Source organism: Westiellopsis prolifica IICB1, from assembly GCF_004323185.1.
GTDB classification, from domain to species: domain Bacteria; phylum Cyanobacteriota; class Cyanobacteriia; order Cyanobacteriales; family Nostocaceae; genus Pelatocladus; species Pelatocladus prolificus_A.
Map to the genome: position 1 here is coordinate 895,529 of NZ_NAPS01000001.1, position 57,671 is coordinate 953,199.

Below are 57,671 nucleotides of genomic sequence, written 5' to 3' on the forward strand. Positions count from 1 at the left end.
GCCCCATGCCCAATGCCCAATGCCCATAACCAAAGTCTGAAAACGCCTACTCTGATACACCGCCAACAACAGGTTTAACTTCCGAAAATGGATTAGTACCACCAGTCCAGTTAAAGTCGCTAATGCGGAAGGTAATGCCACCTAATTGTAGTTCTGGATTGTAACGCAGGGTAATGCCATAAGTACGACGACTGTATTGTAAGAAATAGTCAGTACTGGTGTTTTCTCCTGTATCTAAATTAACGGATGTTTGAATGCCAATAGTTAATGGACCATAAATCTGCTGTGTAATCCCCGCACTCAACGTTCTGGTATCAACAGCACGGTCAAATAGAAAGGGAGACTCACCACTATCAAGACCTTGGGAGTAACTAATATTAAAATTAGTATAGTCAAAAAATGGTCTGGAAAAATGACCAATTTGTCCTTCTAAACCAATTGTGCCAATTAATGTGCTTTGGTCATCTCCGTTCGTGTAATAACTAGTAGTACCAGTTAAGCCCCCAAATGCTCGTAGGTAGGGAACTACTGGGTTAGGGGTGTATCGTAAACCCTGGGTAGCAGTGGGTGGTAAGGGTTTACCTTGCCATAATAATAATCCTCCATTGAGGGCGGCGCTAGCTTGGAGACGACCAAGGGAGACACGGTTATTATCTCGGATCGGTTCTAGTAAATCTTCGCGATCAGTGTTGGCAGTGATATACTGAGCGCCTGCTTGGTAGCTGAGATTTAATCCGGTTTTACCGAGAGGAATAACAGGAGAAATAATGACACCGCCAAAGGTACTTTGAACAGTTTGATAACCAAGGCTACCGTTGTAGAGGCGATCGCGATAACTATATTCTAATGTCAAATTATGCGGGTAGCGAATATCACCTATTTGTTGCCGCAATCGCAAACTTGCCTTGAGGTTATCTTCAACTTCGTCCAAGTCAAAACTAGTTAATGTCCCAGAACCCTCAACTGTTGTCCTTGGAGTCAAAGTACCATCAAGTGATGTTTTTAAACCAAATAGCGAGGGAAAGTTACTAAAACCGTCCTCTACACTCTTTTGAACGAAAAACTGAGGCGTCAGACTAAAGCGAATCTTTTCAGAATTTATCGGTTCCAATCTGCGCTCTATAAATACACCACCACGCTGATCCCCATCAAAACCAAAAGCAACTAACCCAGGTGTAGCATCTCGTTCTCTGCGGTCAATCACCTGCTCATTTTTCGGAATGGGTACACTTACTCGGCGGTCAAATACTACACGTTGATTTCGAGTACTAACACGGTCTTGTAAAGGCGACTCTCGTGTCAATGTCACTTTGTCAGCACGTAATTGCAATTCTGGTGGTGAAAAGGGATCATTGGTGAGCGTAACATCTGATGCTTGCCAGCCACGGGGATAAAAATCAATGCGTGCAGCTTCAAAGCGGACTCTTCGTACTTGTCCACCCTGGTCGGGTTTGGGTATATTACTTGCGTTCGTTCTACCACCAAAGCCAAAGTTAATTCCCCCTGGACTATTTACCCCAGTCAACGGTTGATTGCTTCTGATGCGATCGCTTGGTGGACGTGCTGGAACTCCGCCTGCTGTGACGTCGGTAGGCAAAAAAGCAAAATCTTGATCGGCTGTGGGTAGAAAAATCTCCCCACGACCAGCGATCATTTCTCCATTATCCTGAACAAAATTATAGGTAAATCGCTGTCCACGCAAGACTTGCTCACCTCTGGTTAAGGCAACATTTCCTTCACCCACAGCAATTAAATTGTCTAAACTAACTTGGATGCGATCAGCATCAACCACCGCTCCATCAAAGCGGACAACAACATTACCAACTGCTGTGACTACCCGTCTTTGTTCGTCATACTCCTGGTTATCTGCAATTACTTCTATAACTCTCCTTGTTTCCGGTGTGGTTGGTGCTGGTGCTGGTGCTGGTTGTGGAGTTTGGCTGGTGAGGTTGCGAGTTTTAAATTCTATGGTGGCTGTTTGGTTATTAGTAGTTGGTTGTTGGTTAGCAAGATTAAATTTGATTTTGATCGGTTGTGTTGCTGACTGGGAAGTCTGGGATTTTTGGGCAGTGTTATGATTTTGTTTTGACTGGATTAGTTGTTGAGCCAATAATTGTGATTTTTTTTGAGATTGGTTCTTACTCTTTTGGATTTTCTGGACAATTTGCTGTTTGGCTTGTTCTTGTTGACTAATGTTGGTGGTATCTTGAGAAACCTGTGGCTGTTGTTGTGAGTAGCCAATAGATAAGGGTTCTCCTAGTAGTTCTGCACTTGTTTGATCGACATTGGGAGGTGAAAATTCTGCTGGAAAAGTTTCCGGTGTAGAGATTGTGGGTGGAATGCGGGCTACAGATGACTCATCCGGTGCAGACTGATGTCGCAGGTTAACTGGTTTTCGCTGGAAATTTTCTGCATTCGCCTGTTGTTTTGTCGAATGCAATTGGCGATCGCTTGCAGCTATGGCTGGCAGATTTTCTGCTAGTAATGGTTCAACAATAGCAGGTGGTTCGGGTGGCAGAACGGTATGAAACATGTTTCAGCACAATCTAGCAAACAAATAGCCAAAATTAATAGCCGGAAGGACTAACCTAGCTTTTACCTTCCGACTTTCACTTTCTGTTTAACTTTTAGCAGGCCGCCTTAAGAGCGTCTAGTGTTTTTTACCTGACGGCAGTTATGGAAATTTAGTCTTTATCTTACTCGAAGTCCCGACGACCAGGGTTACGAGCAGGGTCATTTGACAAAAATCCAAACACAAACAGAGTGATAAAGAAAGCAACAACTATATATACAACGATTTTTAAAGTCAGCATTGAGATATCTCCTTTGGGTATGAAAAGCTTTCCGTATCTGCCATACAGATTTAGATAGCTCCTTTATCTTACCCAAATCTCATCCCTTTTTTGGAAAACACTAGCATAAATTGAGGAGACGAACTCCGCAACAAAACTGAGTGTCAGGCGATATCGCGATGATTGGCTGACTTCATAGATGCGCCTTGCTAACCAGACGTTGATCCACAGCAGATGTTTCCAACCTGAGAATTCAGTAAGTCAGCGCAAATAAAGGTAATTAGTTGAGGTCGTCATTGGTCATTTGTCATTGGTAAGGGTTTGGTGGAAGTAAGATTCTATTTTGCTTTCTCCAAAAGAGCGATCGCTTTCTCATTTCGGTAGAATCAGCAAGCAAACAGGCGTATTGCTTACTCATTTGGGTAGAAGAGGTAAAAAACTCTATTAGGGGATGAGATTTTCACATTGCATGAAAATTTAGATTTAATTACCCAAAATCAAATAAAACTGAAATAATTGCAAAAATCCTAATTTTTACGTTTCTATTCTCTGTATTTTGCAATTTAATGCATTGTTTTAATCGAAAAAATATTGATACCCTTAAACATCTATTTTGAATCAATGTTTTTAATTAATTATTTTTAGGCAAAACACTATTTATATCAAATCACATGCAACAATCATTGACACGTTTTTATAGCTCATGGCAAGATATTTAAACAATGCCAAATACTCATTTTATAAAAAACAATTATTTAAAAATTACTTATGCACAGTATCAACATTTTTTTGATTTGGTGTATTCAGAAAATTCAGTAGTATTTATTTCGTAAATAACAAGTAGGAAGAGAGATGAAAAAAAAACTTAACAATAGTTATGTTTCACCAAAATCAAATTTTGCTGTAGAAGACTTTCCAGTACTTGAATCTGCAAAATATCTCCTAAAGCTTGCATCCACAGAAGCAGAACTAGAATCGATTTTACGATTACGTTTTGAAGTATTTAATATTGAAAAAGGACTAGGATTAGCTACTTCTAATATTAGTCAAAAAGATCGAGATAAGTTTGATGCAGTTTTTCATCACTTCATGCTTATCTCTAAAGAAACTGGTAAAACAATCGGAACCTACCGATTACAAACCTACACAATGGCTTCTCAAAATTTCGGATTTTATGCTGCTAAAGAATATAATATTCATGAAATTACTGAGTCTATAATCCAAGCATCTGTGGAGGTTGGGCGTGTATGCATAGCAAGAGAAGATCGCAATATTCAAGCACTTTTATTACTTTATAAAGGGCTACTCAATTATCTAAATTTGAGTGGAAATCAATATTGTTTTGGATGTACATTGTTACCAACACTATGTCCTATACAAGCTGCTTGTACTTATAATTATTTTCAGCAAAATAACTTAATGCATCCAAGTATTTTAGTTTATCCCAAGGCAGAATATCTTCTAGAACTTCCTCAGCATTATCCAGATTCATCTCATGTTGAAATTCCAAATATTTTGCAGGTATATTTTCAACTAGGAGCTAAAATATGTAGTCTTCCAGCAATTTATAGGCAGTTTAAAGTCATTGATTTTTTAACTATATTAGACAGTGCAAATTTTGCTAAATTGTAGAAGCGCAAGGACATGATGTATTCTCTGTGGTCAAAAGAGGTGTAAAGGAGTAAGGGTATAGGAGTGTAGAGGGAACTGCACCTATTGTATACACTGATAAATGTTGACCTACGACAACAAAATTACCCGTGGCTAAACCAGAAGAGAACACCGTCCCCTTATCTCGAACCCCTCTATATATTCTCGCCCAAGAATTAAAAGCACGGCTCACCAGCTTTGGTGGTTGGGAAATGCCAGTACAATTTAGTGGCATCACTACAGAACATCATGCTGTCAGAAACGCAGCAGGAATGTTCGACATTTCCCACATGGGTAAATTTACTTTGCAAGGGAAAAATCTGATTTCTCAACTGCAAACTTTAGTACCTTCAGACCTCAGTCGGCTACAATCAGGTCAAGCCCAATACACAGTATTGTTAAATCCCGAAGCTGGTATCATCGACGACATTATTTTTTACTACCAGGGAGAAAACTCTGCTGGCGAACAACAGGGAGTGATCATAGTCAATGCAGCCACAACCAACAAAGACAAAACATGGTTACTTCAGCATCTTGACACCACAGAAATCAAATTCCAAGACATTTCACCAGAAAAAGTATTAATCGCCGTCCAAGGGCCAAAAGCAGTAGCATATCTTCAACCCTTGGTACAAGCAGACTTAACTCCAGTCAAAGCCTTCGGTCATTTGGAAACAACAGTACTAGGTAAACCAGCTTTCCTTGCTCGTACAGGCTACACCGGAGAAGATGGATTTGAAATCATGCTCGACCCAGAAACAGGGATCGAATTATGGCAGAATTTACTTCAGGCTGGTGTCATTCCCTGTGGACTTGGTGCTAGGGACACCCTGCGACTAGAAGCAGCAATGGCACTTTACGGGCAAGATATTGATGATACCACCACGCCCTTAGAAGCAGGTTTAGGTTGGTTGGTACATCTTGATACCAAAGGAGATTTCATAGGACGTCCCATTTTAGAACGGCAAAAAGCTGCGGGAGTGCAGCGCCGATTGGTAGGTTTGCAAATGCAAGGACGCAATATTGCCCGTCATGGCTACCAAGTACTATCAGCAGGAACAGTTATAGGAGAGGTGACAACTGGTACACTATCACCTACGCTTAGTTATCCCATTGCCTTAGCTTATGTTCCCACCCAGCTAGCAACTGTTGGTCAGCAGCTAGATATAGAAATTCGCGGTAAAACATACCCAGCCGTAGTGGTTAAGAAACCTTTTTACCGTTCTCCAACTCGGCTAACAAACTAGCCATTGGTTATTGGTAGAGACGCGATAAATCGCCTCTGTACAATGGTCATTGGTAAGGGTTTGATTCGTGTTTACGTTTTGTAACTTGTGTTTTGTTTATTAATACTGACTGAGTTAATTGCTAATTGCTAATAATGTCTTTACTATTAGCCATTAGCTATTATTCTGTTCATTTTTTTGTACGTGGAAAGGGAAGTGATATGTCTTTGGAATATCCACAAGATTTAAGATACTTGGATACTCATGAATATGTACGCTTAGAAGGCGAAATAGCCACAATTGGTATCACCAGTTTTGCTGTAGACCAATTGGGTGATGTTGTATTTTTGGAATTGCCAGAAATTGGTGATGCTGTTACCAAGGGAGAAAAAATTGGCACAATTGAATCCGTAAAAGCCGTTGAAGACTTAAATTCACCAGTAACCGGCACTGTTATAGAACGTAACGAGGAAATGATTGAGTCTCCCGAACAAATAGCAGAAGACCCCTACGGTGAGGGATGGTTTATTAAAGTACGAGTTAATGACCCTGGTGAAATTGACGATGCACTCACAGCACAAGAATATAGTGCTGAGGTGGAGGGGTAAATTTTTGTTGACGGGGGGATCGGGGATTGGGCATGGGGCTTTAAGAGTCGTCTTTCGTAAACAACTATTTGTATTTCGCTGACGAGTGTTTGAGAGTCGCTGACGAGTGTTTGATACCATTTCACAAAAAATCTGATACAAATACAAACCCTGTAGAGACGCGATATATCGCGTCTGGTACAAAATTTATGTGTATCGTGATTAACGTGAAATGGTATGAGAGTCGCTGACGAGTGTTTGAGACTCGACGACGAGTGTTTGAGACTCGACGACGAGTGTTTGAGACTCGACGACGAGTATTTGAGAGTCGCTGGCGAGTGTTTGAGAGTCGCTGGCGAGTGTTTGAGACTCGACGACGAGTGTTTGAGACTCGACGACGAGTGTTTGAGAGTCGCTGACGAGGGTTTGAGACTCGACGACGAGTGTTTGAGACTCGACGACGAGTGTTTGAGACTCGATGACGAGTGTTTGAGAGTCGCTGATGAGTGTTTGAGAGTCGGCATTGTTTGTCTATTCCCCGTTCCCCACACCCCCCACACTCCCAGTACTTACGCAAGATGTGACCGAAAACCTTATTCTTGCGTAGCGGTAATTCATGAATTACCGCAAATGCGCGTTATGTTTTGCGTAAGTCCTGACTCCCTTCTCCCAATACGGTTAAAAGAAATTTGATGAAATTTAGGTGAATTGATACTTTAGATCCAACACGTTAAATATACTTATTGCAAAATATTAAATAGTAACGTCTGGAGAAGCTATTTGTGGTAGTATCTGCTCCTCGTCCCCAGTCAGGTAATCAACCAATTCTGGGCGAAAGCACTGAAAAATCAAGTGATTTTAAGCAAAGACATATTGGCCCTAATGCCGATGATATGCAGCAAATGCTGGATGTGCTGGGGGTGTCTTCCGTAGATGCCTTGATTAACCAAACAGTACCGCAGTCTATTCGGCTATCTCGTGCTTTAAATTTGCCAGAAGCATTGAGTGAGTATGCAGCACTGGCAAAGTTAAAAGATATTGCTTTAAAAAACCAAATTTTCCGCTCATTTATTGGTATGGGATATTACGACACTATCACCCCGACGGTGATCCAGCGTAATATCTTGGAAAACCCTGGCTGGTACACTGCCTATACTCCTTATCAGCCAGAAATTGCCCAAGGACGACTAGAAGCACTTTTGAATTTCCAAACCATGATCATTGATCTCACGGGTTTGGAAATTGCTAACGCTTCATTATTAGATGAAGCAACAGCCGTAGCTGAAGCCATGACTATGAGCTACGGTATTTGCAAAAATAAAGCAAACGCCTTTTTTGTCTCTCAAGATTGTCATCCCCAAACTATTGATGTGTTGCAAACACGGGCGAGACCCTTGGGAATCAAGATTATAATTGGTGACCATCAATCTTTTGATTTCTCAGAGTCGATTTTTGGGGCAGTTCTGCAATATCCTGCTAGTGATGGCACTGTTTACGACTACCGCGCTTTTGTAGAGAAAGCCCATGCTGTGGGGGCATTGGTAACGGTAGCAGCAGATCCGTTAAGTCTTACACTATTGACACCTCCGGGTGAATTTGGTGCTGATATCGCAATTGGGAGTACTCAGCGCTTCGGTATTCCTTTGGGTTACGGTGGCCCTCATGCAGCATACTTTGCTACCAAAGAAGAGTATAAGCGGCAAGTACCAGGGCGAATTGTCGGTGTTTCCAAAGACGTGCAAGGTAAGCCAGCATTACGTTTGACTTTGCAAACTCGCGAACAACACATCCGTAGGGAAAAAGCTACTAGTAATATTTGTACAGCACAGGTATTGTTAGCAGTGATGGCCAGTATGTATGCTGTCTATCATGGCCCCGCAGGACTGAAAAAAATTGCTGAAAATATCCACACTTTAACTGTCACCTTGGCTGCTGGATTAAAACACCTGGACTACAAAATCAGTTCTGAAAGTTTCTTTGATACTATCCGTGTAGAACTGGGAACACGCAGTTTAAAAGAAATTCTCGCTGGTTGCGAAGCTAAGAAAATTAATCTACGGATTTTTGATGAGACTGCTGTAGGTATTTCGCTGGACGAAACCACTACGGTTGAAGATGTTCACAACTTACTAGAAATTTTTGCTTTTGGGAATGAGTTTACTCTCCCCACCTCAACCCCTAATCTCCCCCTTAAGCGCAAAAGCGCCTACCTCACTCACCCCATCTTCAACTCTTACCACTCAGAAACCGAGTTGTTGCGTTATTTGCACAAGCTGGAAAAAAAAGACTTGTCGTTAACTACATCAATGATTCCTTTGGGGTCATGTACGATGAAATTAAATGCGACATCAGAAATGATTCCAGTCAGCTGGGCAGAATTTGCCAAGATTCACCCCTTTGCACCCCAGTCACAAACTCAAGGTTATCAAATTCTTTTCCAGCAGTTGGAAGAATGGTTAGCTGAGATTACTGGGTTTGCGGGAATTTCTTTGCAACCAAATGCTGGTTCCCAAGGTGAATATGCAGGGTTGTTGGTGATTCGCCAGTATCACGAAAGTCGTGGGGAAGCACATCGAAATGTTTGTTTAATTCCGACATCTGCTCACGGAACTAACCCCGCAAGTGCGGTAATGTGTGGGATGAAAGTGGTAGCTGTAGCTTGCGATCGCCAAGGTAATATTGATGTAGATGATCTCAAGGCAAAAGCTGAAAAACACAGCCATGAACTCGCTGCTTTGATGGTGACTTATCCTTCTACCCACGGCGTATTTGAAGAAGCAATTCAAGAAATTTGTGCTGTTGTTCACACCCACGGTGGACAAGTGTACATGGATGGGGCAAATATGAATGCTCAGGTGGGACTTTGTCGCCCTGGAGATATTGGGGCTGATGTTTGTCACTTAAACTTGCACAAAACTTTCTGTATCCCCCACGGTGGTGGTGGCCCTGGTATGGGACCCATTGGCGTTGCAGGTCATTTAGTAGAATTCTTGCCTGGAAATGTTGTTATTTCAATGCAAGAATACAATCCAAAATCTCAAATCCAAAATCCAAAATCGATAGGTGCTGTTTCGGCTGCACCTTGGGGTAGTGCTAGCATCTTAGTAATTTCTTGGATGTACATCGCCATGATGGGTGCAGCTGGTTTGACTGATGCTACCAAAGTTGCGATTCTCAATGCCAACTACATCGCCAAACGCCTGGAAACACACTATCCTATTTTGTATCAAGGCAAAAATGGGTATGTTGCCCATGAGTGTATTTTAGATTTGCGATCGCTCAAAAAATCTGCCAGCATCGAAATTGATGATATCGCTAAACGGTTGATGGACTACGGCTTCCACGCGCCTACTGTTTCTTGGCCTGTGGCAGGTACAATCATGGTGGAACCCACCGAAAGCGAATCAAAACAAGAGTTGGATCGGTTCTGCGAGGCGATGATTAGTATTCGTCACGAAGTTGCTGAAATTGAAGCAGGTAAGGCGGATTTGCAAGATAATGTTCTGAAAAATGCACCGCACACCGCCGAAAGTCTAATTCTCGGAGAATGGAATCATCCTTACTCCCGTGAACAAGCTGCTTACCCTGCACCTTGGACACGCGAACACAAATTCTGGCCTGCTGTTGGGCGTATTGATGCGGCTTTTGGGGACAGAAATTTTGTTTGTTCTTGTCTACCAATGGATGCTTATTCGTAGTCAAATCTGATTCTCAAATTCCTCTCTGCTTGCGGAGAGGGATATATTTATGTAGAACACAGATGCACACCAATAAACACAGATCATACAGATGATTTATTGGTGTGCATTTATGTTTATTTATGGTGTCGTGACAATCCATTTCCATTTCAACAGCTTTTGTTGATAGTGCTTGTATATCATCAGGTAGTTATACAGTAAAAATCTGTATAATAGTTGGATACTGAAGACATACAAAAAATTTTTTTATCATTAAAATGCTTGTAAAACTTTCTCTAGCTGAATTGCTGAGTATGAGATACGGACAATTTCCGCATAGCAATTTATGCTAATTTATATCTCAGTGTAGACCGTTTTTGAAAGTCATTTGTCAGTATAGAAAGTTTCTGCAAGGAATTATGAGGTAAGTAGCAATAAATGTGTTTTTTGGGAAAATCTGTCTGGTGTATTTAGGTTTTAGCTATTGGAGTGATAAATATGGCATTCGTAGATGACATCGTGAAGGTTGCGGAGCAAGTCCGAAAAAGGGCTGAAGCAGTCTCTGGCGAAGAAGGGACAAAAATGGGATTGATTGTGCCTTTTTTTAGCACTCTCGGCTACGATGTTTTCGACCCCACAGAGGTTATCCCTGAATACATAGCTGACTTTGCAATTAAGAAGTCAGGACAGATGGAGAAGGTAGACTATGCAATATCAATCAGCAACGCGATCGTCATGCTTGTAGAGGCGAAAGCCCGCGACAAAAAGCCGGAAGCTCATGATGGTCAGTTAAAAAGGTACTTCAACGGGTTGCTTTCAGCTAAGGTTGCTATTGTTACAAATGGCATTGAGTATCTCTTCTTCACAGATTTACGCCATGAGAACATGATGGATGATGAACCGTTCTTTATCTTCAACATCCTCAATTACGACCAAAAGCAAGTTGAAAACCTAAAATTCTTCCACAGAGATAACTTTGATGCTCTGGTGATTAAACGACACGCTGAAGAGATGGTTTATCTCACTGGAATGACTCAACTAATGGACAGTCTTTTGCGTTCTCCGTCTGATGAATTCATTCGTTTTTTGATTTCTCAGCTTGGTAGCATTAGTTCTAGATATGCGATAGAGAGCAGGATTAATAACAAGGTTATTGAAAAATTTCGACCGATTGTGAAAAAATCTATTCAAGGTAGCTTAGTTGAGTTAATGACCCAATCTATCAACAAGGAGATGGGTCAGTCCAATGAAATCTCTTCCCCTACACAGTTAATGGAAGAGGTAGAAGAAATTCAGGATGAACTAGAACAAGGTTCGGAAGACATAAAAGTAGAGACAACTGCTGAAGAACTAGAAGCATTTGAGAAAATTAAGGCTATTGCAGCGCGGTCAAAAATTTACAATTTAGAGGTCAAATACAAGGATGTCGTGTCATATTTTGGATTGAATGTTGGTAAGGTAACATGGTGGTTTCTAAGGATGTATCTATCCCCCAAGAAGAAGAGTTTTGTGGCTCGATTACCTGTTGACGAAGTCAAGAAATTATCATTAGGTTTTGAAGTTCAAGAGATGTCGGCTTCATTTGGAGATGCAACGGCAAGAGTGATTATTTCATCAATTAATGACTTGGATATTCTCAGTGATTTAATCCTCAAATGCTATGAGACTGAAGCCTCGAAACGAATATCTGGAAAGGATAGTATAAGTTCAAAGCCGTGACCATGCACAGCAACCCAACTTCACCATTACCGAAAGTTTACCAAAACTGGACTACTATTAACGGTCGCAACTATACGCGAGCGATCGCGAATACCATTTCACGTTAATCGCGATACACATAAATAATGTACCAGACGTGCCATGGCACGTCTCTACAAAAAAATATGTTTCACTTTTAAAGGAAATTGGTATAACTTCTGTCTAAGAACGCAAACAGAGAAAACGGGCAATTCATGAATCGTCTATGAATATTAGAGTTTCGGCGATTTTTGGCGTAAGTCCTGTGCTATTTGCTAACTAATTCTGCTAATTCTGATTCTAAAGATAGGGGTTGATACCCTAATGCAAAAGCTTGAGAACTATCTAAAGAAACATCGCTGGGTCTGGGTGCAGACATTTTTACATCTTGTTGTAGACAGGCTTTTAATCCAGTACTGGGTAATTGAAATATTTCTACTAATAAACGTCCAAAATCATAGCGAGAAATTCTTTCTTTTCCACCCAAATGAATGATTCCTTGTACTTTTTCTAATGCTAATAATAGCCCTTTTGCTGCGGTATTAGCACTAACGGGTGTGCGAATTTCATCTGTAAATAATTTTAATTCTTTGCCTTCTTTAAGAGTTTGTATAAATGGCTGTATAAAGCTGGTAGCAGTGGGTGTTGCTGCACCAAACATTAATGGCATTCTACAGACAGCAGTGAGGGGATAACGTTCTAACATTCCCAATTCTGCCATCACTTTTTGTTCACCGTATTTATTTACAGGACATACGGGGTCTGTTTCTCGATAAGGAGAATTTAAACCATCAAAAACAAGGTCAGTGGATGTAAATACGCAAGGAATATAATTATCTCCACACAAACTAGCTATGTTGTGGGAGACTATTACATTAGTTGCGTAAGTTTCTTCAGGATGATTTTGACAATAATTAGGTTGTGATTGTGCGGCGGTATGAATTACTGCGGCGGGCTGAATTTCTCGAAATATTTGTTGCAATTCCTGAAAGTTTGTTAAATCGACTTTCAGCATTTTGGTATGAGGAATTTCTACAGAATTAGTCAAGAAAGTTCCATAGACTTCCCAGTTGAGATTTGCTAATTGGCAAACATGCCAACCTAAAAATCCACTCGCCCCAGTAATTAATAGTTTTTGCATGTATCACAATTTCACACCATCGAGGCAGAGGATACCATAAATTTCACATTTTTACATCCTCATAAATATCTGCGATCGCGATTTCTAAATCTACAGATGCTAATTTGAGATGATCTTCTGCTTCCAATTCTTCTACAAACCACTTGTTTTGCCTGTTTTTATGGTAAACTTCAACTTTGATTTCTGATTCGCAAACTAATACATACTCCTGCAAACTGTTTAATCGACGGTAATTCATCAGCTTTTCGTTACGATAAATACGTTCCGTGGCTGAGGAAAAAACTTCAACTATCAAACAAGGTTGATACTTGTAAAACTTTTCTCGATCTTGAGGATTGCAAGTGACAGAGATATTTGGGTAATAAAATATATCTAAATCATCAATCCTAATTTTCATCTCTGATGAATAAATCCGATAATCTGTACCAAACAAATGTGTACGTAATCGGGGCAATATATTGCTAGTAATCACTTTACATTGATCACTGTCTTCTCGCATTGGATAGACTTGACCCGCTAGATATTCGTGACGGATTCGACTTTCTAGTTCAAATTGCAAGTATTCGTCAACGCTGACATTCAAAAATTTGGTATGGGTATACATCCTCTATCACACTGTGTAGATGGCTAAGTAAGCTTTCCAGAATTTTTTGAAATCAGCACCCTGGTTCGGTTGGAATATCTAAGTCAGTTGAATAGTTATGATTTTGTAGACGCGATTCGCAACTGTACTGACAAAGTCATACAGATGCTTTCATACGTGAGCAAACTAAATTGATATTAAACCAATACTATCCAGTTATCTATTGTAAGTTCTTATGGTTAAAAGAATGTAACAATCAGATTATCAGATACTGGTAATAGCCTTAAAAGCAAGTTTGATGCTAAATTATTTACTAGCATTTTGTATATATTCAAACTTACTATTGACAATTGACTTTTTAATTTTTACAAAAATTTATCCCATGTTAGACTGTCCTCTTCCACCTACATAAGTTTATTTTCTAAACAGAAGAGAACACATTTAAACAATTGCTAACTTTTCTTTAACTAACTTAGTATTACTTCATTAACTTTCTCTAAAAGTGACCAAATTTCTTGGAGCATTGGCTCTAATCCAGCACCAGTAACAGCAGAAATTAAGAATACTGGGGCCTGGGAAAGATGATTAAGTTGTGTTGCGAGTGCTTCTATATCTACACTTTCTTTGTCAACAGCATCGATTTTGTTGAGAGCTAGAATTTGGGGACGGTCTGATAGACCTCTGCCGTAATCGTGCAATTCTTGTTCGATAATTTTATAGTCTGCGATCGCATCCTCACTAGTAGCATCAATTAAGTGCAATAGTACTCGCGTACGTTCAATGTGACGCAAGAAATCATGTCCTAACCCCGCTCCTTGGGAAGCACCTGCAATTAATCCTGGAATGTCCGCAAAAACTGTACCATCACCATTGGGTTTACGTACCACACCCAAATTTGGCACAAGAGTGGTGAAGGGATAATCAGCAATTTTCGGACGTGCTGCTGATAAAGCAGAGATTAAGGTAGATTTTCCCGCATTTGGTAAACCAATAATTCCCACTTCTGCTAAAAGTTTTAACTCTAAACGTAGCTGCTTGACCTCTCCTGGTAATCCTGGTAAAGCATACTCAGGAGCGCGGTTGCGGTTACTCAAAAAATACTGATTACCCAGTCCACCTTTACCACCTTTCGCAATTATCAATTCTTGCTCAAGTTCCACCAAGTCCCCGATCAGTTCCTCTGTTTCGGCATCATAAACCACCGTACCACAGGGAACTTCAATAATTAAATCCTTGCCATTTGCTCCGGTGCGATTATTTGGACCACCGCGAGAACCGTGTTCTGCTTGAAAAAGATGGTTGTATCTGAAGTCAAGTAAGGTTTGTAAGTTTTCTACAGCACGTAAAATCACCGAACCGCCCTTTCCGCCATTACCACCAGAAGGTCCACCAGCTGGTACATACTTTTCCCGTCGGAAAGCGACAATTCCATCACCTCCCTTACCTGCTGCGACTTCAATTTTTGCCTGATCGATGAATTGCATAATTAGTTATTTGTTATTTGTCCTTTGTCATTCGATTTTAGATTTTAGATTTTGGATTTTGGATTTTGGATTAACTCCACATATTTTTCTGCTTGCTCTGTACCATCAAAGAAGTATAGGTCATTAGTCAAAAGTCTTGTACTAATGACCACCATTGTACAGACGCGATTTATCGCGTCTGTACAATGACCAATGTATCTAAATATATTCCGAAATATCCTCACCACAATCATCTGCTAAATAGGAGAGGGCGCGGAAACGTAAGCTAACGAGCTGTTCATACAGTGGATTGAGTTTACATAAAGGCGGTATGTGTACTACTTTGCGTCCAAATAGCTTGACGTCACGTTCAAATGGACACTGGGAAGGAATCATTTTGCATAAAAAACGGGCGACTCTGGGATCTTGGATGTCTAGTCCGTCGAGCCAGTCGCGGACTGGATATAATGCATCAAGTTGTCGCTTTGTGGGTGCGATAACTAAAGGAATCTGTATCTGTTGTTCTACTGGCTCTGTGGGGTGGAATTCCAAAGTATGACGCAGAGCTTCTAGTAAGTCTTCTGGTTCTCCCAGAGCTTTGCACAACTGGTGCAGAAGGTAGTCTTCGCTTTTAGAATATGTACCATCAGCGATCGCCACCATCACAGCTGTACGCAAGAAATTTTCTGCTGCTGGCGTACCGTGACCCAGAACAACAGCTAATTCCTCTGGTTCAATAACGTCCAAAGACTCCAATTTTGTCTCAGGAGCCAGTTCATCTTTGGTAATGCTGGCAATTAATTCTTGTTCTTGGTTATCAAAATCACCATCTGCCCAAGCAATAGTCAGTAATCCACGCAGCCATGCTGCAACTTGTTCACTACTGTAGGGAGATTGAACGGCACTTGTCATAAACTCACGCCTCTAGCTTTTCCCAAGTCCATACTAGTACAAGAAGGCAGAAGACAGTAGAGGCGGAGTTGCTTTTCAATTTAGGCAAAACACAGAATCTAGAAAGCTTACATAATAAGCTTTTCATTCTTTTTCAAAAGTACTTTTATTTACGCTTTGAAATTTTTCTATAGTTCACTGCTCTGTGTGTTCTGTCATGATTTTGTTGTGCTAAAATTATTGAGAATTTTTGTAATTAGGCTGATGCATAACAGCTACTTAACTAAGACTCATGACTAAAACAAAAGTCAATCTTGGTGTCACACAAGAAACATTGTTAATTACCCTATGGGCAAGAGCTACGGAAATCAAGCAGTCTGAACCGATTATTGTAGACCCCAAATCAGCTGAGATCCTCCAAGGAATTGATTACGATTTTGATAAATTTATTAATGCTAAAAATTCCCAAACAGGAACTTGTTTACGAGGTATGATCCTCGACAACTGGATACGTAATTATCTAGAAAAATACCCCCAAGGTACGGTTGTTGAAATTGGCGCTGGATTGAATACGCGCTTTGAACGAGTGGATAACGGACAAGTACGCTGGTTTGATTTAGATTTACCGGATGTCATGGAATTGCGGAAACAGTTTTTTCCAGAAACAGAACGTCGTCGTTTCATCACTGCTTCTTGTTTAGATACAGACTGGTTTGAGAATGTAAAAGCTGTGAGTATGCAACCCTGTATATTTGTAGCAGAAGGTGTACTGATGTATCTCAATGAAAAGCAAGTTAAGCAGCTTTTTAGCAATCTTTTGCAAGGGTTTCCAGGTTCATGGTTTGCTTTTGATTCGATGTCTCCTTTAATAGTAAAAAATCAAAAGTACCACGATTCTCTGAAATACACATCAGCCAAGTTTGATTGGGGAATTTCTGATATTAATCAAATCAAAAATTGGGATAAACACTATCAAATATTAGATATTTGTAGGTTTATTGATTTGCCAAATAGATATTTAAAGCGTTTTTCTCTGATCAATCGGTTCTTGTTTTCGTACATACCACCCTTGGCAAATAGCTATCGTTTAGCTTTAGTGAAATTCGGTTAAATTCTCAGAACATCAAAATTAAATCAAAGGTGCAAATAATGTTTTATTTTGGCATTGAGCATGAAGTTGCTTTCTTGAATCACGAAGGAAAATTTGCAGATTTTACTTGTACAGAATTTGCTAAGTTTAATCAAATTATTGAACAACTTCCCATATATCCTCACGACTCGCAGCAATTGTGTATAGGAGATGCTGGGATTAGAAAAAAAAGGTGGTACATCGAAGGTTTTGAAAGATTTGCAGAAGATACTGAAAAACTGATAGATTGTATTCCCAAAGGTATTGAAATTAGAACCACAATCAATTCTGATATTAAAAGTACTATTCATGAATTGTCAGAAAGTTTTGAATTGCTACGTCAAGTGGCTGCACAATTTGAATTATCGCCTATTTTAGTTAGTTTTAATCCTTACAAAACTGTTTTTCAGCCTGAACCCCCACTTAATAAATATGAACTTAGCATCTTACAGACTAACCCTGATGAACAAACTGCTCATATTTTTATGGTCAGCTATGGACCAGATTTAAATTTATCATTTCCTGGTTTATCTTATGAAAGTTTAATTGATGTTGCTAAAAAGCTAACTTACTACAGTCCTTATATTGTTCCTTTTAGTTTTAGTTCTCCTTTTTATAATGGCGATTTATGGTCAGGTTTATCGGTAAGAACGTTTATCAGAACAGGTAAAAGATCAGCAGCAATTGTATTTGTAGAAAAACCAGAACAGTTGATTAAATCTACACCTTCACTGACAAAAATCGCACGTATTCCCGCAGAAGTTGGTCGCATAGAATTCAAATCATTTGATAGTTGTGATGACTTTTCTATTTATGCTGCATTGCTTGCATTATTAAAAGGTCTAGTTTTGGATAAATCATTACCAGGAAGAGCAATAATTCCAGACGCCGAAAAACACCAAATCTCTGCAAAAGAAGGATTTAATAATCAAGAGATTTTTGCACTTGCATCACAAGTTTTACAAGCTGCGGAAGTTGCGCTTCAAGAAGATCCAGACGTCAATTTACTCACACCCCTCAAAGATATGCTCAATAATAAACAAACAAGAGCATCTGTGATGATCACTGAGTTCAAAAAACTTGGTTCAATAGAACAGGTGTTGAAAAATAGTTACTTAGGACTAGTGGTTCAGGGGTAATAAATCCCCTACTTTTTAAAAAAGTAGGGGATCTGAACACCCGCGACTCATCAAAACTTTTGCAATAGACCACTAGTTAGTGTTTCAGGGGTGTTAGTTGAAATTGAGTTCTGGTTACGAATACTTATTGATCTATAGAAAAGATTCAAACGTTTGTTAAAAATACTTTGACCTTTCTTATAAAGACTTATTGATCTAAGTAGAACGAGGTGAAAAAACCAAACTGTGTAAAGATAAGTAAATACGTACAATGTGTCTACCAAGGTAACAGGGATATGGGCAGGCGTTTAAGGGTATTTCTGACTTTTGAGCAAGATAAAACTTTGTTCAATCTAAGAACGGCAGATGTACCCCAGAAAGTAAAAGATCGAGCAGAAGTAGTCAGGTTGAACGCACATGGTTGGTACGTGGAGAAGATAGCCGCTCACTTTAACTGGACAGCCCAAACAGTGAGAGAAGTTTTGCATAAATGGAAAAAGCTAGGGGTGGAGGGGCTGTGGTCTAAACCAGGGCGAGGAGGAAAACCAAGGTGGACGGAAGCTGACATGGTGTTCTTGGAAGAATGTTTGGAGAAAGAACCACGCACATATAACAGCGTTCAGTTAGCCCAGAAATTAGAAAAAGAACGCTCAGTAAAGTTACGTCCGGACTGGCTAAGACAGGTACTAAAAAAAAAGGGATTATCTGGAAGCGAAGCAGAAAAAGCCACAAGGGAAAACAAGATCCGCTAGTACAGCAACTCAAACAGGCAGACCTAGAAATGCTGGAATTGTCTGCGGCGACTGGGGAAATAGATTTAAAGTATTTGGATGAATCAGGATTTTGCGCTTGGAGCGAGCCGAGTTACAGTTACTACTTTCGAGGTAAGCAAAAACGCTTGGAGCAGAGTAAACGCCGGGGACGAAGGTTGAGCATTATTGGTTTTCTTCAGCCTCTAATTAGCTTTGTGTACGGACTGGTGATTGGCGGTGTTTCACGCAAAACTTATATCCAGATGATGGAGCAGGAAGCCGCACAAGCCCAAAAAACAGGACGCATCAGAGTCATCGTCCAGGACAACGGGCCGATACATCGGTGTAAAGAAGTTCAGCAATTATGGTCAAAGTGGGAAGACATGGGTTTGTACATCTTTTTTCTACCCAAATATTGCTCAGAGATGAACCCGATTGAATTGGAATGGCAACACCTGAAAAAAGATGAACTAGCTTCTAAAAGTTTTGACGACGAGTTAGACCTTGCCTATGCCGTCATTGATGGAGTTCAAACAAGAGGAGAAAAAGGAAATTACAGTACGCACCGTGTAAAATTTAACCCTAATTCTTCTGCTTAATTATTTGTTACATACTTGTAAAATTTCACCTCGTTCTACTTATAGAAAAGATTCAAACGTTTGTTAAAAATGCTTTGACCTTTCTTATAAAGACTTATTGATCTATAGAAAAGATTCAAACGTTTGTTAAAAATGCTTTGACCTTTCTTATAAAGACTTATTGATCTATAGAAAAGATTCAAACGTTTGTTAAAAATGCTTTGACCTTTYTTATWAAGACTTATTGATCTATAGAAAAGATTCAAACGTTTGTTAAAAATGCTTTGACCTTTTTTATTAAGGTGAAAACTTTTTCATAAAGGTGATAATTTTCATCAATGACATGATGAGCGAGCCAATAAAGTGCGATCGCGTCGTGGAATAGCCTAGAAATAGTTGATTGATCGTTGATCCGGGGTGTCAACCCTGATTTTCCTAAGTAATAATTTCCTTACTTTTCATCCGGAAAACAAATCAAGCAAGCTGAAGTATATCCACATCCTTGTATTTTGATAAACACACAGGGATATAGCTATTTATACTCATAGTTAAATTACTGTTGACAATTAAATAATTTACTAACTTAGCGATGAGTATAAGTTATATACAGACGTGGAGCGTTTCTGGATGAGGAGCAGCGATCGCAATGAGTCAAATCAGAATTTTGTTTTTGACATCTGAACCTAATGATACGCCGAGACTGCGTGTACAAGAAGAATTAAGAGAAATTCAACAAAGATTGCTATTAAGTCCGCAACGAGAGAGATTTTCTTTACATTATGCTTTTTCTGCACGTCCAACAGAGATAAGTCAAGCAATACTGAACTTTCAGCCTCAGATTGTACATTTTTCTGGTCACGGTGCGAGTACTGGTGAACTTTGTTTTGAGAATGATTTGGGTAAAAAACAGCTTGTTGAACCTCAGGTTTTAGCTGAATTGTTTAAGAATTTTGCAGATATTGTTGAATGTGTGCTTCTCAATGCTTGTTATTCAGACATGCAAGCAAAAGCAATTTCTGAACATATCCCTTTTGTAATTGGAACACAAAGAGCGATAGGTGATCGAGTTGCGATCGCTTTTGCGGTTGGTTTTTACACCGCATTGGGTGGAAACTGTTCCTATGAAGACGCTCACGAACTGGGTTGTACAGAGATTAAACTTGCTGGTTTTTCAGAAGATTTAATTCCTGTTTTGCGTAAAAGAATAGATCAATCTTCGACTGTGTTTTACTTAGAACGTCCCACTATTGAAAAACAGTGTTATGAATATATTACTCAGCCTGGTTCTCTCATAAGAATTAAAGCGCCTCAATTTATGGGTAAAACAAGGCTGATGCATCGTATAGTTGATTATGCTAAAGGGAGAAGATATCAAACAGTAACTTTAGACTTTGAGCTTTTTAGCAATGCGACAGATCCTAATAATATCGAAAATTTCTTGCGTTCTTTCTGTGTTGCGGTGGGTGGAGAACTAGGATTATCTAATCAGCTAGATCAATATTGGAGTCAAGGTACTGATATTAACAATACTACAAACTATTTTCAACAATACTTATTAACAAGTATAAATAATCCTTTGGTTTTAGCGCTTAATCATGTAGATAGGGTTTTTGAAAAAGATGCGATCGCTAATAATTTTTGTGCAATGCTACGAGATTGGCATAATAAAGCAAGGCGTGATGATGCAACAGGTAGAATTTGGAAAAAATTGCGTTTGATTATTGTCCATTCTACTGAATTTTACGCTTCGCTAAATATCAATAATTCACCTCTAACTAATGTTGGACTAGTATTAGATTTACCAGAATTGAATCAAGAACAAGTACAGCGTTTTGTACAAATAAGTGGATTAGACTTTACAGAAACACAAATCCAAGAATTATTTTCATTGCTAAATGGTCATCCCATGTTAGTACGAGTAGCCTGTGATTACATCAAACTTTATGATATTACCTTGCCACAATTTTTAGCAATTGCGCCAACTTTACAAGGAGCATACAGGAGTCATTTAATTGAAAGATTAAATCTGCTCAAGAGTACTCCAGATTTGAAAGCAGCATTTCATCAAGTTGTTAATACAGAATATCCAATTAAATTAGAACCAAATATTGCTAGATACTTACAATGCTTAGGTCTAGTGAAGCTAGAGGGAAATTTCAGTAAATCTTTTTGCGAATTATATAGAATATTTTTCCGTGAGCATCTTTAAGTCATAAATTATAATTAACTAATCAACAATATGACATATTATCAGGTTGGCGGAACTTTAGAACCGAATAACCCTAGTTATATAGAAAGAACAGCAGATATAGAACTATATGAACAACTTATATCAGGTAACTTTTGTTATGTATTCAACTCGCGACAAATGGGTAAATCTAGCTTACAATTGCGAGTTAAACAAAGATTAGAAAGTGAAGATTATAGATGTGTTTTAATTGATCTGAGTGGAATAGGTAATACAGGGGTGACTCCGCAGCAATGGTATTATTCTTTGATGCAAAGATTAGCAGATGAATTGCATTTACAGCCAGAAATCATCTCACAATTTTGGCAGGAATATAAAGACTTATCACCATTAATGAAACTCAGCTATTTATTTGAAAAGTTATTATTTAAAACTATTACCAAAAATATTGTTATTTTTATTGATGAAATTGATAGTGTCCTCAGTTTAGAATTCCCCGCAGATGATTTTTTTATTTTCATACGTTACTGCTATAATCAACGAACTAATAAACCCGAATATCAACGTCTAACTTTTGTATTAATTGGCGTCGCTACTCCTGCTAGGTTAATTCAAGATACACAACTTACACCATTTAATATTGGTCATGCTATTCAATTAACCCCTTTTTCCTTAGAAGATGCAAAACATTTCAAGGAAGGATTAAGAAGTAAAATCAATAATCCTATAGTTAGTGAAAATATCATTCAAGAAGTATGGAAATGGACAGGAGGACAACCTTTTCTCACTCAAAAACTCTGTCAGATGATTGTAGATAGCAGAGAAGAAGTACCAGTTGATTCAAAAGATTTAAGTGTATGGATAAATAAACTTGTTTATGAAAAGATCATCACCAATTGGGAAGAAAAAGATAATCCTCAACATTTTAGTAAAATTCGTGACAGGATTCGTAATCATGAAGAATCGATTGTCAAAATATTAAAGCTTTATTTGGAAATCTTAAATAACAATAATGTCAATACAGATGATAGTATAGAACAGACTGAATTAAGATTATCAGGATTAGTTTTAGCACAAGATGGCAAATTAAAAGTTTATAATCTACTTTATCAAAAAATATTTAATTCAGAATGGGTTGCAGAGATGCTAGCTGATAAGCGACCCTATGAAGAAGAATTATTAGGTTGGAAATCTTCTAAACAGGATAAAATATGGCTATTGCATGGAGAAAAATTAAAAGAAGCGATGCAATGGAGTGTTGATAAAATATTGACAATAGAAGATTATCAGTTTTTAAATGCTAGTCAAAAATTAGACATATTCCAGAAAGAATTAGACATAAAAAAATCTCAACGCTTTCAGAAAGTTTTTGCAGGGATAGCAACAATTGCAACAATTGTAACCATTACAATAGGTTTTCAATTAAAGGAAAAGATTCAATGTATTAATACTCCTTATATTTGTGAAGCAACATTATTTAGTCAAGGCGAGCGTTCTTTTTTTCTTGGGAATGGTAATTATTTTCTCAAACAGGGAGTTGAAGCCTTTAAAAATAAAGATTATCCAAAAGCAATTCAATTATTAGAAAAAGCTAAAAAGCTTGATAAGAATGACCCGGAAGTAGAAATTTACTACAATAATGCACTAGCACACCAAAGTGGTAATTATTTAACTTTAGCGGTTGCTATACCTATAAATGATATCAATGCCAGAAAAGAAATTGCTAGAGAAACACTGAGAGGTGTTGCACACGCACAAACTACTTTTAATAATAAAAATGGCTTCAATGGCAAATTACTTAATATAATTATTGCGGATGATTATGGTGATCCTGAATATGCTAAAAAAGTTGCCCAAGAGTTGATTAAAGATAAGAAAGTTTTAGGAGTAATAGGACATACTGCTAGCTCTGTTAGTAAAGCTGCACTCACCCAGTACACTCCAGTAGATTTAGCAATGATATCTCCTAGTAGCACTAGCACCAAATTGAGCAATCAAAAAGTTTTTTATAGAACAGTTACTTCAGATGCTAGAACTTCTGAAAGTCTAGCTAAATATGCGATAGATAATCAGCTTAAAAAAGTTGTGATTTTTTATAAAAAAGGAGATACTTCTAGTGAAAGCTTAAAAGAAGAATTTGAAAAATTCTTTAAAAATCAACAAGCAGGTAGAAGTGTAATACTTAGTATCGATTTAGCAAATCCTCATCTAATTGCATCTTATGAAGCTTTTCGTACTTACCAAAATCAAGCAGATGGTGTTGTGTTTTTTCCTAATTTGGAGCTAGTTTCTACTGTAATTGAAATTGCTCGTGAACTCAAAAAAAATAGAGAAAATTTAGCTCACAATTTCAAGATATTAGGAGGAGATGGATTATATGGTGCAGATATTATCAAACTAGGTAAAGAGACTATTGAAGGATTAATTATAGGAATTCCCTGGTTCTCTGGAGATCGTAATTCCACAGATTTTGCTGATAAAGCTTGTCTAAGATGGGGAGGGGGTGTCAACTGGCGAACTTTTGCTAGTTATGACGCAACTCAAGCTTTTATTAAAGCGATATCGGAATCCAAAAATCCTACTCGAAAAACTGTACTAGAAAAACTCAAAGATATTCAACTTTCACCAGATGAAACTTCAGGATCTCCACTCCAATTTCAAGCTGGAGAGCGTCGCGATCAACAAGCAGTTCTTGTGCGAGTTGTTAAAAATAGTAGTGATTTTAGAAATAAAAGCGATCGCAAATACCCATGCAAGAGTTTTGAAGAAAGTGGATTTCATTTGGAACTGGTAGAGTAAAAATAACCCCGACTTTTCTAAAAAGTCGGGGATCTGTATCACTCTGTTTTCAAGTAAAGCTTTAATGCTTCATCCACCACATCTGTCATTGACTTTCCTTGACTGTCAGCAGTTTTCTTCAGCACAGCATAAACATCATCGCGAACGGTAATCCGATGACGTCCTAAATTCGCAGCTTTGGCAAGTTTTGATTTGTAAGAGTCGGTAAACTTCCGAATTGCATCAAACCCGACGCGATCGCAAAAATCTCCAAACCTTTCACCTTTTTTACGTGACTTCTTAAAGTACACAAAAATTGGCTCTAGGAAAGTTTCAATATCATTATGATGCAATTTCTCGGTGTAAGCCTTTGCGAGTCTGGTTTGATCTGGCGAACCACCCAACCAGACTTGATAACTTTCGGGAGCGCTACCCACAAACCCAAGTTCCGCCATATACGGACGAGCGCAACCATTAGGACATCCGGTCATCCTTACCACAAAATGCTCATTTGGTAAACCCACTTTGTTTAACAAAGCGCGAATCCGCTCTAAAATTCCTGGAATCGCCCGCTCTGATTCGGTAATTGCTAAACCGCAAGTAGGTAATGCAGGACAAGCCATCGAGTAACGGAAAATCTGGTCGATGCTGTCAACATTGGTGACAACACCATGACGATTGAGAATATCTTCAACAGCTTGCTTGTTCTCAGGTTCAATATCGTAGAGAATCACATTTTGGTGGGGAGTCAAGCGGATGGGTAAGTTGTATTGCTCGACTATTTGCCGTAAGGCGGTTTTGAGTTGGAAGTCGCCTTCATCTTTGATCCGCCCATTGTCGATAGAAATACCCAAGAACAATTTACCATCACCTTGTTCATGCCAACCGAGGAAATCTTCATATTTCCACCCTGGCAGAGTTTGGAACGGTTCTAGCGGTTTACCAAAATATTCTTCCACCATTGCCCGGAATTTATCAACGCCCCAATCGTGGATTAAATATTTTAATCTGGCGTGACGGCGGTCTGTGCGATCGCCATAATCCCTTTGAGTCGCGACAATGGCTTTCACCATATCGTAAACATCTGCTTTCGCTACATAGCAAATCTCATCTGCAACTCTGGCGAAAGTTTCTTCTTTGTTATGTGTACGTCCTAAACCACCACCAGCAAAGATGTTAAATCCTGCTAATTCTCCCTGCTCGTCAGTAATTACCACTAAGGTGAGGTCTTGACTGTACAAATCAATGGAATTATCTCCTGGAACCGTGACGCAAACTTTGAATTTGCGCGGCATGTAGTGAGTACCATAGAGAGGTTCTTCTTGAGCGTGTAAAACAGTACCAGTACCATTACTTTCTCTTGCTGCTTTGATTTCTGGGTTTTCTTCACCACTAATGGCTTTTTCGCCATCTAACCAAATTTCGTAATAAGCACCGGTTTGTGGTGTCAGTAACTCAGCGACATTCTCAGCATATTCCCAAGCGTACTGATATTCTGCTTTATTTTTAAAAGGTGCAGGGGGAGCCATGACATTACGGTTGACATCGCCACAAGCTCCCAAAGTCGAACCCATGTTTGTCACAATCGTGGCGATCGCGCTTTTGAGATTTTTCTTGAAAATCCCGTGTAATTGAAATCCTTGCCGAGTGGTAGCACGCAAAGTATGATTGCCATACTCATCAGCTAGTTTATCCAGAGTCAGGTATAACTGCGGCGGTACAAAACCACCTGGATTTCTTGTCCGCAGCATGAATTGATAATCTTTTTCCTGACCTTTAGCCCGATTATCCCGGTTATCTTGCTGGTAAGAGCCGTGAAACTTGAGGATTTGTACCGCATCTTCGCTAAAATGGGTTGTATCCTGAAGAATTTCTGTCGCGACTGGTTCACGCAAACAATTACTGCGTTCTTTGATTGCTTCTACTTTAGAAGGCTTACGGCTGGCGATGGGAAGAGGAGCGGATTTAACCATTGCAAATTGTATAATTTTATCAAGAAATCATCGATAAGCGCCGAAGCGTGAATTTAGAAGCACCCATTCGGCTAATTTTTTCCGGTAATCCGGTCGGGGATAAGAAGAATAGTTTAATTTTAACACGATAAAAAACTGGGTTTTTCAGTAATGCAATACCTAGCAAACCCAGCAATCTTACTTATAAATTATCAGTTATTTTGTTACGTGATCCAAAAATTTTTTGGCTAACCAAACAAGCTACTCAAAAAAGAGGTGTAGGAGTCCAATACGATGTGATTGGTTGGTATGGCGATCGCACTTCTAGCGCAGACGCTCCTGAACTCAACGGATAAGTCACAGCCAAAATCGTCCCCCGGTATCCTACCGTTACATAAGACCTATTCATAACTACTCACAACTAGACAAATCTACTCATGTGTAGGTTGACGCTTACTTCCTGCTTCATTCTGGCAATGTCGGCATTATCCAGTCTACAGGCTAAAACGGTCTAACTGACCGCTATATGTGTCGAAGTTATAAAAAACTTCTTTTGAGGCGCTACTAACGACTCTCTGTCTATGGAGCTTGCACTTCGCCTGCGGCACGTTTATCAAACGCCAGTCTATGCTGGAAGGGTTATCCTCTGACGGCACGGTAGTTAACCGTTACTATAGGTAATATTTTAGCACCTTTTCAGCAATACCTACTTAAAATTGACTAGTTCTGAACACAAATGTGTAGAAATTAAGTTACAGTTTCTACCCCTCAAAACAACGGTTTGATTAAAAAGCTGAAAGATGCTGATAGCAAAGACAATGGTTTATCCATCCTAATGCAGCAAACAAGCGCAATCGTTCGAGTAATTGATCTTAAAAAAACGGTAGATGATATCTAATAAAAGTTGAAGAATAAAAACTCGAATTTAAATCTTTTTACAAACATGTAATAGCTAGCATAAAAATATGAATTAACCATTTATAGGTTATACCCATCATCATGATTATTTCTAGTAATATTATATTTAAATTAATGAATAACCAGGTTGCATTTTTTTAGAAAACCATGTTGTAAAGGTATGTTTTAGCATATCTATACAGCAATTAGGAGAGTTTTATGATCAATTTTTAGCTCCTAATTATCTTAGCAACCGCGACCAATCAAGTTAACTGCATTTCTTTAATTGAAGAGGTAGTAATATGCGTCGTTGGTGGTTGATAACTTTAAGCATTATAGTTACGTTTGTGACTTTAGAAATTACAGTTAAGAGTACTTTCAATGCCACAGCATTCGGTGCAAACAAAAATAGTAAACCATATTTGATTGCACAAAACTCTAGTTCTACACGAATTATGCCTCTTGGCGACTCAATTACTGGAGGAGAGATCGGTCAAAACAGCTACCGTCGATTACTTTGGTTTTATTTACTCAATGCAGGTTATAGTGTTGATTTTGTTGGTTCACTCCGAGTTAATTGTGGTAGAGTTCCTCCCTTGCAAGATTTTGATTTAGATAATGAGGGTCATTGTGGTTGGCGAGCTGATCAGATACTAGCTCAGATTGACCAATGGGCAAGCAGCACTCGACCAAATATAGTGCTAATTCATTTAGGTACTAATGATTTGGGAAGTGGAGAAAGCCCAGAGAGTACTATTGAAGACATACGTGGAATTATTCAAAAGCTCCGATACTATAATCCATACATAAAGATACTGCTGGCTCAAATTATTACAACCTGTGGTGCTGAGGAGCGTAAAATATCATTTAATTCACTAATTCCCAACCTTGCCAACCAAACCAATACATATCAATCACCTGTGACCGTCGTAGATCAGTATAGTGGTTTCAATGTGTATGATACTACCGATGGATGTCACCCCAATAATACTGGCGAAGGAAAATTAGCCTCTCGTTGGTTTGAAGCTCTCAAGAAGGTACTTTAATCAAATTTATTGATTATCCGTTAATCTAAGCATCGGGGGTGACTCCCATGCTTAGGTTAACGGATTCTTGAAAAGTCCACAAAAGAACCGCCAACAATTAAACTAAACCGAAGACAAAGAATAAACCTGACCATCAATTAATAGCCGAGTAATACCTTTAGCTTGGAGGTGATAACGAGCCTTGTGCAACATTCTGCTATCAGGAATTTTGACCACGCGATCGCGTTTGGTAGAAAAGCGTTTTGCAATTCGGTGATTATCAAACACCGGCAAAGTTCTTTCTTGAGTCTCTAAATTAGAGATATAGCCCAAATCGCCAAACTCTCGCAATGGTCTGGTAATCAATTCTGAGGAACGATCAATCACTAAATAGCAAGTTCTAGGTAAACTAGCGGCTGAGAAGGGTAAGACTCGGACAAAACTGTCACCACTTCTAGTTCTGGTCACTAGACGTGGTCGTTCTCGATATTCTTCTTCCTCCTCTTCCTCGAAGTCTTCATCATCAAAGTCTTCTTCTTCGAGATCCTCATCTAAATCTTCTAACTCTTCCGACTCGTCTAGCAATTCTTCACCCAGCATATGAGCGATCGCTTGAGAATCTGTATGTACATCCTCTATTAACGGACTACGAATATTGGTGATTTCTTGAGTTTTGGGTTCTACTAAAAGTTCTAATTGCTTAATGACTGGTGGTTGGATCTCATCCGGTGCAGAAGAACGTCGCTTGACTCGTCTGCTGTTGGAGGTTGAATCAGTCGAATCAGTTGCAACCACAGGAGTGGGTTGCAACTGTTGGGGTGGACTTACTTTTTCTTGCGGTTGCTGTGAAACCTCCGGTTCTACCTGCACAAAAGACGGTAGATGATCATAACTGACCTGTGCTTTTCCTTCAGGAGTTCTAGCAGCACGCTTTAACGAAACAAGGTACTCGTACTCATCTTCTGGTAAAGTACTTTTAAGTAGACGACTAATTGTCGAGTTACTTACGTCATAGCGTTCTGCCAAAGTAGAGGTTGTTTCAGCAGTTTGACGGTACAATTGTAAGATTTCTTGTTTATCAGATTCTGTTAGTTTTCTCACGGCGGGACACCAAACAAAAAATTTTCTAACTACGTTTTCTGTTCCGTTCTCGACGAGAACGGCTTAAGGATGTGTCATATTCCAAGACAGCACCCATACCAAATAAAATTCCACTCCAGACCCAAAACACTTCCAGTATCTCTCCACTTTGATAATTGGGAATCGAATTTGTGGCGTATTTATACCACATATCTGCAATGTAGAGCGAAAATGCCGCAGCTGCAATCATACGCCAAGAAAGAGAAACTCGTCCGCCCCAAAAAGCAAGCAGTAGAGTAGTAGCGATAATTAACAGCAATACGTCGCTGATCACATAAAACCAATTTAAAACAGAAGCAACAACTTTTAACCCAGGAGAATATTGGGCTTGGACTGCTGCGGTCTGTGGTTGATTGGAAATTAGCCATGCTAACGCACTGCCAAAGGCTCCTATTGCCAATATTATTATCCACTGCGAAGTTTCCAAATTCAGTCGCCTAGAAGCCACTGCTAAAATTATACCTACGCCCAGCAACAGATATGTGATTACGAAAAATACATCACCTAATGATGGGAAAGGTTCTTCTTTTAAGACGATTTCCGTATATCCAAAAAATATCCCTCCCAGGAAATAAGAAAGCATACCGATACCAATAGCTAGCCAGACGTTGCGATCGCTAATAATTTGCTGACTGCGCCAATTCCTTAGACATAAAATACTAGCAGATAGATAAGCTGTTGCCTCAAAAATATTCGTCCCCAAAACGTACCAATCAGCACGTCTTAAGCAATTTGCTGCTTCTTGGGCTTTTGCACTCAGTTTTGCTATACAGTCTACTCCTACGGGAACCTTGGCACTAAACAATAAAAAATACAATAGTGCCAGCACACTCCAAGCGATGCTAGCCAAAATTATATTCTGAGTGGTGAATAAAGATTTAGAACCTTGAGACTTGTCGTAAATGCTACTCATTATTTTTGCCCGTGACATAATATTCTCAATGTTCTTTGAGCGCAAAATCGCTATAAACATTATAAATTAAGATTTTTGCCAATTTATATGTTCAATGAACTAGCATTCAACGTCAACAAACACTGATATACACTAATGCCACAGTTTACTCAGTGGAGACTGATTTAGCCAACTGATGAATAGCGATCGCTCTCCTTCCGGCATATCTTGTAATTTATCAGCTACGGAACGGGCAAAGTTAGTATTGCCAAAATATGCTTTTCCTAACCGATGCAGATCTTGCAATAACTTGATGACATGATGTTCTTGCCAATTGAAGGCTGGAGTAGTTAGCGGATCTACTTCTAGTAAGTATTTGACTCCTTCAGCCGAAGACACTTGGGGAAACTGCCATTTTTGCAAAGTCTCAACCATTTCTTTCTCAAATAAAGCAGCTTGTCTAGTACCCAAAAGGTCTTCAATATCCATATACACAGCCTGCAATAGCAAAACACTAGCTTGAGTCAAAACACCAATATTACTATGACTATCCGTGTCACTACCAAGCTGATCTAGACGAATTTTGCCCCAGATACTAAAACGTTCTGGTTCTTCCAGCAAAACACAAGCTTTGCCTTTGTTATCGCTTAAATCTCTCCACAAAGATTTTGCTTCTTCTTCTTGGCTAGCTTTAAATACACTGATTAATCTAAAGGTCTGCCCCTGATAATTAAGAATCAGTACTTGCTGATCCCGTTTTGGGTGTTCAATTGTCGATATTTCAACATCCTGCCTTTTAAGAATAAACATGACACTAGCAGATAACTCCTCACAGGGGCATTCTTATTAATATGGCGATATCATAACCTTATTAGTTGGTGGTTGGTGCTTGATTGTTGATTGTTGATTTTTCTCAATCACAACCAATTCCTAATTCCAAAAATCTGTCACATCGTACTCCAATTCCTCTAACATTCGCCGCAACAGGGGTAAACTCAGCCCAATCACATTACTGTGACAGCCTTCTATTCTTTCCACAAATAAACCACCACGACCTTCCAGCGCAAAAGCGCCAGCACACTTGAGAGGTTCACCCGTGGCTATGTAGGCGTCAATGGTGCGATCGCTAATCTGGGCAAAATAAACTCTTGTTACTTGATGCTTGACTAAACTACAATTTTGTGAATTATCAATCAAAGTATGACCAGTATATAAATCACCAAAACTTCCCTGCATCATCCGCCAACGTTGGCGTGCTTCCTCAGCATCTGCTGGTTTACCATGAATCTCACCATGAACAGCTAAAACCGAATCACAACCCATGACTAAAGCAGATTCAAACTGAGGACTTACAGTTTCCGCTTTTCGTTGAGACAAAATTTCTACTAACTGCGCCGGATCACTGATTTTCACTTGCGACTCATCAAAATCACTAGGACAAACAATCGGTTCAATACCAACAGTTTGTAACAAACGGCGTCGCGCTGCAGAAGCAGATGCAAGTATAAACATTGGAATATCCATAGTTTATTGGGGATCGGGGAAAGGGGAAAGGGGATCAGGGATCGGGGATCAGGATCGAGCATAGGAGATCAGGGAGTGTGCTTGGTGTGGGGAGCAGGAAAACATGGTGATCAAAGAGAATACCAATGCTCTATCCCCTGTCCCCGATCCCCGATCCCCGATCCCCCATGACCAATGACTAATATACAGAAAAAGAATCAACAGATTCTTCTATGGCGCCTTTAACTTTGCGCCAGCGTTTTTCTGGCACTGAGGCATTTAATGTAAAAAGCTTACCTCGGCTGGTGGCAACACTGGCGAGGTTATGTCGTTGTTGCTTATTGGGGAGCGTAACTAAATATTCTAACTTGTAGTATGTTTTACCATTAGATTCAACTTGCTCTGCATTGACTAATTCGGCTGTACGTCCTGAACCATCAGGAGCAAGAGCATTTTTGGCTAGCTTATATCCTACTTCACCTGGCGTCCCTAATTCTGTTAGGCTTTGACCTTCTGTTACTGGACTGATGACTACAGAAACATTTTCGCTAAATTCTATCAAATCGTGGAAGACCACATCCGGCCCGTCATTAACTCTAACTTGTACCCAGCCGTTAGGATATAAAAATTGATAGCCATCACTAGTGTCTACAAAACTTCTGAGTGCGGCAAACGCTGTACCGTAGTTAGTAAGGCTAAAACTTAATACTAGTAACAAAATTACTGCAATTCGTTTCCACATTTGTTTCAATTCCTTTGGGCTGGAAGCAATACAAGGCAAGTGTGATTTGTCGTTTTTCATTCTCCCACGGATGCTAACAACTTACGAAATGCGCTGGTTTTACCCTGGTACCATACCAGAAAATATTCAATTTTGGTTTGAGCAACATTGTCTAGTTCAATCTTCACAACCAGAAGCACCACGAAAAGATTTATATCTTTACTCTCCTGAGTGTGAATTTTTGGGTATCAAATTACGGCAACAACAACTAGAAGTCAAATGGCGCAAAGCTGAATTAGGCGTCATGAGTTTCGGTGAATTTGCGGAGGGGAAAGTCGAAAAGTGGAGTAAGTGGGAATGTCATGACTCGACGAGAGAAAGTTTTCAAGCACACCAAATTGCAAATCATCCTGTGTGGGTGAGTGTGCAAAAACTTCGCTATGCTCAACTTTACGAAGTTTTAGATGATTTTTCCCTACAACCTGTTTCGGAAAATGAAACCGTTGATAACGCCTGTAAAGTGGAATTGACTTCTTTGAAGCTCAAAGAAAATACTTGGTGGAGTCTTGCATTTGAAGCTTTTGGTGATGATGAGCGTATATTCGAGAATCTTCAAGCCACAGCCAACCGTATATTCGGTAATTACTTAGAACAAAAGTTATTATCTGTTGATTCTTATGCTTATCCTACTTGGTTAGCGATCGCCATTAACTAGTCAATATGGTTCGGATAGAACAAATCAATTGACATTTAAATCCTGTAGAGACGTTGCAGTGCAACGTCTCCATATACCCAAAGATTATGACGCAAAATTCTTAAGCGAACCTTATTACAATAGTCCTTGCTTTTGCTCAAAAATCTACCTTTAGCAAGAAGCAATATTATTTAAGTTAATATAAGTAGTCAATCAATATATGAAACTTAATTACATTTTCATCAAATATAAGAAAAATTAAATGAATCTTTTTATTTCCGAATTATTAAACAAATTATGTTATAGATAATTAAAGTAAGTAATTTTAAATATCTAAAGTTACAGACCCAGTTTAATTTGTCTGTGGTTAACCTACGCCCATCATGACTAAAGCAGCGCACTACAAAAATTGGCTGCAAGAAAGCCGTTATATGAATCGAGGAAGTGCTTATGTGTTTGCACTTCGGTTCAATGTGATGGCTGAAGTTGGTGAATTTCCGCCCTAGTGTTATCCCAGCATAGAAGAAAGTTTTTGGAAAAACGAAAAATTACTGCCTACATTTAGTTGATGCAAAAAAGCAAACTTTCACTACTCAACACAGAAGCTTCAACAAATGTAGTTTGATCAAAAGAACACTTGTCTAACTAACTTATTGAGGAGATTATAACCATTTAGCAGAAGATAGCTGTAGGCTATACCCTATATTAATTCTGCTATATAAATCTCTGGCTTTACTAAAAGACCGAGCATTAATCTCTTTCAACCATAAACTTTGATATTTGATTAGTTTGATGGTTGAGTAAGATAAACCATGTCATTGGTTGAGCAATATTACTTAGACAATACTCTTTTGATTTTAATACCTGCATTCAACCGAAAAAATTTCTTCTCATAAAATACAAGCAATATCAAGTTAGCTATGACAATTATTTTGTAGCTACAAAAATTTTAATATAACCGAGTATTGATGAGACAAATTATTGTTGTCTTTAACAAACTTGAACTTGATTTTCAATGTAGTTAAAACAAAAGAATTTTTGTGGAAATTATTTTTTATGTCTAGTAATACTAACTACAAATGATTTATCGTCTTGCACTTTTTTGACATGATCTATTTTGGGTAAAAATCTACCAAAAGTATCAGCCTTGTTCTGTAAATTACTAAAAAAAATTAAATTTATGAGAGATTATTAACAAAATAACAAAAGCTATAGTTGTCCATAGACAACAAAAAAATTCATGAATTAGATCAAGAATATGGAGAAAAAGCTATGAATCAAAAATCTTTATCCAAAGTGCAGCGCCTGAAAGAAGTTTTACTAATCAATTTGCTAGGAGAATTACCAACAATAGCTTTTGGTCCTAGTTTAAGAAAGCTACTTTATCGTTTTATTTTTGCCAAAATAGATAACTCAGTCTATATTCAAAATGGTGTTGAATTTATAAGTACTAATCAAATTGAACTTGGCAGTTATGTGCATATTTTTAAAGGTGTCCGTATAGATGCGAAAGGAGAAAATAACAAAATTATCTTAGAAAAAGGCGTCGCACTTGAAAAAGATGTAACTATTGGTGCTTTAGACAACACTTGTGTACAAATTGGTGAAGGAACATTTATTGGTCCTGGTGCATGTATTGCTGGACCGGGAAATATAACTATCGGTAAACGCTGTTTAATTGCTGCTCACACAGGAATATTTTCTAATAATCATAATTTTACAGACCCAACAACATATATCGCAGATCAAGGTGTTACCCGCCAGGGAATAGTTATAAAAGACGACTGCTGGATAGGACATAATGTCACAGTCTTAGATGGAGTCACTATTGGTGAAGGTAGTGTGATTGGAGCAGGAGCAGTTGTTAGTAAAGATATTCCTCCCTACTCTATAGCGGTGGGAGTACCTGCAAAAGTAATTAAAAAACGCGATGCAAAGGAACTGGTATTTAATTATCAAAATAGTGATGAGTAAGACAATAAGCCCCATCCGTTTATATGGTGGGATGATTCACTCACATTTTTAAACTTTCTAAATCATTCGTGAGAAACAAGATCCCCGACTTCTCAACAGAAGTCGGGGATCTGGGCTTTGCGATGATCACAATCATATAGGATTGCTATATAAACTTATTGACCCACATCACCTACTGTTTCGGAACCTGTAAACCACGACGCTCAAGAATTTGCCGCACCTCTGGACTAGGAGTATAACTATAGCCATAAGATGATTTCTCAGAATCATCCATAACTTGAGGTGTAAGCAATACAATTACTTCTTGACGCTGATTTTGTTTATTTGTCCTTCTAAACAACGAACCAATTAAGGGAAGATCACCCAGGATGGGAAGCTTAGAGACAGTAGCTCTGTCTGTTTCTTGAATGATCCCACTAAGAATAAGTGTCTGACCATCACGTAAACGAATCAAGCCAGAATTGAGAGAGCGTTCAGAAACTAAAAATATTTTTTGGAAATTACCTCCTCCAACATTTAGATCAGCAGATGATTGGGGTGCTTTGACAACGGGAGCCACTGATAGAGAAACAAAACCATTGTCATCTATACGCTCAATTTTGACACTAAGGGTTAAACCTACATCTGTTTTTTCAGCAGTAATTGTTTGTGTAGCTATACCATCCGTGCTAGTTATTTTGCTCGTAACGTTTCCTAGCACTTCTTGAGTCAGTTTGACACTAGCATTTTGACCTTCTTGCACAATTAGAGTCGGGTCAGTCAAAATTTTGGCATTGCCACTTTGTACTTGAGATTGCAAACTCAAGAGAAAACGTTTAGGAAATTGATATAAAGAAGGAAGAGAAAATGTGTATGTGTCAGGTGTTCCTGGAGTCGTTGTAGTTTGGAAACCATACCTAGTGGGTAGTCCTGTAGCAGGATCAATAGCAGTCGGCACAATTTCGGTTGTGGTTTCTCCCGGAGTTCCTGGAGAAAACTCTGAAATACTAGGTTGTAGTGGATTGGTATTCATAGGTGCATCAGCTGAAGGTCTACCTTGAGAGTTAAAGAAACCATCACTGAGAAATACACCATCTCCCTGAATTGGATTGCCGATTACTGGTGTACTTGTCACACTGCTAGATGCTTCTGCACTCGTAGCTGGTCTAGATCCACCAAAATTTAGAGATGCTGCACCACCATCATTGACAAAGTAATTATTGCCAATACCAAAGGAAAAGCTGGTGTTAACGTCCTTGGTATTCAAAAGGTTAACATCAATAATTTTGACATTAACTGCTACTTGCCGACGGCGTACATCTAATTGAGTCAGTTGAGCCATAGCCATCTCAACTAGTCTAGGAGGGCCAATTAAAGTTAGAGAATTTGTCCGCTCGTCTCCGAGTGCTTGCAAACCTCTAAGTAAGGGTTTGGAGTCCTGAAAATTTATGCGTTGAGTTTCAACTCTTGTTTCTGTAGTTGTCTGAGTTTGAGTAATCGGAGCAACTCCCTCACCCACAGGAACAGCACTGACATTAGTGATTTGGCGTTCGCGGTTCACAGCGCTTTCTGCACCCAAGGACACCAAAAAGTTGAGAGCATTCCCCACTGTTACTTGATTCAGTCGCAAGTTCCGCATAACTACATCACGGGTGGAATTAGGTAGTCTCGGCCCTACAAAAACTGTACGTCCACTACGATTTGCTTCTAAACCACTCAGGCGCAAGACATAATTAAACACATCTTGTACAGGCTCATTTTCTATATCCAAAGAAATTGTCGAACTTCCTTGTTCTCCTTGTCCCCCCTTTCCTCCTGCTGCTTCTGCTCCTGTATAAGCCAAATTCAAACCAGCAGCGCGAGCAAGCAATGACAACACTTCCCTAACTGGTGCATCTCTTAGCACAAGCCGGGGTACACGTTCTTGAGTTCCTAAGTCAACACTACTCGGAGAAGCATCGATATTGGAAATGGCAATATCTCCGACTGGTGGTGCAACTGCTCTAGGTAAAAAAGGTGGTACTGGGGTTTGTGCTTGTCCTGGCCCAGCTGTTTGGGCTGGTGTACCATCAATACTGACTTGGGGATTGGGGACAACGGGTGGAACTGATGGACTGGGGTTAGGAGTAGGTGCTGATGCTGTAGTTCCTGTACTCGGACTTAAGGCAAGAGTCATGACATTTGTTCCCCGCACCAAAGGCTGAGTATTGGGAGCGCTGTCAGTACCAATTGCTAAGACTCTGATGCTATTGGTATCTAGCTGAGTCACCTGAATAGAAGCGATTCCTGGAATAGGGTTCTCTTTGCGGAAACTATTGCCTTGGGGTAAACGTAATTGAGTATTAATAATATCTGCAACTAAAGTTTTGCCCCTCTGTGTCGTAAAAATTTGCGGACGCGAACCAGTAGAAGTTTTTAAAACAACATTCACTCCTCCATTAACTGTTTTTAGCTGCACATCGGTAATTTGCGTCACCTGTGCTTTTACTGGTTGAGCAGCTAAAAAAACTATTGTAGTTGCACCTAATATTAAATCTAAACCTTTACCGTGAAGCTGTCTCACAGTTAATTCCTCATATTTAACCAAATTTATTGACTATTTTTGCAACCAATTTCTTGGTGTTTATACGTAAGTGCGCTGTTAATTGTGTTTATAGTTTGTATATTTCCCAAAACTTCTATCGAAATAACACAGTGTCATTAAATTAATTTGAGGGGAGTGGGGAGACAAGGGGGACACGGATGTCCCCCATGTCCCCCATGTCCTCCATGTCCCCCATGTCCTTTACTTCTTCGGTTCTGCTTTAACAGCTGCGGCCTCTTCCGGACTAAGTGGAATTAGTGCTTGTAACTGAAAGGATGTAGAAATTGGTGCTGGCCCGACTCGCAATACCCTTTTGCCTGGTTCTGGAGTCGGTTGGGGAGCTAAAGCAGATTGATAGTCTTTTACTATTAATAAAGCTTGCAAACGCTCAATATTACGAAGTATGGATTGCGTTTGTTCATAAGTTCCAAGAATTTCGATATTTACGCTTCTACGCTTGAGCTTGCCATCTACTTGTTTTCCCAATGAGCCATCAGTAATTGGTTCAGCTTTATCTGAAACTGGTACAAATTTCTTCAGTTCGGCTTTGGTAAAATTGATGGAAATAGTAGAGTTGTTAGCTTCAACCAAACGATTCAAGTCCAGTAGTAATGTGTCTAAGGTTTTCTCATTGGCAAATAAACCTAAAACTTGAGTTTGTTGCTGCTTGGCGTCTGCGAGTTCTTGTTTAACTTGATCTATCTGTTTGATAGTGGCTTTCTTTTGATCAACTTGTCCTTGCAGTTCACTTTGTTTGTTTTGGTTTTGTCCGAAGGTGTCCCAAGCCGGCATTACTAATGTCAACAACATATAAAGTGCGCCAATAAATCCCACCCCTCCGACCAAAATGCCTATAATTTTGGGTGTAAAACTAATGCCAAATACAACGGGGTAGGCTGATTTTGCCTCGGTTAATTCCCCGCCTTCCATAAAATTAATATCTTCACTCAGCGTCATTTTTGAATGACTCCTGTTTTTTGCAAACTACGAATACGTGCGACTAACCCCACTGTGCCTTTTTTTTCTAATTCGCGAATTAGCTCTGAAGCTGGGATATCGCTGAGACTGGTTTGAATAGTGTATTTGGCTAGTTTAGGTGGTTTAATTGTTACACCGGTTTGAGTACCAGTATTTCTTAATGGTGCATCTACTAGTTCTGTGGAAATAATTTTGGCTTCACTGGCTTTAAAGAAACGAGATTGTTGTAGAGTCAGCAAAAAATCGTTGACATCATTAAAAGAGCGAGCCAGACCAGTAATTTCTATTCCTCCGGCTGGATTCGGTGGTGGCTGTCCCTCAACAGCAGCAGCAGGTGGGATTTGCTTGACGTTTTCGATTTGGACTGTGGCTGGAATGCGATCGCGCAAATCTTGTAACATTGCAGACCAAGGACGAATTTGATCAAACACAGTCACTAAAGATTGTGTTTCCGCTTTGACTTTGTTGGTTTGTTCCTTAATCTTGTTAATATTGCCGATTTGAGCATCTAAGCTTTGATTTTCCTGTTCTAATTGGGCAATTGTTTGCTCTAACTCAGCATTTTTAGCTTGCAAAAACCACAAACCAGCTGCTACAAAAGCAGGGAAAATTACACCAACTCCCACCCCAATAAATACAGGCGTTAAATTCCCTGTATTGATCGCTACATTTGCCTTCTTTTCAGTCTTTGTTTGAAAATTTGGCCGCTCTTTAAGAAAATTAATATCTAAACTGTACATTTTTCGTCATTTGTCATTCGACATTGGGCATTGGGCATTGGGCATTGGGCATGGGGCACTGGGCATTGGGCATTGGGCATGGGGCATTGGTTATTCTCCCCACACTTCCCACACTCCCTTCCGTTGTCCCAATCAATACCCAATCCTCACACCAAACGCATTCCAAGACCGAGTACTATTCCCAATCCAGGACGTTGGACGGCGGGAAACTTTTCTTCGTCAACTTCCAAAGATAAAGAGCCGATTGGATCTATTTGAGAGGTAGGTAAACTCAATCTTTGTGTGAAGAACTCATCTAACTGTGCTAGTCCTCCACCTGAACCTGCTAAAAAAATCTGGGCTATTTCTAAGTTTTCGCTTTGATTGAGATAAAAATCGATGGAACGGCGCAGTTCATCTGTGAGTTCTGCCAACACGCGCATCATTGCTGCTACACCAGGATTCGCTTCAGTAACACCTGTTTTTGCGCCTTCTGTGATATTGAGAGGAATTGTCATCCCCTGCAACAAGTTTATATCTCGTGATGCAGGTAAGCTCATTGCTCTAGCTAGTGCCATTTGCATTTGATTCGTTCCCAGAGGAATCGTACGTGAAAATTGCGGTACTCCGTTGACAATAATGGCAATTTCTGTATTATCGAATTCTATATCGACTAAAACTGCTGCTTCTTGTGGCCCGTATTGCCGCAACTGGTCACGGATTGTCCGAATCAGTGCAAAAGAATTGATTTCTAAGACATCAATTTGCAATCCTGCCTGCTCGAATGTATTTATGTATGTATCAGTGACTTCCTTACGAGTTGCAACCAGCAACACTTTGACTTTTTCAATTCCATCTTCATCTACAAAGTAGCCAAGTTTTTGATAATCTACATCTGCTTCTTCACGAGGATAAGGCAAATATAAACCTGCTTCGTGGTTTAACACCATTTCGCGCAGTTCTTTATCATCTAATTCTGATGGAACGGGAATGAGACGTACAATTGAATCTCGTCCTGTAACAGCAGTAGCAACCCGAAAAGCTTTGATTTTACTTTCTGTAAGTGCCTGCTGGATAATTTGTGCCATTGCTGGAGGATCAGCAATTTGACCATCGACAAAAACACCTTCTGGAACAGCCACTGATGTTAAAGCGTCTAGTTTCAGACCTTGGCGTTGTTTGCGTAAACGAGCGACATTCACACATTGCGGTGCAAGTTCGATGCCAACTCCGTCTTTAGATTTGCTAAACAGACTGTTGATAATTTTAACCACTGTTTTGCCCGCATAAATGCTAAATTGAAAAATTTAAATGTTAAAAGTCAAGAGTCCATAGTCCATTGTCAATTGTTAAGAGTAAAGAGAATTTCAAATTAACCATTGACCATTGACCATTGACCATTGACCATTGACCATTGACTCTATAAGCACAATGATTCAAATTCAAAAATTCAAAAGATTAACTGTTTGGGCGTTAGTTGGCTTATTGACAAGTTGGATTGTCAGTTGTGGCACAGGTAATGTTAACCCAAGCACAAAACAGGCATCTTCGGGAGCCGCAAGAATTGAGTTTTGGACTATGCAACTCAAACCTCAATTTACAGACTACTTCCAAAGCCTAATTACTACTTTTGAATCGCAAAATTCAGGTATAAAGGTTAACTGGGTGGATATCCCTTGGGCAGAAATGGAAAACAAAATTTTAACAGCTGTATCCGCAAAAACGCCACCTGATGTTGTAAACTTAAATCCAGATTTTGCATCTCAATTAGCAAGTAGAAACGCTTGGTTCGATTTAGATACAAAAGTCCCAAATGACGTACGTTCCTCATATCTACCGAATATATGGAAAGCTAGCACGCTGAATGGTAAGAGTTTTGGAATACCTTGGTATCTCACCACACGGCTAACTATTTATAACACTGATTTATTAAAACAGGCAGGTATTAATAAGCCACCTATTACTTATGCTGAATTGGCACAAGTAGCCCAACAAATAAAAGATAAAACTGGTAAGTATGCATTTTTTGTAACTTTTGTCCCGCAAGATTCTGGTGAAGTTTTAGAATCTTTTGTGCAGATGGGAGTTACTTTAGTTGATGCCCAAGGTAAAGCTGCTTTTAATTCTGCTCAAGGTAAAGCAGCATTTCAGTACTGGGTAGATCTTTACAAAAAAGGTCTACTGCCAAAAGAAGTATTGACACAAGGACATCGTCATGCTATCGAATTATATCAATCTGGAGAAACAGCCTTACTAGCTTCAGGTCCAGAATTTTTGAAACAAATTGCTAATAATGCACCTGCGATCGCAAAAGTTTCAGCCATAGCACCTCAAATTACTGGCGAAACTGGTAAGAAAAATGTGGCTGTGATGAATGTAGTTATTCCTCGTGATACCAAACAACCAGACGCAGCTGTCAAATTTGCTCTATTTGTTACCAATGACCAAAATCAGCTAGCCTTTGCTAAACAAGCAAATGTTCTACCTTCCACAGTCAAGGCTTTATCTGATGACTATTTTAAAAAAATACCAGCAAACGCCCCCACAATAGATAAAGCTAGAGCGATTAGTGCTAGTCAAATGCAACAAGCAGAAGTACTAACACCTACTTTGAAAAATTTCAATATCCTACAAAAAGCAATTTATGAGAACCTGCAAGCAGCAATGTTAGATGAGAAGACAGTAGATAAAGCTGTAGAAGATGCAGCACAGGAGTGGAATAGTCGTCAATAGTTAAAGGGATCGGGGAGCGGGGAATGGGGTATAAGGGGTTTTGGGATTTGGGATAGAGTTTTTTGTTCTCTGGCTTCGATTGGCTTCGATTGGCTTCGATTGGCTCCGATAATAAATAAAGCAAAACCGGATAAATTATAGATGGGTTTTTTGTCTATATTTATCCGGTTGCATTTTTGCTTGAGTGTGAAAAATCTCTTGGTTTTTTGATTTAACTCATAGGCTATCCTATTTAATCGATTTCAAATTTATCGAGTAGCTTCTTTCCGTAAATCACAGCGGCGACAGTAACAGTATCTCCCTGAATGTGATAGATGATTCGATAGCTGTATGCCAAATGTTCTCTGATATTATCGTTACCTAACTCTGGTACAATGCGACCAGAAAAAGGTTCCTTGCTTAAGTTACTTGTTGTGTCAAGTATCTTCTTGACTACTGTCGCAGCATAGGAAGCCGAGTCACGACCTATATATATGGCAATTGCTTCTACATCATCTAATGCTTTGGGAGACCATTCTACTTGATAAGCCATTTGTTCAATCGTTCTTCGGCCTCACTTAGGGTTCTGGTTGCTTGGTGTTCGGCTACTTCTAAACCGCGCCGGACTTTTTCAATGACGTACAAATGATATTGGACATCTTCTATAGAACAATTATCGGGTAATTGGTTCAAAAGAGATTGTATCTTTTGTTTTGTAGAACTCATAATGTAATTTCTAATTAATTTATATTGCAATATAGGCAAGTGGGCAATGCCCACCTTATACATTGTTAAAAATTCTCGAAGTTTTTGATCGATTCCTTAATTTTATCTAAAACTTCGTCCACAGGTATAGTCCCTAATTCACCATTTGCACGAGTGCGGATACTCAAAGAATTAGTTTCTACTTCTTTGGCGCCGATCACGGCCATGATGGGGATCTTTTCTTTTTCAGCATTGCGAATGAGTTTACCCAGGCGATCGCCACTGGTATCAACTTCTGCTCGAATACCTATAGCTGTCATTTTTGCTGCTACTTCTTTGGCAAAATCGAGCTGCACTTCGCTGACTGGCAATAATCTAGCTTGTACTGGTGCTAACCACAAAGGGAAATCTCCAGCATATTCTTCGATTAAAATACCAATGAGTCTTTCTAAGGAACCAAAAGGCGCACGGTGAATCATCACTGGACGTTTACGAGAACCATCTTCAGCGACGTACTCCAAATCAAACCTTTCTGGCAAGTTGTAATCTACTTGCACAGTTCCTAGTTGCCACTCCCGCTCTAGAGCATCGCGGACGATAAAATCTAGTTTGGGGCCGTAAAAAGCAGCCTCACCAATTCCCTCAAAGTGATCCATTCCCAAAGTTTCGACAGAGCGACGAATGGCGCTTTCAGCTTTGTCCCAAGCTTCGTCCGAACCAATATATTTATCGCTAGCCGGATCGCGAAAACTCAGTCGTGCTTTAAAGTTATGATCGAGTTTTAGAGTTTTAATCACTGACAAGATCAAATCTACGACGTTGAGGAATTCGCTGTCTAGTTGCTCTGGGGTGACAAATATGTGAGCATCGTCTTGAGTAAAGCCTCGTACTCGCGTTAAACCGCCCAATTCCCCAGATTGCTCGAAGCGGTAGACAGTACCAAATTCCGCCAACCGTATCGGTAACTCTCGATAAGAACGTAATTCGCTCTTATATATTTGAGTGTGAAAAGGACAATTCATGGCTTTGAGAACAAAGCCTTGCTCATGGCTCGCTGCTTCTTCATTTTCTGCCATCATCGGGAATAAGTCTTCTTTATACTTCTGCCAATGGCCAGAGGTTTTAAATAAATCGACTCTACCGATATGGGGAGTGATCACTGGCTGATAGCCGCGTTTAATTTGTTCTTGCTTGAGGAAGTCTTCTAGAATACTCCGTAGTAAGGTTCCTTTGGGTGTCCATAATGGTAATCCTGGCCCTACTAAGTCGGAAAAGATAAATAATCCTAATTCTTTACCTAATTTACGGTGATCGCGTCGTAATGCTTCTTCTTTACGCCGCTTATACTCTGTTAGCTGTTCTGGGTTTTCCCACGCAGTCCCGTAGATGCGTTGTAGTTGTGCTTTGGTTTCGTCTCCACGCCAGTAAGCACCAGCAACGCTTTCTAAATCAATAGCTTTTGGGTTTAACTCCTTAGTATTCTCTACATGGGGTCCAGCACACAAATCCCACCATTCATTACCCAAGTGATAAATTGTAATCGGTTCTTCTTTGATATCCGCCAGTATTTCTAGCTTATAAGGTTCGTTAATTGCTTTAATCCGGCGTTCAGCTTCTTCTCGACTAACTTCTTCTCTAACTACTGGCAGTTTACGATTGATAATCTTATCCATCTCTTTTTTGATGGCTTTAAGATCTTTGTCGGTAAATGCTTCTGGACTATCAAAATCGTAGTAAAAGCCGTTTTCAATCCACGGACCAATTGTAACTTGTGCCTTGGGAAACAGCTTTTGCACCGCCATCGCCATGACGTGAGATGTGGTGTGACGAATTTTTTTTAAGTTTTCTGATTCGCTAGTACGTGGTAAATAAATTTTTTTCTCTATTTGTTCTGATGGACTCGATTGTTCAGAAGACGACATTGGCTGCTGATCCATTGGCGAGGTAATTATTTACGAGTAATTTTCGACTAAGAGGACTGACATATATATTAGCGACCTTGAGGGAATTGGGGATCAGGGATCGGGGATCAGGGATTGGGGATTGGGGATTGGGGATTGGGGATTAACGATTTAGAGAAATAATCAGGGATTAAAGATTCGCGAATTAATAAAAAGAATAATTAAATAATTCCTGATCCCTGATCCCTGATCCCCAATCCCTGATCCCCGATCCACAGATGAGTTTTTATATAAATTTTGGAGGTTTTATGTTTTCAATCTTTATTACTTAATCTTATTTCTATTTTCCCTAAATACTTAAAAAATATTTAAATTATTCTCCTTTGATCTGCCTTAAGAATCCTTACAAAAATTTTTGCATCTATATATAATATTAATATGTAATACAAAATACAGTTTTTTACAAAATTGTAACCTATGAGTGATATATTCTAAATGTTAAGAATCGTAAATAGCGTTAATATTAGTAAGAAAGTTAGAAATATGCTTGTCAATTATGCGAGACTCAAATTTACCAGAGCCTGAGTTGCTAAAGACAGTTTTGCAACCGCTGTTGGAAGATTTTCAGTATTGGTTTGCGCGATCGCGTAACTTGCTGGAAACAGAGCAACTGAATTTTCTGAGTAGCCAGGAGCAATTTGCTTTGCTAGAGCGAGTCAAGCAAGCCCAAGAAGAGGTGAACACAGCCAAGATGCTGTTTAGTGCAACAGAAGGACAAGTTGGGATTGATATGGCAACATTAATGCCTTGGCATCAATTGTTATCGCAATGCTGGAAAGTAGCGATGTATTTCCGGAGTGAACACGCAAATTCACCACAGCAAGACGGTGTATAAATAACAGAAGCTCAAAAACCTTTAACAAGATTTTTACTTAAGTGAGTTATGTAACTTATAAGACACTAATTTTTGATTTACAAATTAAGACCGCAAACATAGGCTTAGGAACAGAGTTTTTGGTGGTTTGCCATAGTTTTTAAATAAAACTAGGCGAAACAAATCGTTGTCACAAATGATTTTAAGATTTTTGCCCCTGGAGGAAAACCCGATGTTACATCTGCTTTATATTCTGGCTTTTACAATTCTTGCTTTTATCGCTGTTGGCAATTTAATCCGCAATTTAATCATGTTCAGTTTTGATAGAGACCGGAGTTATCCAGCTAGGTACTCGTCAATGGCAAATCAAGGTAACTATCCCCACATAACATCAAGAAAGGGACTCACACCTCATCCAGAATTGTTAGATAGTTCTGGCAATCTAATTAAAGAACCCTTGTTAGTCATGCGTTCTATCAACGTCGATGATGCTCGTCAACAACTTGATGCTCTTTACGAATCTTCACCAGGACAGAAAAGAGAAAGTCAAGAGGAAAGTTAGGGATCGGGGATCGGGGATCGGGTAAGAATCTAGTCCCTAGTTCCTAATCCCTAACCCTTAATTTCTTCTCTAGTCTAGGCTTCGATGACTACCCGGAGATTACCGCGTTTTTTGGCGACGCGGCAAGCTGTGGTGTTACCGGAACGCTCGAATTCTAAATCAAGGATGGTGGGACCGACTCGCAAATTATGCAGGGACAAGCGTTTAATTGACTCTGGTAAAGCAGGGTCGATAATTCGTAAGCAGTTGTTGGGCGCATCTGGGACTAGATTCACCATCATATGCAGCAACTGAAAAACACTACCTGTAGCCCAAGCTTGGGGTGTACAAGCAACTGGATACTGTACAGGACAGCTGTCATCAGTGGTACGCTCGAAACCGCAAAACAACTCTGGAGGGCGATTATAAGACTGCTTTTTAGTCATGTCGAATAAACCTTCAAAAAGTTCCAAGGCTTGATCGACTAAACCGAGCGATCGCAATCCCATGGCAATTAAAGAATTATCATGGGGCCAGACAGAACCAATATGGTATCCCATCGGATTATAAGCAGGTGACAAGCTGCTGAGGGTGCGAATACCCCAGCCATTAAACATATCTGGTGCGCGTAAGCGTTCGGCGACACTGTAAGCTTTTTCTGGCGTAAAAATACCCAAGTGTAGACAATGACCAGGATTGGAGGTAATACTGTCTACCTGTTTCCCATCTCCATCTAAAGCTAAAGCACAGAAATCTTGGTCTTCCATCCAAAAATCTCTGTTGAAGCGCAGTTTAAGATTTTTGGCTTCTTCTAGCCAACGATCTGATAAATCTAAGCGCTTTTTCATTCTAGCAATTTCTGCCAAACGCATTTTGGCTGCGTAGACGTAACCTTGGACTTCACAAAGAGCGATCGCCCCGTTGGCTAAATCGCCTTTACGATTGACAATACAATCACCAGAATCTTTCCAGCCTTGGTTAGCTAAACCACGTTTGGATTTACGCTGATAGCTGAGGTAGCCAGTTTCTTTAATGTTGCGATCAATCCAATCCATCGCTGCCAATGCATTCGGCCATAAGTATTCTAAAGTTTCTGTATCATGTGTCCATGCATAATACTCGGCGTATAGCATCAGCCACAAAGGAGTAGCATCAACAGTACCATAGTATGGAGTGTGGGGGATTTCCTGACACCGGGCTAATTCTCCCAAACGTAATTCGTGGAGAATTTTACCTGGTTGTTCGTCGCGCCACTCATCTTCGGCTTTACCTTGATATTTAGATAACAGAATCAGAGTTTCTTTGGCAATTTCAGGATTTAGCATCAAAGTTTGGGAAGCTGTGATGATAGAATCCCGACCAAATAATGCTGAATACCAAGGTACTCCCGCCGACACAGTTTTATATTTGCCAAAGGACTGACGCAACAAATACATGTCTTCTTCGGCGCGTTCAATCACACGATTGACAACACCTTTTTCGTCCGTGCGAATACGTGTAATTTGTTGCACCCAATTTTGCTCTTCCATGATCTCAGCAGCTTTTGCTTGACCCAAGGTAACAGGAGCGCTGACAGTAGAACTGGGCTTGTTATTTGTGAGCATATTGACTCGATAGCCCAATTTTTGTTTTTCGTGCGATGCTAACTCTAGCTGCCAAATTGCGGTGTAACCTTTGAAAGTGTCTGGTAGTCGATGCTGGAAATTAATCCGAGATTCCATCACCAAGCCATCTACACCCTGGTAAGCCAGTGTTAAAGATTTATCGTCGGATGCAGCAGGGTGAATTTTCAGAGGTGAAGCACCATCCAAGGAAACTGCTGTATCTTCCTCAAAAGTCGGCTCAATCAGACGCAAAAGCTTTCCTCGCTTTTCTCTACCAAAACCTCTGACTTCAAATAAATCAGCAAAATCGCCATCAAAGCTAATACTCAGTTCAAAATTGATTGTACTTGTGCTATAATTCGATACTTCTAATTCCTCAAAAAGTGCGCCATTCAGGACTAGTTCTCGGCGGATCCCGATTGTTTCAGCTTGGAGGCGATCATCGATTCTCGGATTAGTACATAAAACTGACAGTGAAAAACCCTTGTCAGCAGTACTACTTAATAACACAGGCGATCGCCCATCAATTTGCAACTCTAAGCGGCTCAAAAATCGTGTATCAGCACAAAATAGCCCCATACTAGGGTTGCCTTCAGTGAGCGAACACGCAGAAATATTACCTAGAGTATCTGTAACGAAAAATAAGTCATCATCTTTAACAGTCAGTGTCAACTGCGCTCTTTCGCTAATGACACAAGGCCATTCAGGTATAGGTAGTAGTTCTGCGGGGACAAAAGTTTTTCCATCCAGAAAAATCCTCTCCGGTGTCATCAATATATCCGGTGTCATCAGCCAGTATTCCGTATAAAATATATATTTTTCAGGTTCAGTTGAGCGTCAACATCAAAAAAGACGCGTGATCAAAACTTTGTGAGTTATGCTACCAAAAATAAATGATAATCACATTTAGCTAGTGGGCAAAAACGCATCAAAGTCAGATTATCAAATCTTTATAATTCTAAAGTGAAATAAAAATTTGCGTAGAAAAACACAAAACACAGGAACTTTCATCTCAATTTTTTGATTGAGTTTTTGAGTTTCTCGGCAATGAATCTTGTTCATTGTTCCGCCTCCACGACTTTTGCGTGATTGCGTTCTTACCCAATTTACAGCGTCGCTCTGCTGGCAGTGTTCACCATTCTTTACATATTGCAACGAAATGCTTGATTTGAAAGGCCGTTGTAATTTGTACAATGCAGCTGTGACGTGAATCATGTCCAGAATTGTGGCTCTTTTAGGACGTTCATGAGCATTTCAACTTCCGTGCTGAGTGATTTGCTACAGGCTATACCCAACCTGCGGCCCCAACTATACTTCAAAGCATCGCTAACAGCCTTATCCCACGCGATGGAGGATCAGGTTTTAGCTGCTACTCTAGAGCAGCCTTTGATAATTGCTAGCTTTCAAAGAGAGCGATTTTATCGTCAGGAAGCTCATCGCTATCAGCGACTTGCCCAGCGAAGTAATCAGGTATATGTATTATCTGCGCCAGAAACTGATTTTACTAACAGCTCGGAATTTTACGAAAAGGTCGCTTTTGAACCAGATGATGCTCTCAGCCAAGAGTGGCATTTGGTAGTCATAGCTCAAAACTATGCTACTTGTTTAGTCTGTCGGGAAAGTCTTGGTTCTTTAGCTAAGAATAGGGAAATACGAGAATTAAGCCCTGGTTTGGATATGGACGCGGCGCGAAGATTTGAAGGAATTTGGACAGCGGAACGGGGAGTCAGCCTCAAAGCTGCCGAACTTTTGCTAAAGCGGATTTTAGCCTATAGACCAGAGTTAAGAGATAAAATCGATCAAGCATGTCAGCGCTTTGGTCTCGGAGGGCGCAAGAGTAGCAACAGAGCCAAGCAATTACTGAGTGAATACGCTTGCGATATTGATACCGATCCGTTTGTGCAACGTTTAGTGACTTATTTGCAAGCGAGTCAATACAAATTGCATAAAGCTTACCGTTCGATTTCTGCCCAAGCACGAAAAGAAAGATTAGTCAACTCAATTAGTACCGCAATTAGGCGATCGCTCGATCCTCACGAAATTCTCAGGGTAGCAGCCCAAGAATTAGGACAAAACTTAGGGGCTTGTCGTTGTTTAATTTACCGCGCTCAAGCTACAGACGCCCAAGCCATCATTGAACACGAGTTTTTAATTCCCGGTGTTTTGTCTTTTTTGGGACAAACTTGGCCTTTAGAAAACAATCCTCTGTTTGAGGAAGTGGTCATCCAGAGTGAAGGTGTCCGAGTTGTTGATACTTTCAACGACTCGCGGGTAATTAACTCGAAAGCGCTGTGGCAAATTGTCGAGAGATATGGGATTCGCTCTTGGCTGATGGAACCAGTGCTTTTTCAAGGGCGGCTATTGGGTATAGTAGAATTGCATTATTGTGGTGAAACTCCCCATGATTGGCAGGCTGGTGAATTAGATTTAGTAGAAGCGATCGCCACTCACATCGGAACTGCTCTAATTCAAGCCGAAGCCTACGCCAATCTTGGAGAACTCAACAAACAATTAGAAGCCCTAGATCGTACACGTAGCAACCTGATCGCCATCACCGGTCATGAATTACGTACACCTCTATCCACAATTCAGGTGTGCTTGGAAAGTCTGGCTACCGAACCAGATATGCCCTTAGAATTGCGCCAGGTAATGCTAAACACCGCTCTTTCCGACTCCGAACGGATGCGAAAGCTGATCCAAGATTTCCTCACGCTTTCCAACTTAGAAAGTGGGCGAGTAGAATGGCATCCTGAATCACTAACCTTACAAGAGTGTGTCGATTTAGCCCTAAGTCGTCTTCGCACCCGCTTGGCAGGGGATGAAAAATTGCCCCAGATTACAACAGAATTAGCACGTAACCTACCTTTAGTCAAAGCTGACGGTGATTGGTTGGTCGAAGTCATCGCCAAACTCGTAGACAACGCTTGCAAATTCACACCACCCAATGGGCTAATTACCATCAAAGCCGTTCGCAATGACGCGCCAATGGTTGAAGTCACTGTAGCAGACACAGGACGAGGTATTGAACCCAATCGCTTAGAAATTGTATTTGACCGCTTTTATCAAGAAGAGGGAGCGCTCAGACGTAGCACAGGCGGTACAGGTCTGGGTTTAGCAATATGTCGTCAAATTGTCAATGGCTGGGGAGGTGATATTTGGGCAGAATCCGAGGGCAAAAACCAGGGTAGTCAGTTTCATTTCACCATACCCATCGTTGAGGTTAATCCAAAATCCAAAATCTAAAATCTAAAATTCAAAATTGTTTGACCAACTGTTACAGTTCCTTACACAATCGCCATATGTCCCCATCAGCGGTGTTACGATGCCGTAAAAACGTTGAGAGACGCTTTATGGCAGAAACACTTTCTGGACAAACTCCGAAATTTGGCGGCAGCACTGGCGGTCTGCTCAAAAAAGCAGAAGTCGAAGAAAAATACGCTATCACTTGGACTAGCCCGAAAGAGCAAGTCTTTGAAATGCCTACAGGTGGCGCTGCCGTTATGTCGCAAGGACAAAACTTGCTATATTTAGCTCGTAAAGAGCAATGCATTGCTCTAGGTGGACAACTCCGGAAATTCAAAATCACAGATTACAAAATTTACCGGATTTATCCTAACGGCGAAACGGTCTACATTCATCCGGCTGATGGTGTCTTCCCTGAGAAAGTCAACGCAGGTCGGGAGAAAGTACGTTACAACGATCGCAGAATCGGTCAAAATCCCAGTCCTTCTAAAGTCAAGTTCAGTGGCACAGCTACCTACGACGCTCCTTAATTGATACTGAATTAAGGAAATAGTCACTAACGCAGACACGGTAAACTAAAGACACGGAGATACGGGGAAAATGTTTCTCAAACTTTCTCCGTTTCGCCGCGTCTTTTAGTCTCCGCGTTTGCCCTATATTGCTAACCTAACTAGAGTTTGCTGAAAATAATTAAGAATTAATAACTAAAGTAGTACAAGTTCTGAAATATAAAATATAAAATCTATCCAGCCCTACAGTCAGCTCTTCGTAGGGCTAGTGTTATTTTATGGTTTGGCTTTAGTGTTTAATCATTGAAATAAGTGCCTAAATAAATTAATTACACCTCATAGATATGGAAACAAGAAATAAAGATTAGGGAAAAGAAAATCCACACCCATTCCCTGTTCTCTGTTCCCTGTTCCCTGTTCCCTGTTCCCTGTTCCCTGTTCCCTGTTCCCTGTTCCCTGTTCCCTGTTTTTGATGATTTTATGATTTTCCCTGATTTCTCTCAATTCTGCGAATTAGCTAAAAATGGTAATTTTGTCCCGGTATATCAGGAATGGGTAGCAGATTTAGATACACCAGTTTCCGCTTGGTATAAAGTTTGTGCTGGACAACCTTATAGTTTTTTGTTGGAATCGGTAGAAGGTGGAGAAAATATCGGGCGTTATAGTTTGTTGGGTTGTGATCCACTGTGGATTTTAGAAGTTAGGGGCGATCGCACGACTCAAATGCACCGTGATGGTTCACAAGTTGTATTTACGGGTGATCCATTTGCAGCTTTAACAAAATGTTTAGAACCTTTTTATCCTGTGAAATTACCCCAGCTACCACCGGGAATTGGTGGTTTATTTGGGTTTTGGGGGTATGAATTAATCAATTGGATTGAGCCGCGTGTACCAATTCATCCACAAGATGACCGTAATATTCCTGATGCTGTGTGGATGCAGGTAGACCATCTGTTAATTTTTGACCAAGTGAAGCGGAAAATTTGGGCTGTTGCTTACGCCGATTTGCGTGATCCAGATGTAGATTTACAAACAGCCTATCAAAAGGCTTGCGATCGCGTGACTCGCATGGTCGATAAATTATCTCTGCCTTTATCTGGACAAAATACTTTATTAGAATGGAATCCTCCAGGAAGTAACAGAGTAACGGAAGTACCAGGAGTAGAAGAGTATCAGAGTAATTTCACCCGTCAGAAATTTTGTAACAGCGTTCAAAAGGCAAAAGAATACATCAAAGCTGGGGATATCTTTCAGGTAGTAATTTCCCAGCGCTTATCAACAGAATACACAGGCGATCCTTTTGCTTTGTATCGTTCTCTGCGTCAGATTAATCCTTCTCCTTACATGGCATTTTTCAACTTCCAGGATTGGCAAATTATTGGTTCGAGTCCAGAAGTCATGGTAAAAGCCGAACGCGATTTTGAAGGAGATTTATTGGCTACAGTGCGTCCGATTGCTGGTACTCGTCCACGGGGTAAAACACCCCAGCAAGACATAGCTTTAGCAGAAGAATTACTCAAAGATCCCAAAGAAATAGCCGAACATGTCATGCTTGTTGACTTGGGACGTAATGATTTAGGGCGTGTGTGCCAAAGCGGTACGGTGAAGGTAGATGAGTTAATGATCATTGAACGCTACTCCCATGTGATGCACATTGTTAGCAATGTAGTGGGTAAATTAGCACCTGGTAAAACAGCTTGGGATTTACTCAAAGCTTGTTTCCCAGCTGGAACAGTTAGCGGCGCACCCAAAATTCGCGCAATGGAGATTATCAATGAGTTAGAACCGAGCCGGCGCGGTGTGTATTCCGGTGTGTATGGATATTACGATTTTGAAGGACAATTGAATTCTGCGATCGCCATTCGCACAATGATTCTACGGAATAATACGGTATATGTCCAAGCCGGCGCAGGGTTGGTAGCTGATTCTGAACCAGAAAAAGAATACGAAGAAACTTTGAATAAAGCTAGAGGTTTGTTAGAAGCAATACGTTGTTTGCGTTAAAAATATAAATATAAAAATTTATTGACTAACCAATGAAGCAGAATCTTGATCCAAAAATAATGTTGCTTGAGAATATTTGCGAAGAACAGAAGCAGGACAAGCTGTACTAATATTTTCTTGTAGCATCTGTTGCACTATTTTAGCTTTATGCTTTCCTGGTGCAAGACAGAAAATTTTGTTTGCAGAGCAAATCATGGGAATCGTAACTGTAAAAGCATATTTTGGTACAGCTTCTAAACTTGGAAAATGGCCTTGCTTGACTTGCTGTTCGTGATTAGCTTGATCTAATTTCACTAATTTCACACTGTCAGCATCTTGGAAATTAGCCACAGATGGATCGTTGAAAGCAATGTGTCCGTTTTCTCCCACACCTAAACAACATAAATCAATTGGTTGTGCTTGCAATAATTTGCTGTAGCGATCGCATTCTACTAGAGGTTCTAAAGCGTTACCTTCGATATAGTGAAATTCTTTCAAATTGACTCGTTTGTGAAAACGTTCTCGTAGATAGTGTCGAAAACTAGCAGGATGATCAGCAGAAATTCCTAAGTATTCATCCAAATGGAAACAAGTAACCCGTGACCAATCTATACCACCGAATGCTATCAATGCATTGAGAAATTTTATCTGAGAATTACCTGTGGCTAGCAATACAGCAGCATGACCATTTTTTTGGAGGATTTCTTGTAAATAATTCCGGGCAATTTCTGCTACATTATCGGCTAATTCAGTTTCACACTTGTAAATTTGCACATTCAGGTCATCAACACGAAAAACTTTTTTGGTGACTGGCATTGAATTATCAAAAATATAGTTTATTGTTTATAGACTCTTGGTTACATTTGAATTCTAATTGAACCGCCCTTCGGGTTCGCCAGTCCCCCTACCCTTACGGGAAGCCGCTCCGCGTCTACGTGACGGAAACCGCCAAGACGGGGGCTGGTCTCACCAAGACGCCGAGAACGCCAAGGATTAATAGAGTGTGCGTAAGTTCTACAATTAAATGGTAAACAGATAAAAAGAACCGCTCTAATCGCTACAATAAAGATTTGCAGTATTCTGCATCGAGATTATGAAACTTCCTATCGTAGCTATTATTGGTCGCCCGAATGTGGGTAAATCGACTTTTGTCAATCGTTTGGCGGGAGAGCAATCTGCTATTGTTTATGATCAACCGGGAGTAACGCGCGATCGCACATACTTACCTGCTTTTTGGCGCGATCGTGAATTTATGGTTGTCGATACTGGTGGTTTAGTCTTTAATGATGACACCGAATTTTTACCATTAATTCGCCAACAAGCTATGGCTGCGCTTGCGGAAGCCAGTGCGGCAATTTTTGTAGTTGACGGTATGACTGGATCGACAGCAGCTGACGAAGAAATCGCTACATGGTTACGACAACAACCTGTACCCGTGCTGTTGGCTGTAAATAAATGTGAATCTCCAGAACAAGGTTTAATCCAAGCTGCTGAATTTTGGAATTTAGGATTAGGTGAACCTTTCGCCGTCTCTGCTATTCATGGTAGTGGTACGGGAGATTTGCTAGATGTATTGGTAAATTATTTACCACCAATTCAAAATATTCCAGACATTGATGAAATCAAAATCGCAATTGTCGGACGCCCAAATGTCGGAAAATCAAGCTTATTGAATGCTTTTGTTGGTGAACAGAGAGCAATTGTTAGCCCAATTTCTGGTACTACCCGCGATGCAATTGATACTAAGATAGAACGTGATGGTAAAACCTATCTTTTGATCGACACCGCCGGAATTCGCAAAAAGAAAAACGTAGAATATGGGCCTGAGTTTTTTAGTATTAACCGCGCTTTTAAAGCAATTCGTCGCGCCGATGTAGTTTTATTGGTTGTTGATGCTATTGATGGTGTTACTGAACAAGACCAAAAATTAGCTGGACGGATAATCGAAGAAGGTCGGGCCTGTGTTCTTGTGGTCAATAAGTGGGACGCGGTAGACAAAGACTCTTATACTATCTACGATTACGAAAAACATTTGCAAGAAAGGCTGCATTTTACTGAGTGGTCGGAAACTATTTTTGTTAGCGCTTTGACTGGACAAAGAGTAGAGAAGATTTTGGAATTGGTGGAGCAAGCAGCGGAGGAACATAAGCGTCGCGTCAGTACGTCGGTAATCAACGAAGTTCTAGAGGAAGCTGTTCGCTGGCATTCACCATCAGTCAGCCGTAGTGGCAAACAAGGTAAAATTTATTACGGTACACAAGTTACCACTCGGCCACCGACAATAGCATTGTTTGTCAATGATGCTAAACGTTTTAACGATAACTACCGCCGCTATATCGAACGACAATTCCGACAGCAATTAGGATTTAAGGGTACGCCGATCCGATTCTTCTGGCGGAGTAAAAAAGCACGAGATGTGGAAAATGCTAGTAATAATAGAGCAGCCCGCGTGTAATTATTGTTATTTGTCATTTGTCATTCGGATTTTAGATTTTGGATTGGTTCTTTATGAAATCTAGGAGCTTGTACCATCAACAGATGAGCAGCCAATTGACCAATGATAAATAACCAATAACCAATCACCAATGACACTTGACCAATGACCAATGACCAATGACTAAACATGGATTTACTGCGATCGCTACCAATAGGTCTTTATCTAGAACAACCGCAAACTTGGTTACATAAACTTGACCCACGTGTCAAGTTTATCTGGTTGATGAGCTTTCTCACAACCTACATTTTTGCTAACAACTTGTGGCGAGTGTTACTAGTAGCATTGTTGATTCTTGCTACCTTAATCGCTAGAATTCCTAAGCGAGTTTGGCAGCAGCAGATGGGCTGGTTACTAATGCTATGCTTTTTTGTGTTAGTGATTGGTGCTATTAGCCCTGATGGTTTGGGTATAAGCTATCAACCACGCTTACCAGCTAACGATTTCATCTTAACTCAGCAACCAAATCCAACTATTTCTGCAACTGCAACTGCAACTGCAACTTCAACTAGTAAAACCTTACCCACTCACAAGCAACAAAAATATAGTTACGTACTATTTGAAAAAGGCGCAATCAAAGTAACTCGTCGTTCTTTATATTTAGCAATCAGCCTAAGTACAATATTATTTACTGTTATTTATAGTACTAATTTATATCTATTAACAACCGCACCAGAAGAAATCACAGCCGCTCTCGAAAGCTTAATGCAACCGCTACAAAGGTTTAATATACCTGTAACTGAAATTACATTAATGTTGACTTTATCGTTACGGTTTATACCTTTGGTATTAGAAGAAATTCAGAATTTAGTTCGCTCTGTCATGACAAGAGCAATAAATTGGAAAAAATTGGGATTCAAAGGAGCAACCAAAGTTTGGATGCTAGTAGCAGAGAGGCTTTTGGAAAATCTACTACTAAGAGCAGAACAAATGGCGAATGCAATGATGGTAAGAGGTTTTACCAGCCCCAATGAACATCGAGTCCAATGGCACGATTTACGCCTCAAAAGACGTGACGGGCTAGCTATTGCAGCTTTAATTATCTTTTGGGGAGTACGGTTGGCGATCGGTAGCGAGATTTAGTGGAAGTTGGGAGACTGATCAATTAAAAATTAAAAATTGGTAAGAGGAACAAGGGAGAAAAGGAGGACAACGGAGACAACGGAGACAAGGAGAACAAGGGAGACAACGGAGACAAGGGAGAAAAGGAGGACAACGGAGACAACGGAGACAACGGAGACAACGGAGAGAATAAACATCAATGCACTTCGGCCCAATTCCCAATGACAAATGACCAATGACAAATGACAAATTATCTTGCTTAGGAATGACTTGAAAATTCAGCAAAAAAGGCAAAATAACGAGACAGATAGGCTGTCGTGCTGGATTCTCTTACCTTATGAAAATTAATTGGGTTCACTTTTACGTGGAAGATGCTAAAGCTTGGCGTGATTGGTTTGTCAGTCATCTTGGTTTTCAAACCGTTGAAAGTTCGACACTCTTAACCCCTTTTATACACATAGACAACGAAAGTAGTTTTCACACCTGTACAGAAGCAGTGAAAAGTGGTTCTGTTTGCTTTTTGTTGTCTTCACCACTATTACCTATCAGTCCAGTCGCAGATTTTCTCTGTCAACATCCCCCCGGTGTAGCAGATATTGCTTTTGCAATTGAAGATGTAGAAGCAGCGATCGCTCGCGCTCAAGCATACGGTGCTAAAGTATTACAACCCATTCAATATCATCAACAAGGAGATA

The 57,671-nt window shown here is 39.9% G+C and carries 47 protein-coding genes (1 of these 47 cut by a window edge); 25 read left to right on the plus strand and 22 right to left on the minus strand.

All coding sequences use genetic code 11. The annotated features are described in order from the left end of the window. Window positions 1-46: 46 nt before the first annotated feature. Together B4U84_RS03865 and B4U84_RS03870 are read right to left on the minus strand one after the other, a co-directional pair. Window positions 47-2,533 (minus strand): DUF3769 domain-containing protein, encoded by a 2,487-nt coding sequence (locus tag B4U84_RS03865; RefSeq protein ID WP_131115650.1) that lies wholly within the window; start codon window positions 2,531-2,533, stop codon window positions 47-49. Window positions 2,534-2,696: 163 nt separating this feature from the next. Beyond that, a complete protein-coding gene (locus tag B4U84_RS03870) occupies window positions 2,697-2,813 on the minus strand; it encodes a photosystem II reaction center protein I (RefSeq protein WP_009458972.1) in 117 nt (38 codons plus the stop codon). 831 nt (window positions 2,814-3,644) lie between these two features. Here B4U84_RS03870 and B4U84_RS03875 point away from each other — a divergent pair. The 6 genes from B4U84_RS03875 (at window position 3,645) to B4U84_RS03900 (ending at window position 11,651) form a co-directional block, all read left to right on the plus strand. Continuing rightward, window positions 3,645-4,424: a GNAT family N-acetyltransferase gene (locus B4U84_RS03875; protein ID WP_131115652.1), complete on the plus strand. Its 780-nt coding sequence runs from the start codon at window positions 3,645-3,647 to the stop codon at window positions 4,422-4,424. Between the two features lie 128 nt (window positions 4,425-4,552). Next, window positions 4,553-5,689, plus strand: a complete 1,137-nt coding sequence (gcvT, locus tag B4U84_RS03880; RefSeq protein ID WP_131115654.1) for a glycine cleavage system aminomethyltransferase GcvT — start codon at window positions 4,553-4,555, stop codon at window positions 5,687-5,689. Window positions 5,690-5,889: 200 nt separating this feature from the next. Then, window positions 5,890-6,276 carry a glycine cleavage system protein GcvH gene (gcvH, locus tag B4U84_RS03885; RefSeq protein WP_131115656.1) on the plus strand — a complete coding sequence of 129 codons (387 nt, stop codon included), beginning with the start codon at window positions 5,890-5,892 and terminating at the stop codon, window positions 6,274-6,276. Window positions 6,277-6,509: 233 nt separating this feature from the next. Then, a complete protein-coding gene (locus tag B4U84_RS30310; protein ID WP_165490241.1) occupies window positions 6,510-6,674 on the plus strand; it encodes a hypothetical protein in 165 nt (54 codons plus the stop codon). 363 nt (window positions 6,675-7,037) lie between these two features. Beyond that, the gene (gene gcvP / locus B4U84_RS03895) at window positions 7,038-9,953 is read left to right on the plus strand and encodes an aminomethyl-transferring glycine dehydrogenase (RefSeq protein WP_131115658.1); all 2,916 of its coding nucleotides are present in this window, start codon (window positions 7,038-7,040) and stop codon (window positions 9,951-9,953) included. Between the two features lie 477 nt (window positions 9,954-10,430). Beyond that, window positions 10,431-11,651, plus strand: a complete 1,221-nt coding sequence (locus B4U84_RS03900) for a type I restriction enzyme HsdR N-terminal domain-containing protein (RefSeq protein WP_131115660.1) — start codon at window positions 10,431-10,433, stop codon at window positions 11,649-11,651. Window positions 11,652-11,937: 286 nt separating this feature from the next. On the opposite strand, the gene B4U84_RS03905 is transcribed toward B4U84_RS03900, so the two are convergent. From B4U84_RS03905 to B4U84_RS03920, 4 genes are all read right to left on the minus strand, one after another. Continuing rightward, window positions 11,938-12,810: an SDR family oxidoreductase gene (locus tag B4U84_RS03905; RefSeq protein ID WP_131115662.1), complete on the minus strand. Its 873-nt coding sequence runs from the start codon at window positions 12,808-12,810 to the stop codon at window positions 11,938-11,940. A 43-nt stretch (window positions 12,811-12,853) separates the two neighbouring features. Beyond that, window positions 12,854-13,414, minus strand: a complete 561-nt coding sequence (locus B4U84_RS03910; RefSeq protein WP_017309682.1) for a Uma2 family endonuclease — start codon at window positions 13,412-13,414, stop codon at window positions 12,854-12,856. Between the two features lie 446 nt (window positions 13,415-13,860). Beyond that, complete coding sequence (gene obgE, locus B4U84_RS03915; protein WP_017309681.1) at window positions 13,861-14,877, minus strand: GTPase ObgE; 1,017 nt, start codon at window positions 14,875-14,877, stop codon at window positions 13,861-13,863. Between the two features lie 198 nt (window positions 14,878-15,075). Continuing rightward, the gene (locus tag B4U84_RS03920) at window positions 15,076-15,768 is read right to left on the minus strand and encodes a Mo-dependent nitrogenase C-terminal domain-containing protein (protein ID WP_017309680.1); all 693 of its coding nucleotides are present in this window, start codon (window positions 15,766-15,768) and stop codon (window positions 15,076-15,078) included. Window positions 15,769-16,039: 271 nt separating this feature from the next. Here B4U84_RS03920 and B4U84_RS03925 point away from each other — a divergent pair, with 271 nt between their 5' ends. From B4U84_RS03925 to B4U84_RS03945, 5 genes are all read left to right on the plus strand, one after another. Then, the gene (locus B4U84_RS03925; RefSeq protein WP_131115664.1) at window positions 16,040-16,858 is read left to right on the plus strand and encodes a class I SAM-dependent methyltransferase; all 819 of its coding nucleotides are present in this window, start codon (window positions 16,040-16,042) and stop codon (window positions 16,856-16,858) included. Between the two features lie 38 nt (window positions 16,859-16,896). Further along, the gene (locus tag B4U84_RS03930) at window positions 16,897-18,015 is read left to right on the plus strand and encodes a glutamate--cysteine ligase (protein WP_131115666.1); all 1,119 of its coding nucleotides are present in this window, start codon (window positions 16,897-16,899) and stop codon (window positions 18,013-18,015) included. 275 nt (window positions 18,016-18,290) lie between these two features. After that, window positions 18,291-19,345, plus strand: a protein-coding gene (locus B4U84_RS03935) for an IS630 family transposase (protein WP_242677526.1) whose coding sequence is annotated in 2 segments (ribosomal slippage) — window positions 18,291-18,683 and window positions 18,686-19,345 — 1,053 coding nt in all. Because the reading frame shifts where the segments join, the coding sequence is not laid out codon by codon here. A gap of 625 nt (window positions 19,346-19,970) precedes the next feature. Continuing rightward, entirely contained in the window at window positions 19,971-21,533 is a 1,563-nt protein-coding gene (locus tag B4U84_RS03940; protein WP_131115668.1) for an AAA-like domain-containing protein, read from the plus strand. A 30-nt stretch (window positions 21,534-21,563) separates the two neighbouring features. After that, on the plus strand, window positions 21,564-24,311 hold the full coding sequence (locus B4U84_RS03945; RefSeq protein ID WP_131115670.1) for an AAA-like domain-containing protein: 2,748 nt from the start codon (window positions 21,564-21,566) through the stop codon (window positions 24,309-24,311). Window positions 24,312-24,349: 38 nt separating this feature from the next. On the opposite strand, the gene sir is transcribed toward B4U84_RS03945, so the two are convergent. Further along, window positions 24,350-26,263 (minus strand): sulfite reductase, ferredoxin dependent, encoded by a 1,914-nt coding sequence (gene sir, locus B4U84_RS03950; protein ID WP_131115672.1) that lies wholly within the window; start codon window positions 26,261-26,263, stop codon window positions 24,350-24,352. A 200-nt stretch (window positions 26,264-26,463) separates the two neighbouring features. On the opposite strand from sir, the gene B4U84_RS31875 reads away from it, so the two are divergent. Then, a complete protein-coding gene (locus tag B4U84_RS31875; RefSeq protein ID WP_278248283.1) occupies window positions 26,464-26,598 on the plus strand; it encodes a hypothetical protein in 135 nt (44 codons plus the stop codon). Window positions 26,599-27,441: 843 nt separating this feature from the next. Then, a complete protein-coding gene (locus B4U84_RS03955; protein WP_017309672.1) occupies window positions 27,442-28,185 on the plus strand; it encodes an SGNH/GDSL hydrolase family protein in 744 nt (247 codons plus the stop codon). Window positions 28,186-28,287: 102 nt separating this feature from the next. On the opposite strand, the gene B4U84_RS03960 is transcribed toward B4U84_RS03955, so the two are convergent. The 5 genes from B4U84_RS03960 to psbP form a co-directional block, all read right to left on the minus strand. Then, window positions 28,288-29,265 (minus strand): helix-turn-helix domain-containing protein, encoded by a 978-nt coding sequence (locus B4U84_RS03960; protein ID WP_131115674.1) that lies wholly within the window; start codon window positions 29,263-29,265, stop codon window positions 28,288-28,290. Window positions 29,266-29,290: 25 nt separating this feature from the next. Beyond that, window positions 29,291-30,217 carry a hypothetical protein gene (locus B4U84_RS03965; protein WP_017309670.1) on the minus strand — a complete coding sequence of 309 codons (927 nt, stop codon included), beginning with the start codon at window positions 30,215-30,217 and terminating at the stop codon, window positions 29,291-29,293. 132 nt (window positions 30,218-30,349) lie between these two features. Beyond that, on the minus strand, window positions 30,350-31,006 hold the full coding sequence (locus tag B4U84_RS03970) for an Npun_F0813 family protein (protein ID WP_017309669.1): 657 nt from the start codon (window positions 31,004-31,006) through the stop codon (window positions 30,350-30,352). Window positions 31,007-31,126: 120 nt separating this feature from the next. Further along, window positions 31,127-31,720 carry a Maf family protein gene (locus B4U84_RS03975; RefSeq protein WP_131115676.1) on the minus strand — a complete coding sequence of 198 codons (594 nt, stop codon included), beginning with the start codon at window positions 31,718-31,720 and terminating at the stop codon, window positions 31,127-31,129. Window positions 31,721-31,898: 178 nt separating this feature from the next. Continuing rightward, window positions 31,899-32,441, minus strand: coding sequence for a photosystem II reaction center PsbP (gene psbP / locus B4U84_RS03980; RefSeq protein ID WP_026081804.1), 543 nt, complete (start codon window positions 32,439-32,441; stop codon window positions 31,899-31,901). 70 nt (window positions 32,442-32,511) lie between these two features. Here psbP and B4U84_RS03985 point away from each other — a divergent pair, with 70 nt between their 5' ends. The 3 genes from B4U84_RS03985 (at window position 32,512) to B4U84_RS03990 (ending at window position 35,088) form a co-directional block, all read left to right on the plus strand. After that, complete coding sequence (locus B4U84_RS03985) at window positions 32,512-33,135, plus strand: hypothetical protein (protein WP_017309666.1); 624 nt, start codon at window positions 32,512-32,514, stop codon at window positions 33,133-33,135. Between the two features lie 362 nt (window positions 33,136-33,497). Further along, entirely contained in the window at window positions 33,498-33,620 is a 123-nt protein-coding gene (locus B4U84_RS31880) for a hypothetical protein (protein ID WP_017309665.1), read from the plus strand. A 766-nt stretch (window positions 33,621-34,386) separates the two neighbouring features. Further along, the gene (locus B4U84_RS03990) at window positions 34,387-35,088 is read left to right on the plus strand and encodes an acyltransferase (RefSeq protein WP_131115678.1); all 702 of its coding nucleotides are present in this window, start codon (window positions 34,387-34,389) and stop codon (window positions 35,086-35,088) included. A 172-nt stretch (window positions 35,089-35,260) separates the two neighbouring features. Here B4U84_RS03990 and B4U84_RS03995 read toward each other — a convergent pair whose 3' ends face one another. The 4 genes from B4U84_RS03995 to pilM all read right to left on the minus strand — a co-directional run bounded on the left by B4U84_RS03995 (window position 35,261) and on the right by pilM (window position 40,622). Beyond that, a complete protein-coding gene (locus B4U84_RS03995; RefSeq protein ID WP_131115680.1) occupies window positions 35,261-37,630 on the minus strand; it encodes a type IV pilus secretin family protein in 2,370 nt (789 codons plus the stop codon). A 222-nt stretch (window positions 37,631-37,852) separates the two neighbouring features. After that, a complete protein-coding gene (locus B4U84_RS04000; RefSeq protein WP_131115682.1) occupies window positions 37,853-38,608 on the minus strand; it encodes a pilus assembly protein PilO in 756 nt (251 codons plus the stop codon). Beyond that, window positions 38,605-39,369 (minus strand): PilN domain-containing protein, encoded by a 765-nt coding sequence (locus B4U84_RS04005; RefSeq protein WP_131115684.1) that lies wholly within the window; start codon window positions 39,367-39,369, stop codon window positions 38,605-38,607. Before B4U84_RS04005 ends, B4U84_RS04000 begins: the two co-directional genes overlap by 4 nt. Before the next feature lie 146 nt (window positions 39,370-39,515). Next, window positions 39,516-40,622, minus strand: coding sequence for a type IV pilus assembly protein PilM (pilM, locus tag B4U84_RS04010; protein ID WP_131115686.1), 1,107 nt, complete (start codon window positions 40,620-40,622; stop codon window positions 39,516-39,518). Window positions 40,623-40,779: 157 nt separating this feature from the next. On the opposite strand from pilM, the gene B4U84_RS04015 reads away from it, so the two are divergent. Then, window positions 40,780-42,081, plus strand: a complete 1,302-nt coding sequence (locus tag B4U84_RS04015) for an ABC transporter substrate-binding protein (RefSeq protein WP_131115688.1) — start codon at window positions 40,780-40,782, stop codon at window positions 42,079-42,081. A 232-nt stretch (window positions 42,082-42,313) separates the two neighbouring features. Here B4U84_RS04015 and B4U84_RS04020 read toward each other — a convergent pair whose 3' ends face one another. The 3 genes from B4U84_RS04020 to thrS form a co-directional block, all read right to left on the minus strand. Then, complete coding sequence (locus tag B4U84_RS04020) at window positions 42,314-42,613, minus strand: type II toxin-antitoxin system RelE/ParE family toxin (RefSeq protein WP_017309657.1); 300 nt, start codon at window positions 42,611-42,613, stop codon at window positions 42,314-42,316. Continuing rightward, window positions 42,598-42,786: a hypothetical protein gene (locus B4U84_RS04025; RefSeq protein ID WP_016859040.1), complete on the minus strand. Its 189-nt coding sequence runs from the start codon at window positions 42,784-42,786 to the stop codon at window positions 42,598-42,600. Before B4U84_RS04025 ends, B4U84_RS04020 begins: the two co-directional genes overlap by 16 nt. Window positions 42,787-42,851: 65 nt before the next feature. Next, window positions 42,852-44,702: a threonine--tRNA ligase gene (gene thrS / locus B4U84_RS04030; protein WP_131115690.1), complete on the minus strand. Its 1,851-nt coding sequence runs from the start codon at window positions 44,700-44,702 to the stop codon at window positions 42,852-42,854. Window positions 44,703-45,222: 520 nt separating this feature from the next. Here thrS and B4U84_RS04035 point away from each other — a divergent pair. Next, on the plus strand, window positions 45,223-45,561 hold the full coding sequence (locus B4U84_RS04035) for a DUF2605 domain-containing protein (protein WP_131115692.1): 339 nt from the start codon (window positions 45,223-45,225) through the stop codon (window positions 45,559-45,561). Window positions 45,562-45,772: 211 nt separating this feature from the next. Beyond that, window positions 45,773-46,102, plus strand: a complete 330-nt coding sequence (locus B4U84_RS04040) for a DUF2973 domain-containing protein (protein ID WP_017309653.1) — start codon at window positions 45,773-45,775, stop codon at window positions 46,100-46,102. A gap of 74 nt (window positions 46,103-46,176) precedes the next feature. Here the strand turns inward: B4U84_RS04040 and B4U84_RS04045 are convergent, their stop codons facing one another. Beyond that, the gene (locus B4U84_RS04045; protein WP_131115694.1) at window positions 46,177-48,474 is read right to left on the minus strand and encodes an amylo-alpha-1,6-glucosidase; all 2,298 of its coding nucleotides are present in this window, start codon (window positions 48,472-48,474) and stop codon (window positions 46,177-46,179) included. 456 nt (window positions 48,475-48,930) lie between these two features. On the opposite strand from B4U84_RS04045, the gene B4U84_RS04050 reads away from it, so the two are divergent. The 3 genes from B4U84_RS04050 (at window position 48,931) to trpE (ending at window position 53,441) form a co-directional block, all read left to right on the plus strand. After that, complete coding sequence (locus B4U84_RS04050) at window positions 48,931-50,928, plus strand: DICT sensory domain-containing protein (protein ID WP_131115696.1); 1,998 nt, start codon at window positions 48,931-48,933, stop codon at window positions 50,926-50,928. Between the two features lie 107 nt (window positions 50,929-51,035). Beyond that, on the plus strand, window positions 51,036-51,458 hold the full coding sequence (locus B4U84_RS04055; protein ID WP_131115698.1) for a photosystem I reaction center subunit II PsaD: 423 nt from the start codon (window positions 51,036-51,038) through the stop codon (window positions 51,456-51,458). A 459-nt stretch (window positions 51,459-51,917) separates the two neighbouring features. Continuing rightward, window positions 51,918-53,441, plus strand: a complete 1,524-nt coding sequence (trpE, locus tag B4U84_RS04060; protein WP_131115700.1) for an anthranilate synthase component I — start codon at window positions 51,918-51,920, stop codon at window positions 53,439-53,441. Window positions 53,442-53,459: 18 nt separating this feature from the next. On the opposite strand, the gene B4U84_RS04065 is transcribed toward trpE, so the two are convergent. Next, a complete protein-coding gene (locus B4U84_RS04065; protein WP_131115702.1) occupies window positions 53,460-54,236 on the minus strand; it encodes a glucosamine-6-phosphate deaminase in 777 nt (258 codons plus the stop codon). A gap of 277 nt (window positions 54,237-54,513) precedes the next feature. Between B4U84_RS04065 and der the strand changes: the two genes are divergently transcribed. Beyond that, window positions 54,514-55,875 carry a ribosome biogenesis GTPase Der gene (gene der, locus B4U84_RS04070; RefSeq protein ID WP_017309647.1) on the plus strand — a complete coding sequence of 454 codons (1,362 nt, stop codon included), beginning with the start codon at window positions 54,514-54,516 and terminating at the stop codon, window positions 55,873-55,875. A gap of 20 nt (window positions 55,876-55,895) precedes the next feature. On the opposite strand, the gene B4U84_RS30315 is transcribed toward der, so the two are convergent. Then, on the minus strand, window positions 55,896-56,045 hold the full coding sequence (locus B4U84_RS30315; protein WP_165490242.1) for a hypothetical protein: 150 nt from the start codon (window positions 56,043-56,045) through the stop codon (window positions 55,896-55,898). Between B4U84_RS30315 and B4U84_RS04075 the strand changes: the two genes are divergently transcribed. Together B4U84_RS04075 and hppD are read left to right on the plus strand one after the other, a co-directional pair. After that, window positions 56,044-56,997 (plus strand): energy-coupling factor transporter transmembrane component T family protein, encoded by a 954-nt coding sequence (locus B4U84_RS04075; protein WP_017309646.1) that lies wholly within the window; start codon window positions 56,044-56,046, stop codon window positions 56,995-56,997. The genes B4U84_RS30315 and B4U84_RS04075 overlap by 2 nt on opposite strands. Before the next feature lie 316 nt (window positions 56,998-57,313). Continuing rightward, window positions 57,314-57,671 carry the beginning of a 4-hydroxyphenylpyruvate dioxygenase gene (hppD, locus tag B4U84_RS04080; RefSeq protein WP_131115704.1) on the plus strand. 737 nt of this gene lie beyond the right edge of the window, so 358 of the gene's 1,095 nt are visible here — the first part of the coding sequence; the start codon lies at window positions 57,314-57,316; its stop codon lies off the right edge, out of view.

Bases quoted from the DNA above. Each gene is read 5' to 3' on its own strand.
- B4U84_RS03865 (WP_131115650.1), bottom strand. From the start codon at position 2,533: ATGTTTCATACCGTTCTGCCACCCGAACCACCTGCTATTGTTGAACCA.
- B4U84_RS03870 (WP_009458972.1), bottom strand. From the start codon at position 2,813: ATGCTGACTTTAAAAATCGTTGTATATATAGTTGTTGCTTTCTTTATC.
- B4U84_RS03875 (WP_131115652.1), top strand. From the start codon at position 3,645: ATGAAAAAAAAACTTAACAATAGTTATGTTTCACCAAAATCAAATTTT.
- gcvH (WP_131115656.1), top strand. From the start codon at position 5,890: ATGTCTTTGGAATATCCACAAGATTTAAGATACTTGGATACTCATGAA.
- B4U84_RS03900 (WP_131115660.1), top strand. From the start codon at position 10,431: ATGGCATTCGTAGATGACATCGTGAAGGTTGCGGAGCAAGTCCGAAAA.
- B4U84_RS03905 (WP_131115662.1), bottom strand. From the start codon at position 12,810: ATGCAAAAACTATTAATTACTGGGGCGAGTGGATTTTTAGGTTGGCAT.
- B4U84_RS03910 (WP_017309682.1), bottom strand. From the start codon at position 13,414: ATGTATACCCATACCAAATTTTTGAATGTCAGCGTTGACGAATACTTG.
- obgE (WP_017309681.1), bottom strand. From the start codon at position 14,877: ATGCAATTCATCGATCAGGCAAAAATTGAAGTCGCAGCAGGTAAGGGA.
- B4U84_RS03920 (WP_017309680.1), bottom strand. From the start codon at position 15,768: ATGACAAGTGCCGTTCAATCTCCCTACAGTAGTGAACAAGTTGCAGCA.
- B4U84_RS03925 (WP_131115664.1), top strand. From the start codon at position 16,040: ATGACTAAAACAAAAGTCAATCTTGGTGTCACACAAGAAACATTGTTA.
- B4U84_RS03930 (WP_131115666.1), top strand. From the start codon at position 16,897: ATGTTTTATTTTGGCATTGAGCATGAAGTTGCTTTCTTGAATCACGAA.
- B4U84_RS03940 (WP_131115668.1), top strand. From the start codon at position 19,971: ATGAGTCAAATCAGAATTTTGTTTTTGACATCTGAACCTAATGATACG.
- B4U84_RS03945 (WP_131115670.1), top strand. From the start codon at position 21,564: ATGACATATTATCAGGTTGGCGGAACTTTAGAACCGAATAACCCTAGT.
- sir (WP_131115672.1), bottom strand. From the start codon at position 26,263: ATGGTTAAATCCGCTCCTCTTCCCATCGCCAGCCGTAAGCCTTCTAAA.
- B4U84_RS03955 (WP_017309672.1), top strand. From the start codon at position 27,442: ATGCGTCGTTGGTGGTTGATAACTTTAAGCATTATAGTTACGTTTGTG.
- B4U84_RS03965 (WP_017309670.1), bottom strand. From the start codon at position 30,217: ATGAGTAGCATTTACGACAAGTCTCAAGGTTCTAAATCTTTATTCACC.
- B4U84_RS03970 (WP_017309669.1), bottom strand. From the start codon at position 31,006: ATGTTTATTCTTAAAAGGCAGGATGTTGAAATATCGACAATTGAACAC.
- B4U84_RS03975 (WP_131115676.1), bottom strand. From the start codon at position 31,720: ATGGATATTCCAATGTTTATACTTGCATCTGCTTCTGCAGCGCGACGC.
- psbP (WP_026081804.1), bottom strand. From the start codon at position 32,441: ATGTGGAAACGAATTGCAGTAATTTTGTTACTAGTATTAAGTTTTAGC.
- B4U84_RS03985 (WP_017309666.1), top strand. From the start codon at position 32,512: ATGCTAACAACTTACGAAATGCGCTGGTTTTACCCTGGTACCATACCA.
- B4U84_RS31880 (WP_017309665.1), top strand. From the start codon at position 33,498: ATGACTAAAGCAGCGCACTACAAAAATTGGCTGCAAGAAAGCCGTTAT.
- B4U84_RS03990 (WP_131115678.1), top strand. From the start codon at position 34,387: ATGAATCAAAAATCTTTATCCAAAGTGCAGCGCCTGAAAGAAGTTTTA.
- B4U84_RS04000 (WP_131115682.1), bottom strand. From the start codon at position 38,608: ATGACGCTGAGTGAAGATATTAATTTTATGGAAGGCGGGGAATTAACC.
- B4U84_RS04005 (WP_131115684.1), bottom strand. From the start codon at position 39,369: ATGTACAGTTTAGATATTAATTTTCTTAAAGAGCGGCCAAATTTTCAA.
- B4U84_RS04015 (WP_131115688.1), top strand. From the start codon at position 40,780: ATGATTCAAATTCAAAAATTCAAAAGATTAACTGTTTGGGCGTTAGTT.
- B4U84_RS04020 (WP_017309657.1), bottom strand. From the start codon at position 42,613: ATGGCTTATCAAGTAGAATGGTCTCCCAAAGCATTAGATGATGTAGAA.
- B4U84_RS04025 (WP_016859040.1), bottom strand. From the start codon at position 42,786: ATGAGTTCTACAAAACAAAAGATACAATCTCTTTTGAACCAATTACCC.
- thrS (WP_131115690.1), bottom strand. From the start codon at position 44,702: ATGGATCAGCAGCCAATGTCGTCTTCTGAACAATCGAGTCCATCAGAA.
- B4U84_RS04035 (WP_131115692.1), top strand. From the start codon at position 45,223: ATGCGAGACTCAAATTTACCAGAGCCTGAGTTGCTAAAGACAGTTTTG.
- B4U84_RS04040 (WP_017309653.1), top strand. From the start codon at position 45,773: ATGTTACATCTGCTTTATATTCTGGCTTTTACAATTCTTGCTTTTATC.
- B4U84_RS04045 (WP_131115694.1), bottom strand. From the start codon at position 48,474: ATGACACCGGATATATTGATGACACCGGAGAGGATTTTTCTGGATGGA.
- B4U84_RS04050 (WP_131115696.1), top strand. From the start codon at position 48,931: ATGAGCATTTCAACTTCCGTGCTGAGTGATTTGCTACAGGCTATACCC.
- B4U84_RS04055 (WP_131115698.1), top strand. From the start codon at position 51,036: ATGGCAGAAACACTTTCTGGACAAACTCCGAAATTTGGCGGCAGCACT.
- trpE (WP_131115700.1), top strand. From the start codon at position 51,918: ATGATTTTCCCTGATTTCTCTCAATTCTGCGAATTAGCTAAAAATGGT.
- B4U84_RS04065 (WP_131115702.1), bottom strand. From the start codon at position 54,236: ATGCCAGTCACCAAAAAAGTTTTTCGTGTTGATGACCTGAATGTGCAA.
- der (WP_017309647.1), top strand. From the start codon at position 54,514: ATGAAACTTCCTATCGTAGCTATTATTGGTCGCCCGAATGTGGGTAAA.
- B4U84_RS04075 (WP_017309646.1), top strand. From the start codon at position 56,044: ATGGATTTACTGCGATCGCTACCAATAGGTCTTTATCTAGAACAACCG.
- B4U84_RS30315 (WP_165490242.1), bottom strand. From the start codon at position 56,045: ATGTTTAGTCATTGGTCATTGGTCATTGGTCAAGTGTCATTGGTGATT.